The following is a 47,825-nucleotide window of genomic DNA, read 5'->3' as shown; positions in this document are numbered from 1 at the left end:
GGCCTGAGGTGCTGCGGGTTGGTCTCGACACCCAAATCCGTAAACGCAATCAGCAGTTTACGCCACGCCCGCCAGCCGCACCGTAGGCCCGTGATGAATAAGAGCGGCTAGATTGCCCTGCAGGAGCGGGAGGGGAGGCCAAGGTGATCGACTACGAGGTCCAGGACGGGGTCGCGGAGATCCTGTTCAACAACGCCCCGGTGAACGCGATCACCGAAGCCTTCCTGGATGCCCTGATCGAGGCGATGGACCGTGCGCGCCGCGATCCCGCGGTGCGCGCCGTCATCCTCTCGAGCGGCATTCCCGGTCGCTTCTGCGCCGGGCTCGACCTGCCCGCCTTCCTGCGCGGCACGCCGGCGGATGCGCACCGCGTCGTCGGCAAGATCTATGTCCGGATCAGCGAGGCGCAGTCCGCCCTCGGCAAGCCCTCCATCGCAGCCATCGGCGGCGCGGCCCGTGGCGCCGGCATGTCGATCGCCATCACCTGCGACATGATCCTGGCTGCCGACCATGCCAGCTTCGGCTATCCGGAGGTCGATGTCGGCCTGCTGCCGGCGATCCATTTCCACCACCTGCCACGCATCGTCGGCCGGCACCGCGCCTTCGACCTGCTGTTCAGCGGCCGCAGCTTCGACGTCACGGAGGCGGTGTCGCTGGGCTTGGTCAGCCGCCATGTACCGGAGGCAGAACTGATGGCCGAGGCGCGCCGCACCGCCGCCATCTTCGCCGCCAAGTCGCCGACGCTCATGCGGCTCGGCAAGGCAGCCTTCCTGCGGGCCGCCGCCGCCGGCTACCACGAGGGGGCAGAGTCCGCCGTGGACCTGGTCTCCACCGTCTTCGGCACCGAGGATTGCCGGGAAGGCCTGTCGGCCTTCGCCGAGAAGCGGAAGCCCCGCTGGACCGGGCGGTAGCGGCGATGACGACGCAAGCTCCGGGCGGCGCCCTCGACGGGCTCCGCGTGCTCGACATGTCCCGGGTCATGGCCGGGCCGCTGGCCGGGCAGATACTGGCTGATCTCGGCGCCGACGTGATCAAGGTGGAGCGGCCCGGACGCGGCGACGACACCCGCGAATGGGCGCCGCCCTTCGTCGCCGATCCCCCGCCCAGGCCACTCGACGACTCGGTCTGTTTCTGGACCTGCAACCGCGGCAAGCGTTCGGTCGTGGCGGATATCGCGGTGCCGGAGGGGCAGGCGCTGGTGGCGCGTCTCGCCGCCACCTCCGACGTGCTTATCGAGAACTACAAGGTCGGCACCCTGGCGAAATACGGCCTGGATTACCCGACGCTGTCGGCGGCCAATCCGCGGCTGGTCTATTGCTCCATCACCGGCTTCGGGCAGACCGGCCCCTACGCGCCGCGGCCGGGCTACGACACCATCGTCCAGGGCATGGGCGGGCTGATGAGCATCACCGGCAACCCCGACGATGCGCCCGGCGGCGGGCCGCGCAAGTCCGGCATCGCCGTCGCCGACCAGATGACCGCGCTCTACGCCGACGTCGCCATCCTCGCGGCGCTACGGGAACGCGACCGGTCCGGCCTCGGCCAGCATATCGACATGGCGCTGCTCGACGTGCAGGTGGCCGGCCTGACCAATCTCGGCCTCGGCTATCTCGCCACCGGCCGGGTGCCACCCCGCGCCGGCAATCGCCTGGCGACGGTCTATCCGAGCGACAGCTTCCGCTGCGCCGACGGCGACCTGATGATCATCGTCGGCAACGACGCACAATTCCGCAGCTTCTGCGCGGCGCTCCGGATGCCGGAAGTGTCAGCGGATGCCCGTTTCGCGCGGAATGCCGGCCGTCTCCGGCATGCCGATGTCCTGGCGCCGTTGATCGGCCAGGCCTTGCGTGACCGGAGCCTGGCGGAATGCCAGGCCCTGTTCGATGCCGCCGGCGTGCCGGCCAGTCCGATCAATACCCTTGCCCAGGTCTTCGCCGACCCGCAGGTCATCGCGCGCGGGCTGGTGCGGGAGGTCGCGCGCCCGGACGGACCACCGGTCCGGGTGATCGCCAACCCGATCCGCATGTCGCGGACGCCGCCCCGCAGCGACCGCCCGGCGCCCCGGCTTGGCGAGCACACGGACGAGGTGGCCGCAAAGCTTCCATAGGCAGGTTCGCCATGACGTCGGCATGAGCCCGCTTACGTCGTAAGCGCCGAGAACGCGTGTTGGGAGAGGCGTGCCAAGAAGCTCCCTCGGGCATCGGAGGCGGGGCTTATCAGCGGTGAGGCGGACCGCGCGACGGGCCTGTGCGGAGCCAATCCGGCGCCGACAAGCCATCGGTCCTTGGCACTGCTGGCCGTGCGGATGACCTGGCGGCGGGTCAGGTCGGGGCAAGCCAATCCTCGGCCCGCACTCCGTCGACGTGTTGGAACTCACCGAGATTGCCGGTGATCACCACCAGGCCCCGGCTGCGTGCATGGCCGGCGATGAGGATGCCGAAGGGCCCGATGAGCTGCCCGCGTCGCGCGAGATCGGCGTGAATCTCCCCGGCATGGGCAGCGGCATCCTCGTCGAGGGCGAGGACCACGAGGCGGCCCACGAGCCCTTCCACTGCACGGCGGTTCTCGACCGGCCGCGCAAGTCTGGCCGCGCCATGCAGGAGTTCCGTCAAGGTGATTGTCGAGATGCAAAGGGTCTCCGCCTCAGCGGTGAATCGGGGGCGCAGACCCTGTGGCCGGTCGCGGGGCAGCCGGATGCAGAAAGTTGCATCCAGCATGTTCCGCGGCATCAGAACGGCTCGCGGGCCTAGTGCGCCGGCTGCGACCGCTCGCCGAGATCGACCCCGGTAGCCGCGAGGAAGTCGTCCCACAGCGCCGTCGCCGGCACGATCACGCGGCGGGCCCCATCGCGGAGGATCGCCACTTCGCGGACGCCCGCCAGGTCGAACTCGGCGCAGGCCAGGCGGTGCTGGGCGTACATGTTGGCAATCTCGAAGACCCGGTGCGGGTCGCCGGCCAGCACCGGCCGCCCGGTCGCGCTGCGCGCCGGCCCGACCGCCCAGTTGTTGCCGCCGCCGCCGGTCCCGTCGCCCTGCGCCGCCGCCAGCAGCGCCTCCGCCCCCGGCGCGATGCGGAGCAGGTCGCCGCCCGCGCCGTCGTCGTAGCGCAGCGTGCCGAGGTTCTCCGCGCCGACCACCGCCGGCGCCGCGGCGCGCCAGAGCTTGAACCAGACCGAGCCGATCAGCAGGCCGAGTCGCCGCATCACCGCGATGGAAGGCCAGCCCTCCCAGGGCTCCGGCACCGCGCCGAGCAGCGCGCACTCGACCGCGGGCGGCGCGCCCGATCCGACAAAGGCGTCCACCCCCGCGGCGCTGTCGATCCGGCCCCGCCCGGCCGGCGATCCGTCGCCTGACCGGTTCCTTTCGGCCCGGCCGCGGGCTAGACTGGGCCCGCAACGATCCGGGGCGGTGGTCGCGTGGCAGAGGGGATGAGCCAGGCCGGGGAGCGGAGCGACGCAGGGCGCGGCAACCCGGGGCCGCGGTCCGCCGCGGTGCCCGACTTCGTCGCCCCGCTCGGCCGCGACAACCTGACCAACCGCGTCCATGACGAGCTGCGCCAGGCCCTGTTCGAGGGGCGCCTCCGGCCCGGCCACCGGCTGAAGGTCCGCGCCCTCGCCGCCGCGATGCAGGTCTCCGAGACCTCGGTGCGGGAGGCGCTGATGCAGCTCGTGCGCGAACGCGTGCTGCGGCAGGAAGCGGCGCGGGCCATCACGGTCGCCGGGCTGACGCTCGACCAGTACCTGGAGCTGCAAACCATCCGCGCCGAGCTGGAGGGCCTCGCCGCCGAGGCCGCCGCGCTGCGCATCGCCCCTGCGGCGATCGAGGACCTCGCCGCCTGCCACGTCGCCCTGGCCACCGCCGAGGCGCGGGAAGAGGGCGCCGCGGCGAACCGCGCCAATTGGGCCTTCCACCACGGGCTCTACCGCGCCGCCGGGATGCCGGAGCTGCTGCTGATCATCGAGGGGCTCTGGCTGCGCTGCGGCCCGCTGCACGCCTATCTCTACCCCGATGCGGTGCCGGGCTATCCCGGCCGGCACCGGCACCTCGATATCCTCGACGCGCTGCGGGCGCGCGACGCGCTGGCGGCACGGAAGGCGCTCGAGGCCGACCTGACGGAGGGCGGGGCGAACCTCGTCGCGCTGCTCGACCGGATGGAGCGGCAGGCGGCGGGGCGGCCGGGCGCGGCGGGCGGATAGACCGTCCTGCTCGCCGAAGGCCGGGCCAAGCCGGCGGTGCAGCGCCCTTCCCCAGCGCCGCCAAAGATCCGGCAGCCCGACCGAACCGCGCCGGCCGGTGTGGCACGGCGGGACGCCACGCCTTGATGTCCGGCGCCGTCGCGCCCCGGTCACCCCGCCAGCGCGCGACGGAGCCCGCGCGGGATTGCCGGCGCGGCAGGCGGCGGAGGCGCATCGCGGAAGCGCACGGCCCGGCCAGGGTGAAAGCGCGCCGGCCGGCGTCGCTCCGTTCGCCGGACCCTGCGCGGTGGCACGCGACGCCGCAGGGCGGAACCATGGGCGTTGCCACAGGTGTGCTCGCGCACAGTGCTGTCCAGCACACGCATCTCGCGCATCCGCCGCGGCGTTTGTCGATCCCCGACCATGTGGAGGGAGACAGCGTTCATGCTTCGCATTTCAGCCGCAGCGTCAATCGTCCTCGCATTCGCAGCCGTCGCATCCGCGCAGCAGAACCAGCCAGGTTCGACAGCGCCGCAGCCGCCGCAGGCGGCGCCAGGCGCGGAGGCGAGCCGCCCCATCCCGGATGCCAATGCGGGAGCGGAGAGCTCGCCCCGGCCGGCCACCACCGACGCCGACAAGGCCATCCCGGGCTTCGCCCCGGGGAACTGCCGGCCGATCTATTCGAAGGAGACCCGACACTTCGGGCCGGTGACCGGCGATCCTGAAAGGGACACCGTCGGCTACGCCACCATCGACCCATGCCGGCCGTAGAGCTCGTCGAGTTCCTCGCCGCCTACTGCGCCCTCCTCGCCACGCCGGGACCGAATCTCTTCGCCATCGGCAGCATGGCGGCGCTGCACGGCCTGCGCGGGGTGACTTCGCTCTGTGTCGGGGCCGCGCTTGGCGCGGGCACGCTGAGCGCGGTGCTTCTCGGCACCGCGCAGCTGGTCTCGGCCGTGGCGTGGTGGCGCGCGGCGGGAAGCGTCGTCGGCGCGGCCATGCTGCTCTGGGTGGCGTTCACCATCGGCCGGCAAGGTCCTCCCGAGCCCGGCGTCGTTCCGGGCCGGCAGCGGGACGCCGCGGCGGCGGCGATCGGGTTTCTCACCGCGGCGACGAATCCCATGACGGGGGCCTTCTTCGCCGCCAGCTTCCTCGGCCCGCTGGCCGGCCGCGGGGCGGTCCTCATGACCATCCCGCCGCTGGTGACCATGACGGCCCTGGGCTTCTTCCTCGGTGCGTCCCGCCTGCTGTCGCGGCCCGCCATCCGCGCCGCGCTGCAGGCGCGACACCGGCCCATCCGGCTGGCAGCGGCGGCGGCGCTTGTCTTCACGGCGGCCTTCATCCTGGGCCGCGGATTGGCGCGGCTCGGCTGGCGGCCGCCTGCCGCGCCCTTCCTGGTCGCCTGGACCGCCTTCCTCGCGGTCCCGGTTCTCCTGCTAGCCCGGCCGCTCGTCCCGGCCGCGCGCCGTGCCTGGCACAGGTCGCGGCGGCCGGTGGCGGCGGTCGCGCTCGTTTTCATGACGGGCTTCGCCGTGGGTGGCGCGCTGGTGCGGCTTGGCTGGCACCCCGCCGTCCCGCTTCGCCTGCCCTAGCAGATCGCGGGGACGCGTGACTCTGCTCCGGGATCAAGGAACACCAGCGGCGTGGCCTTCACTTCCGAACGCCACGCCGTTGCAGACGCGGCGCCGGATCGCCGGCGGCCGCCTCCCCGATCGAGTTCCGTCATGCGGCGATCCTGCGCCCCTGGGAAAACCTCGATCGGCCGGCGCGACCGGCGTCCCGCGCGCCTAGACCGCCGCCTGCCAGAAGATCGGGAAGCTCGAGGGGATCAGCTCGCGCAGCCGCGTGCGGTAGCCGGCGGGGCGGGAGAACTGGCCCCACATGACGCTGGGCACGAGGTCGTAGGCGGCACGCTGGATGCGCTCGGCGATCGGGCGGCGCGCCGCGGCATCGGGCGCCGCGGCATAGGCCTCCAGCATCCCGCCCATCGCCGGATCGCAGCTCCAGCCCGGATAGTCCGCGCAGTTGTTGGCGACGTAGAAATGGTTGAGCGGCGAGGCCATGTCGACGCCGTTGGAATAGACGGGGAAGAGGCTCCAGCCCTCCCGCTTGCCGCGGCGCGCCAGCAAGGTGCCCCAGTCCATCACCTGCTCCTCCACCGTGAAGCCGGCCTCGCGCATCTTCGCCGCCAGCACCTGGCCGGCGATCTGCGAGATGGAGCCCGAGGTCTGCAGCATCACCACCGGCTCGCCCCGATAGGCGGTGCGGCCGAGCGCGGCCCGCGCCGCCTCGACCGAGACCTGCGCCGCCTCGGCGCCGGCGGCGGTTTCCTCCGGCGCCCCGCACATCCAGAAGGACGGGCAGGCGCGGACGGAGAAGCGTTCCGGGATGCCGATCGCCTGGAGGATCTCCGCCTGGTCCACCAGCTTCCACAGCACCCGCCGCACCGCAGGGTCGGTGAAGGGGCCGCTGGCGTGGTTGAGGCGGAAATTGCCCTGGAACATGTCGATGCCGCCGAGCTGCATCACCCGTATCGCGCGGTTGCGCTCGAGCTGCGCGATGCGGTCGAAAGGCAGGTACTGCATGTAGTCCACCTCGCCGGCCAGCAGCGCGGTGGCGGCGGTGCCGTCATCCGGCATGACCTTGAGGACGAGCTGCGCGATCCGCACCTGCTTGCCCCCGGCGAGGAAATCGGCGCGCTCGGCGCGCGGCCGGTAGCGCGGGTTGCGGAGCAGCGTCATGCGGTCGCCGGTGCGCCACTCGCCGGCCTGGAAGGCGAAGGGGCCGGAGCCCGTGATCTCGGTGATGCGGCCCTCGCCGGCGGCGCGGATGACGCGTTCCGGCAGCATGAAGGGCACCGGCGCATTGGGCTTGCCGAGCACCTCCAGCATCAGCGGGAAGGGCGATCTCAGCCGCAGCGCGAAGCGGCGGGCATCGAGCGCGCGCAGCTCGGCGGCCGAGGCCAGCAGCATGCGGCCGAGGCTGTCGCGCGGCATCCAGCGGCGCAGCGACGCCACGCAATCGGCCGCCGTCACCGCCGCGCCGTCGTGCCAGGCCAGGCCGTCGCGCAGGGTGAATTCCCAGTCGAGGCCATCGGCGCCGGCCACGAATCCCTCGACCATCTGCGGATGGATATTGCCCTTCGCATCCATCGAGAAGAGCGTGTCGAAGACGTGGTAGCCGAAGCTGCGCGTGATCGCCGCAGTGGTCGCATGCGGATCGAGGATCACCGCTTCCGATTCCAGCACCACCGTCAGGCTGCCGCCGGGCTCCGCGCCGGCGAGCCGCGGCGCGGCGAGGGCGAGGGCACCGCCGAGGAGGCCGCGCCGTGTCATGGTGATGGGGCTCATGCGGCGTCGTCCTCCATGTCGTTATGAATACAACGTCGACGCGACGATATAGCGGCAGCGGCCTGCACCGGGGTCTGGCGGGCCGGGCGTGGCGGTGACCGATATATCCGATGGCGCCTCAGCCAGGGCGGACCGGAAATGCGGCGAAAACAGGGCGAAGCGCTTGCGCCGAAGACGCCGCGGCGCTGGCGGCCGCTCCGACCGCCAGCGCACCTTCATTCGGACCCAGCAGCGCCAGGGAACCGCCGGCCATCCCGCGGTGGTGCTCGCGCGCCGCACCGGCGCCGGCCAAAGGGTCGCTTCCGCACGGACAGGGTCCGGTGTCCTCAGGCGCCGAAGCCGCCGTCGATCCTGTGCATCGCCCCGGTCACGAACCCCGCCTTCGGCCCTGCCAGCCCGGCCACCATCCCGGCCACGTCCACCGGTCGCCCATGCCGCTTGAAGGCCATGGCGGCGTGGACGAGGTCGTCGAGCGGCCCGTCCGCCAGGTCCGTGTTGGTGTCGATCGGCCTGGGCTGCGCGACGCTCACCGTGATCCCGCGCGGCCCGAGGTCCCGCGCCATGCCCTGCAGGGCCGGCCTGCTCATCGCACAAGCCGATTGGCGGCCGCCTCCCCGGAGGCGGGAACCACGCCAGATCCGGCGGCCCTGCCCTGCGCGAGCGCGCCTCGCCGCCGGAGCGGACAGATCGGGGCGCTCGTCAGCGGTGGCGCGATCCGCCACTATCCAGCGATCCTTGGCACCGCACCGGCAGGCCCCATGCCCGATCTGTTCAGCCCCTATACCCTCAAGGGCATCACTCTCCGCAACCGCGTCGCCATGTCGCCCATGACCATGTACCGGTCGGTGGACGGCAAGGTGGGCGACTACCACCTCATGCTGATGGGCTCGCGCGCCGCCGGCGGATTCGGCCTGGTCTTCCCCGAACAGATCGCCATCACCCCCGACGGCCGCACCGGCACCTGCTGCGCCGGCCTCTGGGACGACGACCAGATCGAGGGCCTCGCCCGCGTCTGTGCCCTGGTGAAGGAGATGGGCGCCGTGCCCGCCATCCAGCTCGGCCATACCGGGCGCAAGGGCAGCGAGCAGAAGCCCTGGGAAGGCAAGCGGCAGATCGCCCCGGACCACCCGGATGGCTGGCAGGTGCGCGGGCCCTCGGCCATCCCGTATGGCGGCCGCTACCCCTACCCCGTCCAGGCGCTGAGCGTCGACGAGATCCTTGCCCTGCACCAGGCCTATGCCGACGCCGCGCAGCGGGCGCTCGCGGCCGGCTTCGAGTGGCTGGAGATGCATTTCGCCCATGGCTATCTCGGTGCGAGCTTCTTCTCGCCACTCGCCAACCAGCGGACGGACGCCTATGGCGGCAGCCTGGAGAACCGCCTGCGCTTCCACCGCGAGGCGCTGGACGCCGTGCGCGCCGTCTGGCCGGAGCGGCTGCCGCTGACCATGCGGCTCGGCTCCGACGACTTCCATCCGGAGGGCGTGCAATTCGACGACGCGGTCTGGGCGGTCGGCGCGTTGAAGCGGCACGGGCTGGACCTGGCCGACCTCAGCCTCGGGATGAACACCGACGACCTGCGCGAGCCGCCCTTCTCCCAGGCCGCCTTCATGGTGGAGCGGGGCAACCGCGTCCGGCGCGAGTGCGGCATCCCGGTCGCGGTCAGCTGGAACCTCGGCACGCCGGCGATCGCCGACCGGGTGATCCGCGAGGAGCTGATCGACCTGGTCTTCCTCGGCCGCCCGGCGCTCGCCAACCCGCACTGGCCGGTCTGGGCCGCGCGGGAGCTGGCGCATGACGACCCGTTCTCGGTCCTGCCGCAGGACTGGTCCTGGTGGCTGAAGAACCGACCGGGGTCGGAGAACTCGCATGGCTGGCCCGCCCCCGCGGTCCGCTGACGCGGCGCCGCGGCGACGCCGGGGCGGGGCAGGCGGGCCGCCTCAGAGCGGGCCAAGCTTCCCGAACTCGACCGCCTTGATCTGCAGGGCCAGGTATTTCGAGTTGATCCTGCATTGCGACAGGCCGCCGGCGATGAACCAAAGGCCCTCCTGCGGCGTGCGCCGGTACATGTTGTTCAGCTCGCCGTCCTCGCCGAGGCCCCAGACCGGTCCGATGCGGTCCACCATCGCCTCGCCGAGCGCGCGCCGGACGAGCTCCTGCTGCGGATAGTAGCCCGTCGCCAGGACGAGGAGATCGGCGGGCACCACCGATCCGTCCTTGAGCAGCGCGCCGGTTTCGACGAAGCGCTCGATGTCGTCGTACTGCAGCAGGCCGAGCCGACCCGCGATCATGAGGGCCGAGCTGCCCGCATCGAGGTTGTAGCCGCCGCCGCGCCGGAAATACTTCATCTGGTGGCCGGCCTCGTCCTCGCCCACGTCGTGCTTGAAGCCGATGCGCCTGAGGCCTTCGATCATCTCCCGGTCGAGCTCGAGCATGCGCCTGGTCACCGCCCTGTAGCCCTTCAGGATCAGCGGCGGCGTCGCGGAGGAGACGATCAGGTCGCAATCCTCGAGCGGCCCGCCCTCGTCCCAGATGGCCTCGTTCAGCCTGGCGCTCGGGTCGATCGAGATGACCGTCGTCGACCCTCGCTGGATGAGCGTCGTGTCCACGCCATGGCTGTGCAGGTCGAGCGCAATGTCGTTGGCGCTGCTGCCGGTGCCGAGGATGAGCGCGCGCTTCCCCTGCCAGGCCGCGCCGCTGTCGAAGCCTTCGGAGTGGATGACCTGCCCCTTGAACGCCGCGAGCCCCGGCAGGTCCGGGATCATGGGATAGCTGCTGACTCCGTTGGCGAAGACGAGATGCCGGGGCCGGACGATCCGCTCGGTGCCGTCGGCGCGCCTCAGCCGGGCGGTCCAGCATCCGGCCTCCGCGTCGCGGGAGGCGCCGACGAATTCGGTGCCGGTCCAGCAGTTGATCTCCATGGCATCGGCGTAGAACTCGAACCAGTTTCCCAGCATGTCTTTCGGGATGTATTTCGGCCAGGTCGGCGGGAATTCCATGTAGGGCAGGTGGTTCAGGTGGATCGAGTTGTGCAGGGCGAGCGAATGGTAGCGCTGGCGCCAGCTGTCGCCGATGCGCGGCCATTTCTCGACGACGAGCGTGTCGACGCCAAGCTGATTGAGGCGCGCGGCGATCGAGAGGCCCGCCTGGGCGGCGCCGATCACGAGCGCTGCCGGTTCGCCGTCCTCGTAGGCGCTGGCCTTCCGGCGCATGTCGGCCCAGTTGTCGCCGCCGAAATTCCGCGAATAAGCGGCGCCGGTCGGCCGGTTGGCGCCGATCCTCTCCGCATGGCCGGCCAGTGATTCAAGCGTGGTCGAGAGGAGCCAGGCCTTCATCTCCCCTTCGCCCTCGCCGGCCGGCGACAGGCGGATGATGCCGGCTCCGCCGCCTTCCGCCGTGGCGAACTCGAAGATCGCCTCGATGCTGTCGATGCCAAGGCGTTTCACCTGCCGCGGCGGCTTGCGGTGCCGCGGCAGGTGGAAGCCATGCGCGGCGGTGCGCGCCTGGGCCTCGGCGAGGCGCGCGGCGATGCCTTCCCGGCCCGCGGCCGAAGCATAGGTCCAGGTGAAGGCCAGGATGTCCCGCCAATGCGCGTCATCGTGGAACAGGGCGCCGATGCGGCCAGCGTCGCCGGATGCGAGCGCCGCCTCGAAAGCCCCCAGCCAGTCCATGGCCGCGCGCCGCGCCTGCTCCGCGCGCTGGAACGCCTGCAAGGATTGATCGAAATCGTCCATCGCCGTCTCCGCCATTCCTCGATGAGCCGCCGGGGCTCCGTGCCTCGCCATCGTCCCTCCGCGGGTCGGGCCGCCCGGCGGCCCGATCCGCGGTCCCCTCAGCCCCCGCGGGAGAGAGGGCAGCCGCCCTGCTCGAGCGGGCGGTAGGCCTCCTCGGCCGGCACCTCCCGCTCGACGCGGTAGACGTCGTAGCGGCCGCTGGAGTCCGCCGGCGCCTTGACGGTGAAAAGATAGACCGGGCTGATGCGGCGGCCATCGGCGCGGATCATCCCGCCGCCGAAGATCGCGTCCTGCGTCGGCATTGCCTTCATCCGGGCGACGACGGCCCGGCCATCGGCGGCACCGCCCAGCGCATCCGCGGCGCGCAGGAAATGTGTCACGGCGGCATAGACATTGGCCTGGAGGTCGGTCGGCATGCGGCCGCCCATCCTTTCGCCGAAGCGGCGGGCGAAGCCGCGCGTGCCGTCGTTCAGGTCCCAGTACCAGTTGCCGACCACGCTCGCGCCCTGCGTCGCCTCGAGGCCCAGCGAGACGATGTCCGAGACGTAGACCGCGAGGCCGACCACGCGCTGCCCGCGCCGCGCGACGCCGAATTCCGCGGTCTGCTTCATGCCGTTGATGAAATCCGCCTGCGAATTGGCAAGCGCCACGACCTTGGCGCGGGAGGCCTGGGCCTGCAGCAGCACGGCGGAGAAATCGGTGGTGCCCAGCGGATGCCGGACCGCGCCCAGCACCTTGCCGCCCGCCCGGGTCACCGCATCCATCGACTGCTTCTCGAGGTCGTGGCCGAAGGCGTAGTCGGCGGTGACGTAGAACCAGGTCTCCCCGCCCGCCTGCACCAGGGCACGGCTCGGCACGTTGGACATCGACCAGGTGTCGAGCGCGTAGTGGATCAGGTTGGGCGAGCAGGCATCGCCGGTCAGGCGGCTGGCGACGGCCGCGGTCACCAGGGCCACGCGGTTGGCGCTGCGCGCGACCTCGCCGACCGCCAGCGCGATCGCCGAATTAGGCAGGTCCACCACCGCATCCACGCCTTCCGTGTCGAACCACCGGCGGGCGAGGGCGGAGCCGGTATCGGCACGGTTCTGGTGGTCGCCCGAAAGGATCCGCACCGGCAGCCCGGCGGCGCGGCCGCCGAAATCCTCCACCGCCAGTTGCGCCGCGACGACCGAGCCGGGACCGGCGACATCGGCGAAACTGCCCGACAGGTCGCTGAGGATGCCGATGCGGATCGCTTCCCGCCGCGGCGCCGGCTGCGCCGCGGCAGCCAACACGGCGAGACCGGCGAGCAGCGCGGCCAGCAGGATGCGATGTATCACGATGGCTTTCTCCTGTTTCTTGCCAGGTGGCCTTCGCCGCCGGACCATCGCCCGCCACCCTGGACCGGGGACCTTCTCCGCGTGACGGCCGCCTGCCGGGGCGGGGCGCCGGGCGTCTGCATCACCGGCGCGGCGTGCCGGCCCGCTGGCCGGCCGGACGATCCGCCGCACCGCGGCCGGCCACGACCCCGTGAAGACACCGGTCCTGCATGGCGCATCCTCCCCTGCCGAAACCATGGCACGGGCATGGACCTCCCGATAGGCTCCGCGCCAAGCGGCCCGGCCCGGGTTCCCGTTGCGCCGAGCCCCAGCCAGTCCGGCGGCCGGCCTTGAGGAGTCCGCGACGCCGCGCGCATGGCCGCGGGCCCGCCAGGATCGCCGGTGCCACCGGCCGGACTTCGGAGCCGGAACACGCATGCGGATCCTTGCCATAGGCGCGTGCGCCTTCCCCGGCGGCGTCTACCTGTCGCTCCGCGCGACGGCCACGAGGTCCGGGTTTCCCCCCCGGGTCCGCCGGAGCAACGCGCCTGCGGCGGTCCGATCAACTGCGTCGCGGACTGGCGGGCGGTGCCGGGCTGGGTCGAGCGGGTCGGCCGCGGGGCGCTGCGGGACGAACTCCGTGCCCAGGGCTCCCGCGTCCTCGGCGGCAGCGCCTTCGGCGGCCGGCTCGAATAGGGCCGCGCCTCCGGCCGTGCCGCGCTGCGGAAGGCGGGGCTGACCATCGCCGCGAGCCACTCCTTCGCGCATCCTGCGCTCGCTCCGGTCTGGCTTGGTCAGCATCCCGGGCCCTACATGCTGCAGCACCGCGAGACCGCACCACGGCACTTCGGGACTGCACGGCTCGGCCACATCGGAACCACCGACGCCCCCGGTGCCCGTCGCGTGTCCGGTGCCAAGTGGCGGCACTTTGACGCTTGGTGCCTGCACCGGAGTTCTTCCGAAGCATGAAGGCTCGCCGACGAGAGCGCACCGGCTTTTCTTGGCGCTGCCAGACCAAGCCGGGCAGGCAGCGCCACCGTCGCAGCGGCCATCGCCCCGCGTCCGCGCGCTTCAGAACTTGATCGTCAGCGCCGGGATGTAGCTGACGGCCGCCAGCAAGGCGATCGCTACGAAGAAGAAGGGCCAGAGCGCCCTCGTCGTCTCGGCCATGGTGCTCCCGGCGATGGTGGACGAGATGAACAGGGTCGTCCCCACCGGCGGCGTGTAGAGCCCGATGCCGAGGTTGATGACCATGATGAGGCCGAGCTGCAGCGAATCCAGCCCGATCTGCTGTGCCAGCGGCACGAAGATCGGCGCCAGCAGCAGGATCGCCGGGGCCAAGTCCAGCGGGCCGCCGATTGCCAGCATGATGATGTTCATTGCCAGGATCACCAGCCAGGGCTGGTGCAAGGTGGTGGACACCCATTCAGCGAAGCGTTGCGGCACCTGGTCGTAGGTGAGGATCCAGCTCGCCACCGCGCTGCCCATGATGACCATCATGACGATACCGGTGGCGATGCCGGCATCGATCATCGCCCTGCGGAAGCGCGCCCAGGACAGGTCCCGGTAGATGACCAGGCTCGCAACCAAGGCGTACAGCACCGCCATGACGGCAATCTCGGTCGGCGTGGCAAAGCCGAAGCGTAGCGCAACCAGGATCAGCACCGGCAGGATGAGGGCCGGCAAAGCATAGAAGCCAAGACGGGCCAGCTTGCCGGGGTCGAGCGGCGGCACCTCCGTGCTCAGATCGAGGCGGCGGGCTTCCCACCAGCAAACCGCGACGAAGCCGGCCGCCATGAGGATGCCCGGCAGCACGCCGGCCATGAAGAGATCGCCGATGCTGACGCCGCTGACCACCGCATAGAGGATCATCGGGATAGAGGGCGGGATCAGGATGTCGATGACGGCGGAGGTTGCGTTGTTGGCGGCGCAGAGCCCCGCCGGGTAGCCCTGCCGCTTCTGCCAGGGGATCAGGACGGAGCCGAGAGCGCTGGCATTTGCCACCGCACTGCCGGATACGCCGCCGAACACCACGGATCCCACGACGGTCGTCGACAGCGCCCCCCCGCGCAACCGCTGCATCACCTCGCCAGAGAAGCGCAGCAACTCCTCGCCGAGCTTGCCTTCCATGATCAGCGTGCCGGCCAAGATGAAGAAGGGCAGTGCCAGCATCGGGAAGGACTGGGTCTGCTGGAACATCTGCTGCGCAACCAGCAGCAGAGGCAGGCCGCCGTCCCAGAGCAACGCAAAGCCGGAGGCAATGACCAGGGCATGCGCCACAGGGATGACGGCGACCATCAGGGCCACGAAGGCGAGGATGAGGGTGAGGCTCATGTCGGCATCTCCTCGGGGCTGGGTTGTGGCATGGCTTCGGGTCCGAGCAGCGCGACGCGGATGGCGACGGTGACGGTGCCCAGCGCCAGCAGCAGGCATCCGGCGGCGATGGCCCAGTAGCCGTAGCTTCCAGGCAGGCCGAGGGCAGGGCTTCGCTCGATCGCGACGATCTCCGCGACGGTGAGCGCCTGCCAGCAAAGGGCGAGGTAGGCCAGCGCCACGACCGCATGGCCGGCGAGCAGGATGACCCGCTTGCCCTCGCGCCCCAGCTTGCCGAGCAGCCACTCCACCGCGATGTGGCCACCACGCTGAACCGCCAGCCCGACGCCGGCCATGATGAACCAGGGGAAGAGCTGCTGCGGCACTTCCTCCGCCCAGTCGAAGCCGCCGGTCGCCAGGACGTAGCGCGCGACGACATTGGCTGTCAGCACGCCCATCAGGACGGTGCCGGCTAGGAGCAGCACGCCCTGGCAGAGCAGGGCAACCGCGCGGTCGACCGCATCGACCGCCGTGATCAGCGCGCCACGGGGCTTCCCGTCGACGCGCACCGCGTCGGCCACAGCCGGCGTGGTGTGGAAAGGTCGTTCCATGTCACGCCGCCACCGATGCAGCGCGCAGGCGCTTCACGAAGTCGCCGAAGGGCTTGGCTTCCCAACGTTCCGCCACGACGGCGGTGGCGGCGCGGAATGGGGCCTGCTCCACCGCGTTCACGGCAACCGCCGGACTGGCGCGAAACTCACCCAGCAGCTTGGTGTCGATCTCCTGCGACAGGCCGCGCTGGTAGGCCGCGGCCTCCTTCGCCACCTCCTGCACCATGCGCCGGTCCTCCGGCTTCAGCCGGCCCCAGGCAATGCGGGACACCAGGCAGGGATTGCATTCCCACTTGTGGCCGGTGAGGGAGATGAACCTGTTCACCTCGAACAGCTTGGAGGACTGGATGTTGGCGAGCGGGTTCTCCTGGCCGTCCACCACGCCCTGCTGCAGGGCGACGTAAAGCTCGCCGAAGTTGACCTGCTGCGTCGCCGCGCCGAGGGACTGGAAGATGTCGATGGTCATCGGGTCCGGCGGCGTGCGGATCTTGAGGCCCTTCAACTCCTCCGGCCGGGTGATCGGGCGCTTGCTGTTGGTGGTGTGGCGGACGCCGTTGTCCCAGAACCCCAGCGAGACCAGGCCGACGCCTTCGAAACGCTTCGCCAGTTCCTCGCCGACCGCGCCGTCCACCACCCTGAAGGCGGTCGCGGCATCGGCGAAGAGGAAGGGAAGGCCGAGCGCGGCGAGTTCCGGCAGCACGGCGGAGGAGGCGCCCTGGCTGTTGACCGACATGTCGAGCGTGCCGGTGCGCAGCGCCGTCAGCATCGCGGCATCGTCGCCAAGCTGGGCGGAGCCGGCAACGCGCATCTCGATGCGGCCGCCGCTGCGCTCGCGCAGCAACGACGCCAGGCGGTCGGCGCCGAGGCTGCGCGGATTGCCGGGGGCGGCACCATGGCCGAGGGTGAGGCGCACCTGACCCTGGGCGCGCAGGACGGCAGGGGCGGCGAGGATGCCGGCAGCGCCGAGCAGCGCCACACGGCGGGTGATCTTGGATGTCATTGTTTTCGTCTCCTCCAGGGTGCTGTTATGAGCCGGCTAGAGCCAGCCCTTGACGCTCCTCGCCATGGCCTCGGCCGAGATCCCGTAGCGGTCGTGCAGCGTCGGTAGCGCGCCGGCATCGAGGAAGGCGTCCGGCAGCGCCACCTGCCGGAAGCGCGGGGGCACGACGCCGGCCCGCAGCAAGGTGCCCGCTACCGCCTCGCCGAGGCCGCCGGTGACACTGTGGTTCTCCGCCACGATGGTCAGGCGTGCGCTGCGGCCGACCTCATGCAGAATGGCTGCCTCGTCCAGCGGCTTGATGGTCGGCACGTGCAGGACCGCGACCTTCACCCGGTCCGCCTCCAGCAGCTTCGCCACCTCGAGCGACCGCATGGTCATGAAGCCAGACGAGATGACAAGAACATCCGCGCCGTCGCGCAGGAGCTTCGCCTTGCCCAGCTCGAAGGAGTAGTCGTACTTGTCCAGCACCAGCGGCACCTGGCCGCGCTGCAGGCGCATGTAGACCGGGCCGTCATGGGCCGCGATGGCGGGCACCGCCTGCTCGATGTCGAGCGCGTCGCAAGGATCGACGATGGTCAGGTCCGGCATGCCACGGAAGATCGCGATGTCTTCCGTCGCCTGGTGGCTCGGGCCGTACCCCGTGGTCAGGCCCGGTAGAGCGCAGCAGACCTTCACGTTCAGGCCTTCTTCCGCGATGCCCTGGCTGATGAAGTCGAAGGTGCGGCGCGAGGCGAAGGCGGCGTAGGTGGTCACGAAGGGCACGAAGCCCTCATGCGCCATCCCGGCGGCAGCGAGCATGAGCAGCTGCTCGGCCATGCCCATCTGGTAGAACCGGTCCGGGTAGGCCTGGGCGAAGACGTGCAGGTCAGTGTACTTCGCAAGGTCCGCCGTCATGCCGACGATCTCGGGGCGGGTCTTGCCGAGTTCCACCAGCGCACGTCCGAAAGGGGCCGGGCTGGTCCGCTGGCCTTCACCGGCGAGCGAGGCGATCATCGCCGAGGTGGTCAGCCGAGGCTTGTTCGGGTCCTGTGGTCCCGGCGTCGCGCCCCGCCAGGGGGCGCGCTTGGTGCGGCTCATGACTTCCTCCCGGCGTCCAGCGCCTCGATTGCCTGCGTCCATTCGTGCTGCTCGACGCGCAGGAAGTGCGACTTCTCGCGCGCTTCCAGGAACGGCACGCCCTTCGCCATCTTGGTGTCGCAGATGATGACGCGCGGCTTCGGCTCGCTCAGCGCCCGCGCCGCGTCGAAGGCCCGCACGAGCGCCGGGATGTCGTTGCCGTCCACTCGTTGCGCGTGCCAGCCGAAGGCTTCCCATTTCGCCGGCAGCGGCTCGAAGTTCAGGACGCCGGTCGAGGGACCGTCGGCCTGCATCCGGTTCACGTCCACCAGGCAGATGATGTTGTCGAGCTTCCAGTGTCCGGCCGACATGGCGGCTTCCCAGGTAGGGCCCTCGTCCAGCTCGCCATCCGACATCAGGTTGTAGACGAAGCGGTCGGACTGCTTCCGCTTCAGCCCAAGCCCCATGCCGACGGCGATGCCGAGGCCGATGCCCAGTGAGCCGCCGCTGATCTCCATGCCCGGCGTGTAGCTGGCCATGCCGGACATCGGCAGGCGACTGTCGTCCGTGCCGTAGGTTTCCAGCTCCTCGGTGGGGATGATTCCCGCCTCGATCAGCACGCTGTAGAGCGCGATGGCATAATGGCCGATCGAGAGCAGGAAGCGGTCGCGGCCTTCCCAGGCGGGATCCTCGGACCGGTAGCGCAGCGCATGGAAGTAGGACACCGCCAGCACATCGGCTACGCCGAGCGCCTGGGCGATGTAGCCCTGCCCTTGCACCTCGCCCATTCGCAGCGCGTTGTGCCGGACGCGGTATGCGCGCTCCTCCAGGCTCGGCGCATTGGCGAGCGTCGTCGTTCGCGCTTCCATTGGCGCGTCTCCTCTCCTTGGGTGGGGGGATCTAGGCCGACGCAGCCGCGACGGCCCGGCCTCAGTGGATCAGCATGCCGCCGTTGACGTCGATGACCGCGCCGGTCACGTAGGCGGACAGGTCGGAGGCGAGGAACAGGTATATCCGCGCCACATCGATCGCATCGCCCAGGCGGTTCAGCGGGATGCCCTTCAAGATCTCGGTCTTCATCTCCGGCGTCAGCTTGCCGCCGGTGATGTCGGTCTGGATCAGGCCCGGGGTCACGCTGTTCACGCGGATGCCGTCCGGCCCCAGTTCACGCGCCATCGCCTTGGCGAGGCCCAGCACGCCGGCCTTGGCTGCGGAGTAGTGCGGGCCGCCGAAGATGCCGCCGCCGCGCTGGGCGGATACGGAGGACATGCAGGCGATGGAGCCCTGCTTGCGCGCCCGCATATGCGGGATGAAGGCTTGGCTGAGGTAAAGCACGCCGGTCATGTTGACGTCGACGACGCGCTGCCAGTCCTCAGGCGTGATCTCCATGGTCTTCACCGGCTGCGAGATGCCGGCGTTGTTGATCAGGATGTCAATCTTGCCGAAGGCACCGATCGCCTGCTCGGCCGCCTGGCGGCAGCTGGCCAGGTCGGCGACGTTGCAGCCGATGCCGATATGCCCCTCGCCGAGTTCGGCGGCGGCCTGCGCGGCGCCTGCGGCATCGAGGTCGAGGATGGCGACGCGGGCGCCGTGCTCCGCGAAGAGCCTCGCGGTGGCGCGGCCGATTCCCCGCGCGCTGGCTGCCCCGGAAATGACGGCGGTCTTGTCGGTGAGCAGCATGCAACCTCCTCCTGGCTTTTCTGACCGGAGGTTTGCCAAGCCGGAACCCTCACCCACAAGCGAGAAATCTGCGTCCTTTGGTGAGTTCAGCTCACCAATAAGGGGCGGCCTTTCGGGACGTGCTCACGCGCTGCCGCCTCAAGCTCGTCGAGATTGATGTCGAGGCCGAGCTCGCGGGTCAGCCAGCCCAGGAACAGCACCATGGATCGCGCATAGCGCTTCGTGCGAGGGAAGACGAGCCAGTGGCCGGTATAGACCACGTCCTCGCAGATGCCGTCCAAGGGACGCACCAGGCGGCCGGAGGCGAGTTCCCGTTGCGCGAGCATCGTGGATTCCAGGGCAACGCCGAGCCCGTCGGCCGCGGCGCTCAGCGAGATGAAGCTGCGGTCGAAGCGCGGGCCGCGCGGGGCCGGCGCGGCGAGGTGGTTGGCGGAAAACCATGCTGGCCAACGGACGCGCTTGTTGTCGCTCTCGATCAGGGTCTGGGCGTAGAGGTCGCGGGCGGTGCGGATTGCCGGGGCGAGCGAGGGCGCGCAGAGCGGCGTTATCACCTCCGTCCCCAGCGGCAGCACGATGACCCCCTGATGGCCGGAGCCGCCGTAGTATTCGGGCGGTGGTGCGCCGTAGACGATGTCGGCATCGAATTCGTCCGCAAGGAAACGCGTGTAGTCCGTGCCGGCGGCGATGCGCAGCTCCAGTCCGCTGCACTCCTCCAGCAGCCGGCCGAGGCGTGGCACCAGCCATTGCGCCGCAAAGCTTGGGGCACAGTGCAGCTTGAGGAGCTGTGGCCGCCGCGTGGCGACGCTGCCAACGCCGAGCTGGAGTTCACCGAAGCCGCGCTCGACATGGTGCATGAGCGTCTCGCCTTCTGGCGTCAGCCGGATCGACCGGCCCTCGCGCTCGAACAACATGGTGCCGAGATCGCGCTCGAGCCCGCGGATCGCGTGGCTCACGGCACTCGGCGTCAGGCCCAGGTCGTCCGCCGCGGAGCGGAAGGAGCCGGTGCGGGTGGCGGCCTCGAAGGCGCCGAGGGCGGTCAGGGGCAGGTGTTGCGGCATGCGCGAATCATGAAGCCAACTCGTCGATGGACGCAATATTCTCGCTTGTCGGTGTGACAGGCCGCGCGGCACACCCTTCCGGGACGGGAGAGAACGACCATGGCCCTGATCAGCAACGTCGAACCACATCGGATGGCCGACGCCATCCGCTTCCTCGCCATGGACGCCTGTGAACGCGTCGGCGAGGGACATCCCGGTACGCCGCTCGGCGCCGCCGAGATCGCCACCGCGCTCTTCACCCGGCATCTCAAGTTCAATCCCGCGGATCCGCTCTGGTTCGACCGCGACCGCTTCGTCCTCTCGGCCGGGCATGGCTCAATGCTGCTCTATGCCTTGCTGCACCTGAGCGGCTACGCCGGGATGCCGATGGAGGCGCTCAGGACGTTCCGGGAGCTGGGCTCACCCTGCGAGGGCCACCCGGAATACCACCCCGAGCGGGGCATCGAGGCGACCACCGGCCCACTCGGCCAGGGCATCGCCAACGCCGCCGGCATGGCGGTCGCCGAGGCATTCCTCGCGGAGCAACTCGGCGCCGATCTCGTCGACCATCGCAGCTATGCCATCGTCGGCGATGGCTGCCTGCAGGAAGGCGTGGCGCAGGAGGTCGCCTCGCTTGCCGGGCACCTTCGTCTCGGCAAGCTCACTTGGCTCTGGGACGACAACCAAATGACCGATGACGGCGCCATCGGCATCGCCCAGAGCGAGGATCTCCCCGCGCGCTTCCGGGCGGCGAACTGGCAGGTGTTGGAGGTGGACGGGCACGATGTGGCGGCCGTGGATGCAGCACTGTCCCTGGCGCGGCATGACGCCCGGCCGAGCTTCATCGCGTGCCGAACCGTGATCGGCCGCGGCCTTCCTGGCGTGGAGGGCACGCGGGCCGCGCATAGCGGCAAGCTGACCCGCGCACTGACCGATGCCGCCCGCCAAGCCCGCGACTGGCCGCACCCGCCCTTCACGGTACCGGAGGACGTCGCTGCGGCCTGGCGCGTCGCGGGTCGCCGCAGCTTGCCCGATTACGAGGCGTGGCAGGCGCGCGTCGCCGGCCTGCCGGGGGAGACGCGGCAGCACCTGGACCGCCTGCGGGAGGGACGGCTGCCGGACGGGTGGCAGGACGGCCTGCGCGCCTTTGCCCGCCAGGCCGCCGAGCAGGGACTGGCCCAGCATGGCTGGAAGACCTGTGGTGAGATCGTCGAGATTGCCGCCGCCGCAATCCCGGAGATGCTGGCCGGCGCCCCCGACCTTGAGGCGGCGACACAGCACAAGCGCCGGCTGTCCGCCTTCACCGCCGGGCACCGTGGTGGCCGCTACCTGCACTACGGCGTCCGCGAGCACGCCATGGGGTCGATGCTGAACGGTATGGCCGCGCATGGCGGTGTGGTGCCGAGCGGCGTGACCTACCTGGTTTTCTCCGATTACGAGCGCCCTGCCTTCCGGCTTGCGGCGATGATGGGCCTGCCGGTCCTGTTCGCCTTCACCCACGACAGCATCGGTATCGGGCGCAATGGCCCGACTCACCAGCCTGTCGAGTACTTGGCGTCGCTGCGGGCCATTCCGAACCTGCTGGTCTTCCGGCCGGCCGATGCGGTGGAGGCAGCGGAGTGCTGGGAATTGGCCATCGCGCATCGGACCGGACCCTCATGCCTGGTCTTCGCGCGCCAGTCGCAACCGATGGTACGGCGCATGGCGGAGGAGAACCTGAGTACGCGCGGCGCCTATGTCGTGGCGGAGGCGGAGGGCGGGGAGCGCGTCGCCACCATCCTGGCCACGGGTACAGAGGTCGCCCTGGCCCTCCGCGCCCGTGAGATGCTGGCGAGCGAAGGACTGCCTGTCAGCGTCGTCTCGATGCCCTGCTGGGAAATATTCGAGCAGCAGACGCGGGCCTACCGAGCGCAGGTGCTCGGCCAGGCGCCGCGTGTCGCGGTGGAGGCCGCCGTCCGGTTGGGCTGGGACCGCTGGATCGGGCCGGAGGGTAGCTTCGTCGGCATGTCGGGATTCGGCGCATCCGGCGGCGAGGACGATCTTTGGCAGCACTTCGGTATCACGGCCGAAGCTGTTGCCGCGGCAGTGCGCCAGCAGGTTGGACGGCATGGCTGACGGCCCGAGTACCCCAACCCGAGGATGCTGCGAGGTTCCTTGCCGCCATGACTCGCTCCGCTATCCGGACGACGGCGGTGGGTCATCTGGCATCGAACCGGTCGGGGATCTCCTTGTTATGTTCGGTGCCGGTGCTGCCGATTGGGCCAAGGACCCCCTGCGGACGTCCGTGCTCAGGCGTTTGCCAGTTGGGAAAAGGCGGGGCGAGGAAGGAATGCCTTTTCCAACCTTTCCTTTCCCGAACCACGTTGCAACGCTCCTGCTGGCCCTGGCGTTCGGGCCAGGCCCAAGGAGCCGACATGACCCCGAACCATCTCCTGCCCCCCTTGATGCTGATCGGCAGCAACATCGTCATGACCTGGGCCTGGTACGGCCACCTCAAGCGTCCGGGCTGGGCGATGTGGATGGCGATCCTGGTTTCCTGGGGCATCGCCTTCTTTGAATACTGCCTGGCCGTGCCGGCCAACCGGATCGGCTACGAGAGCGGCACCTATACCGGGCAGCAGCTGAAGGTCATGCAGGAGGTGATCACCCTTTCGGTCTTCGCCGGCTTCAGCGTGATGGTGCTGGGGGAGCCGTTGCGCTGGACCTACCTCGCCGCCATGGGTTGCCTGGTCGCTGCCGTGGTGTTCATCTTCCTGCCCGTCGATTGACCATCCCCTAGGCCCCACATCCCCGGGGCAACCGCGGGAGGGTGCCGGCGTGCTGATCGGCGTTCCGAAAGAAGTAAAGATCCACGAATACCGGGTCGGGCTGATCCCCGCCTCGGTGCGCGAGCTGGTGACGCAGGGCCACCAGGTGCTGGTCGAGACCGGCGCCGGCGCCGGCATCGGCTTTCCCGACGAGGCCTATCTCGCCGCCGGCGCCACCATCGCCCCCGGCGCCGCGGCGGTCTTCGAGCGCGCCACGCTGGTGGTGAAGGTGAAGGAGCCGCAGCCCGAGGAATGGCGCCGCCTGCGGCCCGGGCAGGTGCTCTTCACCTATCTCCACCTCGCCCCCGACCCGGCCCAGGCGGAGGGGCTGATGGAAAGCGGCTGCACCGCTTTGGCCTATGAGACCGTCACCGACCCGCAGGGCGGCCTGCCGCTGCTGGCGCCGATGAGCGAGGTGGCCGGCCGCATGGCGGTGCAGGTCGGCGCCCGCTGCCTCGAGAAGGAGGCGGGCGGCGCCGGCATCCTGCTCTCGGGCGTCCCCGGCGTGCCGCCGGCCCGCGTGGCGGTGTTGGGCGGCGGCGTGGTGGGGTCGAACGCGGCGCGGATCGCCGCCGGGATGCGGGCGCGGGTGACGGTGCTGGACCGCAATCCCCGCGTGCTGGACGCGCTGGACCGCGAGTTCGGCGGCGCCGTCGCCACGCTCTACGCCACCACCGACGCGGTCGAGCAGGCGGTGACCGAGGCCGACCTGGTGATCGGCGCCGTCCTCGTTCCCGGCGCCGCGGCGCCGCGCCTGGTCAGCCGCGCCATGGTCGGCCGGATGCGGCCGGGCAGCGTGCTGGTCGACGTCGCCATCGACCAGGGCGGCTGCTTCGAGACCTCCCGCCCCACCACCCATGCCGAGCCGACCTACCTGGTGGACGGCGTGGTCCACTACTGCGTCACCAACATGCCCGGCGCCGTGGCCCGCACCAGCGCCGTCGCGCTGAACAACGCGACGCTGCCCTTCACCCTGCAACTCGCCGGGAAGGGCTTCCCCCGCGCCCTGGCTGAGAACCCGCACCTCGCGCAGGGGCTGAACGTGCATGCCGGGCGGATCGTCCACCCCGCCGTCGCAGCGGCGTTGGGGCGGGAGGCGCTGCCGCTGGCGGAGGTGACCGCCGGCTGAGCCCGCCGCGGTTTCATTCACCGGCCGAATGGCGGTCATGCGGGAGGGGCGGCTTGGTGCAACCCGGGGGCCGCCCCAACTCTTGCTGCAACGCACAATCGCACCCCCGTGCGAATGCACAACGCGAGAGCCTCTTCCCCATGCCGCACGAGACCACCGCCACCGACCTGTTCCAGCCCGCCCGGCTCGGCCCGCTGGATCTGCCCAACCGCATTGTCATGGCGCCGCTGACCCGCAGCCGCACCGGCAGCCGCGGCATCCCCGGCCCGATGAATGCCGAATACTACGCCCAGCGCGCCTCGGCCGGCCTGATCATCGCCGAGGCCACGCAGATCTCCCGCCAGGGCCAGGGCTATGCCTTCACCCCCGGCATCCACGATGCCGAACAGGTCGAGGGCTGGAAGCAGGTGACCAACGCCGTCCACCGCGCCGGCGGGCGGATCGTGCTGCAGCTCTGGCACGTCGGCCGCATCTCCCACCCCAGCCTGCAGCCGGGCGGCGGCCTGCCGGTCGCGCCCTCGGCCATCAAGCCGGAGGGCAAGGCCTTCACCGAAGCCGGCTTCCAGGACTTCGTGACGCCCCGCGCGCTGGAAACGGCGGAGATCGCCGGGATCGTCGAGGACTACCGCCGCGCGACCGAGAATGCCCGCGCCGCCGGCTTCGACGGCGTCGAGATCCACGCCGCCAATGGCTACCTGATCGACCAGTTCCTGCGGGACAAGACCAACCGCCGCACCGACCGCTACGGCGGCAGCATCGATAACCGCGCGCGCTTCCTGCTGGAGGTGACCGAGGCGGTGGTCGCGGCCTGGAGCGCCGACCGCGTCGGCATCCGCATCTCCCCGGTCTCGCCCGCCAACGACATCGCCGACAGCGACCCGCAGGCGGTCTTTGACCACGTCGTGCGGCAGCTCAACCCCTTCGGCCTGGCCTACCTGCACGTGGTCGAGGGCGCGACCGGCGGCCCGCGCGACGCCGTCGCCTTCGACTTCCAGGCGCTGCGCCAGGCCTTCTCCGGCGCCTACATGGCCAACAACGGCTACGACCTGGCCCTGGCGCAGGAGACGCTGCATGCCGGCCGCGCCGACCTGATCGCCTTCGGCCGCCCCTTCATCGCCAACCCGGACCTGGTGGAGCGGCTGCGCCACAAGGCGCCGCTGAACGCGCTGGACAAGGACACGCTCTATGGCGGCGATGCCAGGGGGTATACCGACTATCCCGCGCTGGCGCGGCAGGCCGCGTAAGCAAGCGGCGGGGGGAAGTATCCCCCCGCACCCCCTTCTATTTTTGGGACTCTGCAACCGACGCGGGATGCTTGGCGTGGTCCTTTGCGCCGCGCTTTTTTCCGTTGGCGGCGGCGCGGGAACGTGGCGCCGCCGACCTGACCCGCCGATGGTACGACCGCTTTGAAGGTCATGGCCGGCGCGACTGGCTGGCGCTGCCGATCGTCACCGTGGAGTACCAGCTTCCCGAGGACTGGTTGCCGCCGCGGGCAAGCCGGCTCGGCCGCGCCATCGGCGCACCGGTGCTGGACCTGCAGGTGTATCTCACCCGGCAGGCCGGGAGCCTGCCCGAGGCCCGCTTCCACCAATGGGGCGCCGGGCCGGTCCTGCGCACGGCCTGGAAGTTCTGATGCGGCCCGATGGCCAAGGGGACGACTGCCCCGGCGGCCTGAAGCGGGTCGCCGGCATGTCGCCCGATGGCCGAAGGGACGCTGGGCGGGGAGGTCTGGACCGGGCTGCGCTGCGTCAGCGCCTCACCAGAGCCGGGCGATACCGAAGCCGTCGAGCGTCGCGTCGGCCGAAACCAGCGTCAGCCCTTCCAGCAGCGCCTGGGCGACCAGGATGCGGTCGAAGGGGTCGCGGTGGTAGCATGGCAGGTGGCCGGCGGCCTCGGCACGCGCCATGCTGATCGGCAGCAGCCGAACATCCATCGCCGCGGCGGCGGCGGCGGCGTCCCGCGCCACCTAGCCGGCCTCCGGCAGCTTGCCGGCGGCATGCTTCAGCGCCATCTCGTAGCCCGGGGCGGCGCTGAGCAGCACCTCCTCCGCGCCCTCGATCGCCGTGACGGCGGTGCGGGTCGGCCGCCGGTTGCCGAACGCGAAGAACAGGAAGGCATGAGTGTCGAGCAGCAGCCTCACGGCGATCGCAGCGGATCGCCGGGATGGCCTTTCTCCCACTTGGTGATCTCTTCCTCGCTCCAGCCCTCCAGCGCTTCCTCGCCGACCGAGCCCAGATGGGCCAAGCAGCCGAAGCTCCGGCGCTTCGCCGGCGCTGGCGGGTGCAGCGGCACCAGCTTGGCCACCGGCGTATTGCCCCGGGCGATGACGATCTCCTCCCCCGCCTCGGCCCGGGCGACCAGGGCGGAGAGATGCGTCTTCGCGGCATGGATCGTCAAGGAGTCGGGCATGGTGGAAGGCCTCCTACCGATTTAGCTAAGCTTTAGTCTACCTGTAATCAAACGCCCTTCCGCTTCGCCTCGATCGCGTCCCAGACCGCCTTTTCCAGGTGCACCCCATCGAAGCGCGCGATTTCCTGCAGCCCGGTCGGGGAGGTCACGTTGATCTCGGTGAGGTAGTCGCCGATCACGTCGATGCCGACGAAGATCATCCCCTGCTCGCGCAAGGCGGGGCCGATCCGCTCGCAGATCTCCCGCTCGCGGGGTGTGAGCGTGGTCTGCTCCGGCCTGCCGCCGACATGCATGTTGCTGCGCGCCTCGCCCTCGGCGGGGACGCGGTTGATCGCGCCCAGCGGCACCCCGTCCACCAGGATGATGCGCTTGTCGCCCTTCCGCACCTCGGGGACGTAGCGCTGCACCATGAGCGGCTCGCGCGAGCGCTCGGTGAACATCTCGATCAGGCTGTTGAGGTTGCTGTCGCCCGGCTTGATGTGGAAGACGCCGGCGCCGCCATTGCCGAACAGAGGCTTGACGATGATGTCCTTGTGCGTCTCCCGGAACTTCAGGATCTGGCCACGGTCGGCGGTGACCAGCGTCTCCGGCATCAGGTCGGGGAAATGGGTGACGAAGATCTTTTCCGGGGCATTCCGCACCGCCGCCGGATCGTTCACCACCAGGGTCTTCGGGTGGATGTGCTCGAGGATATGGGTGGCCGTGATGTAGGCCATGTCGAAGGGCGGGTCCTGGCGCATCAGGACGACATCCATGGTGGATAGGTCGATCTCTTCCTTCGGACCGAAGGTCCAATGCGCGCCGTGCTTCCGCTCGACCGTCACCGGCTCGCCCTGCGCGGTCACCCGGCCGTTCGACAGCGCCAGGTTGCGGACATGGTAGTGCCAGAGCTGGTGGCCGCGCGCCTGCGCCTCCAGCATCAGGGCAAAGGTGCTGTCGGCATCGATGTTGATGCTCTCGATCGGGTCCATCTGGACCGCGACGCGCAAGGCTGCCATCGGGCTGTCTCTCCCCCTGGGTCGGGCTTCTCGGCCGGCTTGTTGGCATCCCCGGCGGCCGGACGCCAGAGGGGCTTACCGGGGAGGGGTCAGTTCAGCCGGTGACGCAGCTCCTCGACCACCGCCCGGATGCGTCGGGCCGTCTCACCATCCGGCTCGATCGCCAGCGACCGGTCGAGGCAGCCGAGCGCGGCGCCGATCCGGTCCAGCCGCTGGTTCATCAGCCCGGCCTCCCGCCACAGCAGGGCGGCGTCGGGCGCCAGCCGCAGCATGTCCTCGGTGCAGGCCAGCGCGCCGGGGAGGTCGCCGGCCCTGAGCCGGCGCAGCTTGATATTGTTCTGCAACCGCAGCAGCACCGCCCGCTTGTCCATCAGCCGCAGCAGGCCGGGGCGGAGCTCGGCCTTCTCGCCTTCGATCCGCTTGATCAGGGCGCGCAGATCGGGGGCGGCCAGCCCGCCGCCACCGGCGAAGACATCGACCAGCGCCTGCGCCCGGCCGCCCTCGACCGCCACCAGGAAATGCCCGGGGAAGTCGATGCCATGCGCCGCCCAGCCGGCCGCCTCGGCCGCATGCAGCCAGAGCACGCCAAGTGCGACGGGCAGGCCGCGCCGGCGCTCGGTCACCTGGATCAGGTTGGCATTGGCCGGGTCGTCATAGTGTTCCGTGTCGCCGGCGAAGCGGAATCGGCCATGGATGACACTGGCCAGCACCTCCCGCCGCCGCTCGGCATCGCCGGCATCGGCATCCGCGTGCAGGGTGGCCGCGGCGACCGCGGCCTGGGCGAGCTCGGACAACGCCTCGGCGGCGGCGCGCCAGTCGGCGTCGGGGGCATCGATGCGGGCGAATTGCAGCGCGACGGACGCGAGGTCGATCTCGGCATCCGGTAGCTGGCCGGCGGCGTCGAGGGCGGCGCGCGCCTCGTCCTGGGGAGTGGAGGCCATACCAGGAGTCTCGCCCCTCTGCCGCCCGGCTTCAAGGGGCGCAGTGCTCCTGGGGTGGGGGACGGGCCGGCGGGTTGGAATCGACCGGACTTCCGAAGGATGGAGGCTCAAGGCGAGACACCGGGCCCACAGCGCTGCGTTCAAACGGCAGGTCGCCCAGGAAATCTCGGGCGACGAAACCCTGCACGGGCTGGCCAAGCGCCACGACATCCAGCGGAACCTGATCCGGATTTAGGTGGCGAAGTCGGAGGCCGGCGCCTTTGACGAGGCTGCCCGGGCGGCCGACCTCATCCAGGCCTATGAGGCTGGACCGCTGCCCTCGAGCGACTGGTCGGCAGGCAGGGTTTGGAGCTCGCGCTTCCAAAGCAGGCAGTGCGCTCCGAGGCGTCGCTGAAAAGCGGGTCTGTAGCCGCGATCACCGGCCCGGCGGCATCCCGGTCGCGCGGGGATGCCGCCTGATGTGGATCGCACGATCGACCTGCTATGACGCGCCGCGGACCAAAGTCGACGACACTGCCCTGGTCGAAGCCATGGCTGCGATCTGCGGCAAGCGAGGCCCACGCCTCGGGGTGTCCACGAAGCCGGGTCAACTCCAGTTCCGAAGCTGCTGATGCGGCAGCAGTGTCGGAAAGGCAGTGTGGCGGTGCTGGGTGCAGTTGGGGTTGCAGACCGGCACGGGCGCTTCGGTTGTGCCATGCAGCACAGCTGCCCTTGGCACAATCCACCATCTTGCCTCCCGTTAGGAGGAAGAGATGACGATGACAAAGCCCGCTCTGAAGCACTCTCTGACGAACGGCGCTCTCGCCATGATGCTCGTGCTCGGCAATCTCTTCTTCGCCGCCTGCGTGACTGGCTATTGGGGGCCAGTGGCCCAAACAGATTGGTCCCGTCATGCCGGCGAGCCTGTCAGGATCGTCCTGGCAGCTGACTGACGCACTGAACCGCGCCGGGTTTGCCAGGGACCGTTTGGGGTGAGTTACACCGCCGGGGCGAGTCCCTCCTGCGCGGCAGAGGAGCGATCCTCGACCTCAGCGGGGGCCGACCGGCTCAGCGAGGCGACGGTTGTTGAACCAGTCCATCCATCCGAGAGTGGCGAACTCGACGGCTTCCACATGTTGCCATGGTCCGCGGCAGCGGATGACCTCGGTCTTGGGCAGGCCGATGACGCTCTCGGCCAAGCGCTCCGCGTAGAGGATCGAAACGTATCGGACCCCGCGATCGTTGCGGTACACGAGACCCGCTCCATGGAAAGGCCACCGGTCGTGCAGCGCCTGCTCAAGAGCATCGAGGACGAACCCGGCATGGGCGGTCCGCGACACCCGCCAGCGGACGATCCTTCGCCCGTAAGTGCCGATGGAAAAGGCGAGGTGGACGAAGCTCTGCCAGCTGGCGACGCGGGGGAAGTCGGAAAGCCGCAGCAGATTCGGCCGCGGCGCGAGGAACTGCCGGTTCAACCGGTCGCCTGCGCTGCCGCCAGACCTTCCGCACGCCGTGGGCGAGCCTTCCGCCTCGCCATCCGCAGACCTCCCGCCAAAGTCGCCAAGCTACGTCGCCGCAAGGCCACGCTACGCGGGAATGTCGGCACGAAAAAAGACCGACGATCGACAACTGCAGCGTTCAGTTTCACGCTCAAGCATTTTCTCCCGCCAAAACCGTTACGAGTCCCGATACCGGGTCATCCGCCGCAGCAGCTTCGAAAGGTGCTCGGCGACCTAGGGCTCGTGGAGTAATTCGAAGCCGTGCGGACCTTCCTCGGCCAGCACGTGGCTGTGGCCGGAAGTCAGCACCACGGGAAGATTGCGGTAGCGTTGCCGGATCGCGGCCGAGCTCGATACAGCTTACGCCTGGTATGACCACGTCGGAGAACAACGCGTCAAAGCGATCCACCTCGGCGATGGGCTTCAGCACCTTGTCTGCATTCGCCGACCAAGTGGTCTCGTCGCCCAGATCCTGCAGGAATTGTGTCGAGAACCAGGCTACCTCTACGTTGTCCTCCACCGCGAGAACCCGGCGTCCGCTGCCTGCTCAGCGGGCCCAGCGCCATGCTGTACGGCAGCACTATCGTCCGCGCCCGCAGATTCAATCCATGGGAGGTGGAGCCTTGCTCCACCTCGACGTCGCCCCCCCGACTGCTTGGCGAAGCCGAACACCTGACTGAGGCTCAGGCCCGTGCCCTTGCCAGCTTCCTTTGTGGTGTAGAACGGCTCGAAGATCTGCGTGAGCTTGTCGGCCCGGATGCCCTCGCCCGTGTTGGACAGCGAGAGGGCGACGAACCTGCCCGGGCTGCCGCCATGGCCAGAAGCGGAGGCATGGCCGACAAGCCCTCAACCCTGATCGTCAGCATCCATAGCGTCGCGTACGTTCAGTCGATGGGCAGGTTGCGATCACCAAGTGCGACCCCGATCCTGCAGAAACCCTGTTCGATGCCGTTGAACAGAGCGGGTTAGCGCTCTTCCGCATCACGCAGACTGGCTTGGGCGTCCACCCGTTCGGCGACGTCGTGGCCCTCGACAAAAATGCCTACGACTGCCGCCCTGGCAGAGAGCGCTCGACGCAGCGCCCTGCGTTACCCGGGTCGAGTTGACTGTTCCGGCGTTGCCAAGGCCGGGGCGCCTGACCTGCAAGCAGCAAGCGGCTTGATTGAGCGGCCCTTGGTGTCAGGGCTCCGAATCGGCTTCACAACATCTGTGATTCGAAGCGTAGGTTCGAACGATTTGTGCAATCCTCCGTTGGCGTGCCACCGCCAGCCCGCCTGGTCGGCGCGCCAGATGCGATTGAAGAGCAACCGAGGAGGGAAGATGGACGTCCCAGTCAGACTTGCCGGTCGCTCCGATTGCGCCACGGCATCGGCGCCGCCCTGCACGCTGGTCGTTTTCGGTGCAGGCGGTGACCTGACGAAGCGCCTGTTGATGCCGGCACTCTACAACCTTGCGGGCAGCGGCCTGCTCAGCGAGGAACTCATCATCCTGGGGCTCGACCGCCTCGATCATACCGATGGGAGCTGGGCAGCCGCACTCACCGAAACCATGGAGTCCTTCACCCATGACGCAACGGCGGAGTTCCACGCAGCGCAGATAGACCCGCGGGCCTGGAATTGGGTGCGGTCGCGGCTCCGCTACCTCAAGGTCGATTTCCAGGACTCCGCGGCCTACGCGACCTTCGGCAGCCGGCTTCGTGGCAATGTCGTCTTCTACCTCGCAGTGGCGGCGCGCTTCTTCGGCCCGATCGTCACGCAGCTCGGCGCGGCCGGCTTGCTCAAGGAGCAAGCTGGCGCGTTCCGGCGGGTCGTGATCGAGAAGCCCTTCGGCAGCGACCTGCCTTCGGCCCAGGCGCTCAACCGCGAGATCCTCGCCGCAGCCGACGAGCACCAGGTCTACCGGATCGACCATTTCCTCGGCAAGGAAACGGTGCAGTCGATCCTAGCGATCCGATTCGCCAACAGCATCTTCGAGCCGATCTGGAACCACGCACATATCGACCACGTCCAGATCACCGCGGCCGAGACGGTCGGCGTCGAGCAGCGCGGCGCCTTCTACGAGCCGACCGGCGCGCTGCGCGACATGGTGCCGAACCACATGTTCCAGCTGCTCTGCATGGCGGCGATGGAGCTGCCGGAAACCCTGCAGGCGGAGGCCGTGCGCAGCGCGAAAGCGAGGCTTGCCGAAGCGGTACTGCCCATTCAACCGGAGGATGCCGTCCGCGGCCAGTACACCGCCGGCCGCGTGCTCGGGCAGGACGTCCGAGCCTACCGTGAGGAGCCGCGTGTCGCACCGGACAGCCGAACGGAGACCTACGTCGCGCTCCGGCTGGCCGTCGATACGCCGCGCTGGGCCGGCGTGCCTTTCTACCTGCGCACCGGCAAGTACCTCGCGACGCGACATACCGAGATCGCGGTGCAATTCAAGCCTTCGCCGCACCACCTGTTCGCAGGCGCGGCAGGGTCCAACCTCATGCGCCTGCAGATCGATCCAGAGCAGGGCGCGGAATTGCGCTTCGACGTCAAGGTGCCGGGGCCGGAAATGCGGCTTGGCTGCGCGACAATGGCGTTCCGTTATGGCGACATCTTTCCGCAACGGCCCTATGTAGGCTATGAGACGCTGCTCTACGACTGCATGGTCGGTGACGCCACGTTGTTCCAGCGCGCCGACAACATTGAGGCGGGCTGGGCGGCGGTGCAACCGCTGCTGGATGCTTGGCGGTCGGGTGAGCCGGAGTTCTACGCGGCCGGCAGCACCGGGCCGGCCGGCGCGGACGCACTCCTCGGCCGCGATGGACGATCCTGGCTGCCTCTTGCCGATGGTTGAGGCCCGGGATGCCCGGGTAGCACCGCCCCAAGGCCAGACCCGTGCGGTCCGGCGGCATCGCCCAGGGAATATCGGCGGGCACGGGTCTGACGTGCCGGCGCCGGGAGGGTGACGGAAATGTCGGACGCCGATGACGGCCCGCTGGCGATCGAGGATTACGGCCTGATCGGCGACTGCCGGTCCGCGGCGCTGGTCGGCCGCAACGGCTCGATCGACTGGCTGTGCTGGCCGCGCTTCGACAGCGCCGCCTGCTTCGCGGCGCTGCTCGGCGATGCCCGGCATGGCCGCTGGCGCATTGCGCCCGTCGACGCCGCCGCGCGAACGACGCGGCGTTATGTCGGTGACACCGTCATTCTCGAAACGCTGTTCGAGACGGCCGCCGGAAGCGCCGCGGTCATCGACTTCATGCCGGTCGGCGGCGATTGGTCCTCGGTCGTCCGCATCGTCGAAGGGCGTGAAGGGCGCGTGCCGATGCGGCTGCACCTGGTGCTGCGCTTCGACTACGGCTCATCCGTGCCCTGGGTGACGCGGCTCGACGATGGCTCCGGCATCGTCGCCGTGGCGGGGCCGAACCTCGCCGTCCTGCGCAGCCCGGTCGCGCTGCACGGCGAGGACCTTGCGACAGCGGCCGAGTTCACGGTCGGGCCCGGCGAGCGCATCCCCTTCGTCCTGGGCTACGGCCCGTCGCACCGCCCGCCGCCCGCCCCGCTGGCCGCCGAGATCGCGCTGGAGGCGACGCGGGATTTCTGGCTGCGCTGGGCCGACCGGTGCACCGACAAGGGCCCCTGGCGGGAGGCGGTCCAGCGTTCGCTGCTGACGCTGAAGGCGCTCAGCTTCTCGGAGACCGGCGGCATCGTCGCCGCGCCAACGACCTCGCTGCCGGAGCAGCTCGGCGGGCCCCGCAACTGGGACTACCGGTTCTGCTGGCTGCGCGACGCGACCCTGTCGCTCACGGCCCTCATGGGCGCCGGCTACTACGAGGAGGCCAAGGCCTGGCGCGACTGGCTGCAGCGCGCGGTGGCGGGCAGCCCCGACGACATGCAGATCATGTACGGGATCGCCGGCGAGCGGCGTCTGGCGGAATGGGAGGTGCCCTGGCTGCCGGGCTACCAGGGCGCCGCCCCGGTGCGCATCGGCAATGCCGCCTCTGGCCAGCTCCAGCTCGACGTCTGGGGCGAGATGATGGACGCGCTCCATCTCGCGCGTGCCGGGGGCATCGCCGCGCTGCCTTCGGGCTGGGCATTGCAGTGCCGGTCTCTGGAGCATCTCGGGGCGATCTGGCGCGAGCCGGACGAGGGCATCTGGGAGGTCCGCGGCGGGCGGCGCCACTTCACCCATTCCAAGGTGATGGCCTGGGTCGCCTTCGACCGCATGGTCCGCGACGCCGAGGCCTTCGGACTGGAGGCGCCGCTCGATCGCTGGCGGGCGACGCGCGACGAGATCCACGCCACCGTCTGCCGGGAGGGCTTCGACGCCCGCCTCGGCAGCTTCACGCAGAGCTTCGGCAGCCCGGAACTGGATGCGAGCCTGCTGCTGATCCCGGCGACGGGCTTCCTCCCGGCCTCGGATCCGCGCGTGCTCGGCACCATCGCCGCGGTCGAGCGCGGGCTGATGGCCGACGGCTTCGTCCTGCGCTACCGCACCGAGGCCGGCGCCGACGGGCTGCCGCCCGGCGAGGGTGCCTTCCTGCCCTGCAGCTTCTGGCTCGCCGATGCCCGCGCGGCGACGGGCCGGCTGCAGGAAGCGCGCAGCCTGTTCGAGCGGTTGCTGTCGCTCCGCAACGACCTTGGCCTGCTCAGCGAGGAATTCTACGTGCGGGCGAACCGGCAGGTCGGGAATTTCCCGCAGGCCTTCTCCCATGTCGCGCTCGTCCAAACCGCCCTGAGCCTGCACGAGGAGGCGCCCGTCCGCGACCGGATCGAGCAGTCCCGGCGCCGCGCCTGAGATGGCAGCGGGACCAGACGGCCCGGCGGCCGGGGGCGCGCCGGACGAGACGGCGGAGTGGCTGGAAGCCGACGGTCTCGGCGGCTTCGCCTCGGGCCTGGTGAACGGCCTGCGGACGCGGCGCTACCACGCGCTGCTCCTCACCACGACGCGCCCGCCCGCGGGACGCGTCGTCCTCGTCAACGGCATCGAGGCCTGGGTCGAGACGCCGGCGGGGCGCTTCCCCATCACGACGCAGCGCTACGCGCCGGACATCCTGCACCCCGATGGCTGGCGCCGGATCACCGGCTTCGCGTGCCGGCCCTGGCCGTGCTGGACCTTCACCCTGCCGGACGGGACCGTGCTGGCGCAGGAGATCCTGGTGGCGCGGAATGCGTGCGAAACGGTGCTGCGCTGGCGGCGCACCGCGGGCACCGGCCCTTGCCGCCTGAGCGTCCTGCCATTGCTGTCCGGGCGCGACTACCACGCGCTGCAGCGGGAGAACGGCACCTTCCGCTTCGACGCCGTCGTACAGGGCGGCAACGTCGCCTGGCGACCCCATGCGGACCGGCCGGCGATCGCGGCACTCACCAACGGCAGCTACCGGCACGCCCCGGACTGGTACCGAAATTTCCTCTACACGGCGGAGCGCGACCGCGGCCTGGACGATACCGAGGACCTCGCCACCCCCGGCCTGTTTGCCTTCGACCTCGCATCGCCCGAGGGCGCCGCGATGGTGCTGCGGACCGGCGACGGCCTCGCGGTACGCGCGGCGCCGCACGCCGAGGACCTGATGCGAGCGGAGCGTGCCCGCCGCGGCACGGCGGCGCCGTCGTTCGCCTCGGTCGACAGCTACCTCGTGGACCGCGCCGGTGGCCGCACCATCATCGCCGGCTTCCCCTGGTTCACCGATTGGGGCCGCGACACCTTCATCAGCCTGCGCGGGCTGGTCCTCGGCACCGGCCGGCTCGATGCGGCGGAGGCAATCCTGACCGCCTGGGCCGGCACGGTGAGCGAGGGCATGCTGCCCAACCGCTTCCCCGACGGGGACGCACCGCCCGAGTACAACGCCGTGGATGCCTCGCTCTGGTTCATTGTTGCCGTGCACGAATTCCTGTCGCAATCGGAAGCGGCAGGCCGCGCCGTGCCGGCCGCGGTGACAGGGGCGCTCGCCGCGGCCGCGGTGGCGATCCTCGCGGGCTATGCGGCCGGAACCCGCTTCGGCATCGCGCTCGACCCGTCCGATGGATTGCTGCGCGCGGGCCTGCCGGGCGTGCAGCTCACCTGGATGGACGCGAAGGTCGGCGACTGGGTGGTCACGCCGCGCATCGGCAAGCCGGTCGAGGTCCAGGCGCTCTGGATCAATGCGCTCCGCATCGCCGGCTTGCGCGGCTGGGGCGCGGGTCATGGCGCGGACTGGAGCGGCATCGAGGCCCGCGCGCGCACCGCCTTCGCGCGCTTCGCCAATCCCGCCGGCGGCCTGCATGACGTGGTCGATGTGGATCATGTCCCGGGGACCGCCGATCCGCGGCTGCGGCCGAACCAGATCCTCGCGGTCGGCGGCCTGCCCTTCCCGATCGTCGCGGGTGCTGCGGCGCGCGGCGTGGTGGACCGCATCGAGGCGTCGCTGCTGACGCCGCTCGGCCTGCGCTCCCTGGCGCCGGACGACCCGGACTACGCCGGGCGCTACCGGGGCGGCCCGCCCGCTCGCGACGGGGCCTATCATCAGGGCACGGTCTGGCCCTGGCTCATCGGCCCCTTCGTCGATGCCTGGCTCGCCGTGCGCGGGCGCGGCGAGGCGGCGAAGGCGGAAGCCCGCCGGCGCTTCCTGCCGCCGCTCCTCGCGCATCTCGGGACGGCGGGACTCGGCCATGTGTCGGAGGTCGCGGATGGCGACCCGCCGCACGCGCCGGGCGGCTGCCCCTTCCAGGCCTGGTCGCTCGGCGAGTTGCTGCGGGTGCGGGCGATGCTGGACGTGGCGGAGGATGGACCGGATGCCTGATGACCGGAGTGGCGGGGTGCCGCCGCCGCACCTGCTCGAGACCGCGGAAGGCCGCCGCTTGGTCGTCGCGGACAGCGCGGGCTGGCGGGCCTGGGGGCCGTATCTCAGCGAGCGGCAATGGGGGACGGTGCGCGAGGACTACAGCCCCGGCGGCACGGCCTGGGACTACTTCCCGCACGACCACGCGCGCTCGCGCGCCTATCGCTGGGGCGAGGACGGCATCGCCGGCTTCAGCGACGCGCACCAGCGCTGGTGCCTCGCCCTTGCGCTCTGGAACGGGCGTGACCCCATCCTCAAGGAGCGGCTCTTCGGCCTCACCAACGAGGAGGGAAACCACGGCGAGGATGTCAAGGAGCTCTACTACTACCTGGACGGCACGCCGACACATGCCTACATGCGCATGCTGTACAAGTACCCGCAGGCCGCCTTCCCCTATGCCGATCTTGTTGCCGAGAACGCCCGGCGCCGCGGCCGGGCCCAGCCTGAATACGAGCTGATCGATACCGGCGTCTTCGACGCGCAGCGCTACTTCGACGTCACGGTCGAATATGCCAAGGCGGCGCCCGACGACATCCTGATGCGCGTCACGGTCGAGAATCGCGGGCCCGAGGCGGCCACGCTGCATGTCCTGCCGCAGCTCTGGGCGCGCAATACCTGGTCCTGGGCCGAGGGCGCGCCCCGGCCCTTGCTGCGCGCCACCGGCGGCGGCGCGGTCGAGGCGGATCATCCGGAAGCGCCGCCGCTGCGCTTCCTGCCCCTGCAGCCGGCGGAGCTCCTGTTCTGCGAGAACGAGACCAACCCGGGCCGGCTGCACGGCGCGGACATCCCGGGCCATTTCAAGGACGGCATCAATGACTACGTGGCGGGAGGGCGTCACGACGCGGTCAGCCCGCTGCGCGAGGGCACGAAATGCGCCGCGCTCACCCGGCTCGATCTCGTTGCGGGCGGACGGGCCGTTCTGCGCTTCCGGCTAGGGCCGGCGACTGGCGCCACCGCGCCGTCGGAAAGCGGGTTCGACACGCTGCTGGAAGGTCGCCGCGCCGAAGCCGATGCCTTCTACGCCGTCCTGCAGCGCGACATCGCCGATCCGGATGCGCGGGCAGTGCAGCGGCAGGCGCTCGCCGGCATGCTCTGGTCGAAGCAGTTCTACCGCTTCGACGTGCGGCGCTGGCTGGCGGGCGATCCGGCACAGCCGCCGCCGCCTGAAGGCCGCCGACGGGGACGCGACAGCGACTGGCAGCACCTTGATAATGCCGACATCCTGTCGATGCCAGACACGTGGGAGTATCCCTGGTACGCAGCCTGGGACCTCGCTTTCCACAGTGTCACCTTCGCCCTGATCGACCCCGAATTCGCCAAGCAGCAGCTCGTGCTGCTGACGCGCGAATGGTACATGCACCCGAACGGCCAGCTGCCCGCCTATGAATGGGCCTTCGGCGACGTGAACCCGCCGGTCCATGCCTGGGCCGCTTGGCGGGTCTATCGCATGGACCAGGCGCTGACCGGTCGCGCCGACCGCGCCTTTCTGGAGCGCGTCTTCCACAAGCTGATGCTGAATTTCACCTGGTGGGTGAACCGCAAGGATGCTGAAGGACGCAACATCTTCCAGGGCGGCTTCCTTGGCCTCGACAATATCGGCGTTTTCGACCGTTCGGCGCCGCTGCCGACCAGCGGCTTCATAAACCAGGCGGACGGTACCGCCTGGATGGCGATGTACACGCTCAATCTGATGCGGATTGCCCTCGAACTCGCCACGGAAGATCCCGTCTACGAGGACGTCGCCTCGAAGTTCTTCGAGCACTTCCTCTACATCGCCGGTGCGATGACGAACATCGGCGACGAAGGCATCGGGCTTTGGGACGATTGCGACGAGTTCTATTACGACGTCCTGAACCTGCCCGGCGGGCAGCGCGTGCCGCTGCGCGTGCGCTCGATGGTAGGGCTCATCCCGCTCTGCGCCGTGGAGGTGCTGGAATGCGATACGCTGGAGCGGTTTCCCGCTTTCACCGCGCGGGCGCAGTGGATGCTGTGCAATCGGCCCGAGCTGGCCGGGCTCGTCTCACGCTGGACCGAGCCCGGCAAGGGCAACCGGCTCCTGCTGTCGCTGCTGCGGCGCCACCGTATGAAGGCGTCGCTGCGGCGGATGCTCGATGAGGCGGAGTTCCTGTCCGGGCACGGCATCCGGTCCGTCTCGAAGGCGCATGCGGCGGCGCCCTTCGAGATCGATCTTGGCGGCATGCGTTTCACCGTGGACTACGAGCCCGGAGAGTCCACCACAAAGGTCTTCGGCGGCAACTCGAACTGGCGCGGGCCGGTTTGGATGCCGCTCAATTTCCTGATCGTGGAAGCGCTCTATGAATTCGAGCGCTTTTATGGAGAGGCCTTCCGTGTGGAGCACCCATCCGGGTCGGATCGGTTCCAGACCCTGCCGGAGATCGCGCGGGACCTCTCTGGCCGGCTTGCGGGCTTGTTCCTGCGTGGGCCCGACGGCCGCCGGCCGGTGCTAGGCGACAGTCCCCTGCTGCAGAACGACCCGCATTTCCGCGACCTGATCCCGTTCCACGAATACTTCCATGGAGACAGCGGCAAGGGCCTCGGCGCGGCGCACCAGACGGGGTGGACCGGGCTCGTCGCCCTGCTCCTGCAGCCCCGCGTCAACCGTATGGGCAGCCTGATGGCCGTCGCCCAGACGCCGGAGGAGATGCCGACCCCCGGCTCTGCGTCAGCAGATAGGGCGGCACAGCCGTGATGCCTGCCCCGGAGCCAAGCCGGCCCGGTGCCTCAAGGTCGCGCTGCCGAGCCCTTCATCCGCGCCTCGATGAGGTCGGCGACGCGGAGCGCGTTGGCAATGATCGTCAGCGTCGGGTTCACCGCGCCGATCGAGGGGAAGAAGCCGGCGTCCGTCACGTAGAGATTGTCGAGGTCATGCGCCTTGCAGGCGAGATCGAGCACCGAGCTGGCCGGGTCGCGCCCGAAGCGCAGGGTGCCGGCCTGGTGCGCCGTGCCGCCGATCGGGATGTCCTGGCCTAGATAGAGCGTGCGGTCGAGCAGATGCGGGTGGATGTCGAGCCGGTCGCAGAGCCGCCGCAGCTTTTCCCTGAGGCGTATGTTGCTCTCCATGTTGGTCTCAGTCAGGTCGAGATGGACCTTGCCATCCCTGTAGTAGACCCGGTTCTGCGGCAGCGGCAGATCCTCGGACGTCAGCCAGAAGTCGATCGAGTGCTGGGCAATCCAGTCGAACGGCTTCTCCGGCAGCCATTGAAGGAAGGCCGGAAGCCCGTCGGCCTCGACCTGGACGCCGTCGGTCTTGCCGAGCATCTGGATGTGGCCGAGCGGATATTCCCAGTCGTCGGCGCCGAAGTAGAAATCGTTGAGCCCGAGCGTCTTCTGGAACTTCGTCGGGTTGGGCGTGCGGGAGATGGCCATGACCGCCGCATTGTTGTGGCGCATGTAGTTGCGCCCGACCTGCCCCGAGGAATTCGCCAGCCCCGTGGGATGCGCGTCGTTCGCCGAGCGGAGCAGCAGCAGCGCCGAGGAGAGGGCGCCGCAGGCGACCACCACGATATCGGCGGCGAAGCGCATCGGCTCGCCATGGCGGATCACCTCGACGCCGGCGATGGTGCGGCCCGACGGGTTCGTGGTCAGCCGCTCGACATAGGCATTGGTGAGGAGGGTGAGGTTCGGATGCGCCCGCAGCGCGGGATCGACGCAGATGACCTGCGCGTCCGACTTGCCGTTCACCAGGCAGGGATAGCCGTCGAAGGTGGCGCAGCGGATGCAGGCGGAATGCGGCGATGCCTGGCCATCCGCGGTCTCGTCCAGCATCGCACCCACGGGCAGGTGGAAGGGGTGGTGGCCTTCCCGCCGCAGCCCGTCGAACAGCTGCTGGATGCGCGGCTCGTGGCTGATGGGGGGATGCGCGTAGGGCTTCGGGGCGGGCGGCTCGGTCGGATCCTCCCCGCGCAGGCCGCGCACCCGGTAGAGCTCCTCCGCTGCCTGGTAGTAGGGCTCGAACTCGTCATAGCCGACCGGCCAGGCCGGCGAGAGACCGTCCTTGTGCCGGATCTCGCCGAAATCCTCCTGGCGCAGCCGGAACAGCACCGCGCCGTAGACCTTGCTGTTGCCGCCGACGAAATAGTGGAGCCCTGGGTGGAAACTGTCCCCGGTTGAGCTGTGCCAGGTCTCGGTCGCCTGGTAGCGCGCATCGACGAAGACGGCCCGGCTGTCCCAGTTCTCCTGCTCGCGCCGCAGGTAGTCGCCACGTTCGAGCAGCAGGATGCGCTTGCCGGTCTTGGCCAGCCGCCAGGCCATAGTGGCGCCGCCGGGGCCGGAACCGATGATGATGATGTCGTAGCGTTCGCTGGCCATCACGCTTCCTGCTCCCCGTGCTGTCTGCGGCCGGGCGCCAACCATCCCGCCATCACGTTCCGCATCCGGATTGCCCGTACCAGGACTGCTGCGAAAGCCGGCAGGATCAGGCTACGCTTCCTGCGGCACCGGACGGAACCCCGTGCGGCACCGCTCGTGACAGGGGACCCCATGGAACCGAGCACCCTGATCGAGCTCGCCGTGCGTTATCTGCTGGTCATGCTGTTCTTTCCGTTCAGCGCTCTCGACAAGATCCTCAACTTCCGCGGAGCCGTCGGCCAAGCGCGGGAGATCGCGCCGAGCGAGGGTATTGCGACGCTGCTCATCCTGGCCGGGCTCTTTGTCGAGATCGTCATGCCTCTCGGCATCCTGACCGGCACGGCGGACCGGCTCTCCGCCCTGGTCATGGCCGGCTACTGCATGGTGACGGCCCTGCTCTGGAAGCAGTTCTGGAAGCCGGGCGATTTCTGGCAGGCCGGCGACAGCAAGGCGCGCGGCCTTTTCTGGGATTTTCTCAAGAACTTCTCGCTGGCCGGCGGCTTCCTGCTGCTTACCATCGGCACGGATGCGGCAGGCTTCGCGGCTTTCCTGGCGGATCCCTTCGGGTCGTCGCATCCCTATTCCAGATTGCAATGAGGCGCTGAGCATGAGCCCCGGCGAAAAGCCCCGCATCCCCTACTGGCATCTTTGGACGGACGAGCAGGGCGTGAGCCACCAGACGCGCTGCGCGCTGACGGAGTTCGACCTGAAGACCATGCAGGCGCCCGCCGACCCGCAATGGCAGGGGCAGCGGACCACCGACGGCATGACAGTGATGGTCACGGTCCAACCGATCGGCTGGGTCGGCACTTGGCACGAAAACCCGAAGCCGCAATGGATCATTCCGCTGTCCGGCCGCTGGTTCGTCGAATCCATGGATGGCCAGCGGGTGGAGATGGGACCCGGCGAGATCTCCTTCGGCGAGGATCAGAACACGGTCGAGACGGATGGCCGAAAGGGGCACCGCTCCGGCACCGTCGGCGAGGTGGCGGCCGTGCTGATGGTCGTGCAGTTCGCGACACCGCCCACGGTCGCCTCGCCTTGCCGCTTCGCCTGAGTGGGGGTGGGAGCCGCAACCCCGCCCGGGAGGAGACTGCCCATGGACGGCTTCGAGATCAGGGACAGGCGCTTCGCGCATTACGTCCTCGGCAATGCGCCGCTCGAGGAACTCGCCACCGGCTTCCGCTGGATCGAGGGCCCGGTCTGGATGGGCGATGCGGATTGCCTGCTGTTCCAGGACATCCCGCGCAACCGGACCATGCGCTGGACTGAATCGGGCGGCGTCTCGGTATTTCGCGCACCATCGGACTTTGCCAATGGGCAGACGCGCGACCGGCAGGGACGGCTGATCGCCTGTTCCCATCGCGGGCGTTGCCTGTACCGGACGGAGCTCGATGGGCGTGTCACGGCGCTGGTCACGCAGCACGGCGGCAAGCGGTTCAATGCGCCGAACGACGTCGTGGTCAAATCCGATGGCACGATCTGGTTCTCCGATCCGCTCTACGGCATCCAGACCGATTACGAGGGCGGCCGGCAGCCTTCCGAGCAGCCGCCAGCGCTCTACCGCTATGACCCGGGTGCGGGCGACATCCGCGTCATGGCGGCGGATTTCGACGGACCGAACGGCCTCGCCTTCTCGCCGGACGAACGGCGTCTCTACGTCGCCGAAACCGGCGACCAGACGCGGGACGATCCCAAGCAGTACATCCGGGTCTTCGATGTCTCGCCAGACGGCATGAGGCTGTCCGGCGGCGACGTGTTCCACAAGGTTGCGCCCGGCTACTGCGACGGCATGCGGATCGACGAGGACGGCAATCTCTGGAGCAGCGCCGGCGACGGCGTGCACTGCATCAGCCCGGCCGGAGAGCTGCTCGGCAAGGTGCTGGTGCCGCATGTCGTATCCAACCTGTGCTTCGGCGGCCGCGACAAGAACCGGCTATTCATCGGTGGGTCGCACACGCTTTATGCGATCTATCTCAACCGACGCGGCGTGCAATGGCCATGACCATCCCGTCTTGGCGCGTCACGCGGGTGAGCTTCACCACTGCCGAGCCCGCAGCCTGTTCCGCCTTCTTCCGCGAGGCGCTGGGCTTCGAGGAATTCGGCATCGAGGAGCGTGGGGGTGAGGCCTTCGGCCGGTTGATGGGGCTGTCCGGCGCGCGGGCGCAGATCCGACTGCTCCGCCTCGGGCAGCAGGAGGTCGAACTCGTCGCTTTTGCGGAGAAGGGCCGCTTTTATCCGCCCGGCGGCATGAGTTCCGATCCTTGGTTCCAGCACATCGCCATCGTCGTATCGGATATGCAAGCCGCCTATACCCGCCTCACGGCCCGGCCGGGATGGACTCCCATCTCGACCTCGGGGCCGCAGCGATTGCCGGACAGCTCGGGCGGTGTCACGGCCTTCAAGTTCCGGGACCCGGAAGGCCATCCGCTGGAGCTTATTGCATTTCCGCCTGGCAGGACACCGAAGGTATGGCAGGGACCGCATGGCGCCGATCCTTGCCTTGGGATCGACCATTCGGCCATCGTGGTATCGAGCAGCGCGGTGAGCATCGCCTTCTACCAACAGCTCGGCTTCAGGCTTGCCGCGCGCTCTCTGAACCGTGGCACCGAGCAAGAGAAGCTGGACGCTATTTCGGGCACAGAGGTAGAGGTGACCAGGCTACAGCATGCGGGCATGGATGACCCACCGCAGCTCGAGTTGCTCTGCTACCGCTCACCATCGGCAAGGCATTCGTCGACCGCGACGGGGTGCAGCAACGATATCGCTACGACCAGACTTTTGCTTGACGCAAGGCCTGGGATCGCACTCGCGCCAGTCCTTGCTCAGCTCGACATGCGATTGGTGTCCGACGGTGCTGTCGCGGTCGGTGGCGGGCGCAAGGCGGCTCTCTTGCACGACCCCGATGCGCACCACCTGATGCTGATAAGTTGACAGTCCGCGAAGTGATCGACCGTCCCGAAATCGGCGACGTGCTCATGGTCGTCCGGTGCCCGGTTCGCGCTGCCGGCCGACCACCAGCGCGTCGTAGGGCGCGGCGAGGCTGTGCTTGGCGAGCGTGGTCTGCTCGGCGAGCAACCCGGCCTGCGCATCGCCCAGGGCGGCGCGATCCACCGCCAGCGACATCTTGCATGAACCCGGCGTGGCCAATGCTCTGCAGAACGGCGGCTACACCGTCGTCGGTGGGACACCGGAAGCCTATGACGCCTTCCAGCGCGCCGAGATCGATCGCTGGCGTCGCGTGGGGCAGGTCGCCAGTATTCGAATGGAGTGACAGATGTCCCAGCGTTTCGCCAACAAGGTCGCCATCGTCACCGGCGCGGGCTGCGTCGGCCCGGGCTGGGGCAATGGCCGCGCCATCGCCTACGGCCTGGCGAAGGAAGGCGCCATCGTCATCGGTCTGGACCGCAATGCCGAGAGCATGACCGAGACCGCCGAGCGCATCGCCGCCGAGGGCGGCCGCTTCGAAACCGCGGTGCTCGATGTCAGGGACAGCGCCGCCATCGCCGGGCTGGTCGCCGATGTGGTCGCCCGGCACGGCCGGATCGACGTGCTCGTGAACAATGTGGGGGGCTCGGCGGCGGGCGGTCCGGTCGAGATGGCCGAGGAAACCTGGGACCTTCAGATCGACGTGAACCTGAAGAGCGTGTTCCTCACGCTCAAGCACGTGTTGCCAGTGATGGAGCGGCAGGCGGCGGGCGCGGTGGTGAACCTGGCCAGCACCTCCGGCATCCGCTGGACCGGGGCGGCGCAGGTGGCCTACGCTGCGTCGAAGGCCGGCGTCATCCAGCTTTCCCGCGTGGTGGCGGTGCAGTACGCGGCCAAGGGTGTGCGGGTGAATACCGTAGTGCCGGGCCAGATGCACACGCCCATGGTCGAGGTTCGCCTGGCGGGCCAGCGTGCGGGGGGCGACGTCGACGCCCTGGTGAAGCAGCGCGTCGCCCGCATCCCGATGGGCTTTGCTGGCGACGGCCGGGATACCGCGGCGGCGGTGCTGTTCCTGGCGTCTGACGAGGCGCGCTTCGTCACCGGCACTGAATTGGTTGTCGACGGCGGCATGTCCGTGCGCTGCGGCTGAACCAAGACAGGCAGTAGACGAAAAAGGTCACGCGGTAAGTTTGGCCCCAGGAGAGAATCGGAACAGGCGGCGCCTTGTTCATTGCGCCGCCCCATTCAAGCCCGGGAACGACTCTCCCCTGCAAGTTCCTGGACGCCTCGCCGCCGCCGGATTTGCGTACCAGCGGGGGCCGTACTGCCCGCAACAACAGCTGCATATCCGATGAGGCGCATATCGCCCGCCTCATCGAATACGCAGCAGTCGGCTCCTGCGCCCGGACGGTGCGCCGCGGCTACTCGGCGGTGATGTTGGCGCGCTGCACGACCTCTCGCCAGCGAGTCTCCTCGGTACGAACGTATTCCGCAAGCCGGGCCGGCGGCCCACCCGCGATGCTCAGGCCTTCTTCGGCAACCTGCCGCTGGAAAGTCTCCGTACGGATGGCCTGGTTGGCCGCAACATTCAGTCGCTCAATCGTCTCGCGTGGGGTACCGGCGGGCGCGTAGAGACCGTACCAGCCTTCCGAGGCATAGCCGGGCACGCCCGCCTCGGCGATGGTGGGAATGCCCGGGAAGGCCGCCGAACGCTCGGCCGAGGTCACCGCGATGGCGCGCAGGCGGCCACCCGACGTCGCGCCGGCGACCGTGGCCGCTGTGGCGAACAGCATGTCCACCCGACCTGCGAGCAGATCGGTCAAGGCCGGCCCGCTACCGCGATATGGCACATGGGTCAGCTCGACCTGCGCCAGATGGGAGAACAGCGCACCAGCCAGATGGGCGGAGGTGGCATTGCCGAAGGAGGCATAGGTCAGCGCCCCCGGATCCTTCCGTGCAGCGGCCAGCAGCGCGGCGAGGTTGCCGATCCCCTTGGTTGCATTCACCAGCAGCACGTTGGGCGACCGCCCAATTAGCATTACTGGGTCAAAGGCCGCGTTGCTGGCATAGGGCAGCTTCGGCTGGATGCTGGGCAGCACGGCGAAGGCGAAGGAGCCGAGCAGCAGCGTGTAGCCGTCTGGGGCGCTCTTCGCCACGAGATCATTGCCGATGAGCGTGCCGGCGCCCGGCTTGTTGTCGACGATCACCGGCTGGCCGAGCTCGCGCGCCATGCCTTCGCTCATAACCCGGGCGATGATGTCGGTGCCGCCGCCCGGGGCGAAGGGCACGATGATGCGCACCGGGCGGTCGGGATAGGCGGCGCGGGCCGGGCCGGGCAGCGCCGCGCCGAGCGCGAGGGCCAGGGCCGGCAGCTGGCGGCGGGACAGCATGGGCTGTCTTGGCGACGGACTAAAACGATGATGGGTCACGGAGCGGTTTCCTTTGCTCTTGCTTATCGTTTGGGCTTTGGCCGCGGCGTCAGGCGAGGATGGCGAGGCCGTCCACCGCCCGCACGCCCTGGCCTTCCGGCAGGACGAAGACCGGATTAATCTCCGCCTCGACCAGCCGGTCGCCGAGCGCCTCTGCCATGGCGGCGAAGCCGATGATCGCATCCACCAGCGCGGCCACGTCGCAGCGCGACGCACCGCGGAAGCCGTCTAGCAGCGGCCAGGTCTTCAACTCGCGCAGCATCGCCTCGGCATCGGCGCGGCCGAGCGGCAGCAGGCGAATGGCGGTATCCTGGAACAGCTCCGCCGCCACCCCGCCCATGCCCAGCAGGATGGCCGGGCCGAGCTGCGGGTCGCGGTGAAAGCCGAGGATCAGCTCGGCGCTGCCCTTGACCAGCTCCTGCACCAGGAAGCCCTCCGGGGCCGGTGCGCCGGCGCGCCGCAGGCTGTCGAGCATGGTTTCGCAGGCGGCGGGGACATCGGCCGCCGTTACCCCAACCCGCACGCCGCCGACATCGCTCTTGTGGGCGATCTCGCGCGACAGGATCTTCAGCACCACCCGGCCGCCCAGCGTCTCGGCGGCCGCTTGCGCGGCGGCGGCATCGGTTGCGACGATCTCGCGGGTGACCGGCACGCCGAAGCGGGCGAACAGCGCCTTGCTCTCCGCCTCGTTCAGCGGGCCGCTGGGCAGCGGTGGCAGCGCGATATCGGTTGCGGTGGTAACCGACACGGGCTCGGGCACCGCCCGGGACTGCAGCGCCGCCAGCACGGTGGCGCAGGCCTCCGGCGCGGCGAAGGCCGGAATGCCGCGCAGGTTCAGCAGCCGGACGATGTGCGGCGCATGCGGGCTGACATAGGCCAGCACCGGCTTGTCGCTGCGCGCTTGGCATTCCACCACGGCATCGGCCACCAGGTCGGGCTGTGCCAGCGCCGAGGAACCGACGATGGTGACCAGCGCGTCGTAGCTGGGGCTGTCCAGCAGGGCCTTGATCGCGGTGCGGAACAGCGCCGGCTGCAGCCCGGCCAGCGTCACGTCGACCGGATTGCGGTCGGCGGCGGCCTGGCCACCCGCCTGCACCGCCGCCAGCCTGGCGATGGTCGCGGGATCCGGCGGCGGCACCTCGAAGCCGGCCAGGCCGCAGGCATCGGCCACCAGCGTGCCGGCGCCGCCGGTCGAGGTCAGGATTGCTACCCGCCGGCCGGCGGCACGCCGGCCGCAGGCCAAGGCGCCGGGGATGTCGAGCAAGTCGGCGAAGGTCTCGGCGCGGATGACGCCGAGC

The 47,825-nt window shown here is 69.8% G+C and carries 44 protein-coding genes and 2 pseudogenes; 22 read left to right on the top strand and 24 right to left on the bottom strand.

What is annotated here, in order from left to right; all coding sequences use genetic code 11:
- Positions 1-143: 143 nt before the first annotated feature.
- Positions 144-911 (top strand): enoyl-CoA hydratase/isomerase family protein, encoded by a 768-nt coding sequence (locus tag E2C06_RS23770; protein ID WP_133291084.1) that lies wholly within the window; start codon positions 144-146, stop codon positions 909-911.
- Positions 912-916: 5 nt separating this feature from the next.
- The gene (locus E2C06_RS23765; RefSeq protein WP_133291083.1) at positions 917-2,107 is read left to right on the top strand and encodes a CaiB/BaiF CoA transferase family protein; all 1,191 of its coding nucleotides are present in this window, start codon (positions 917-919) and stop codon (positions 2,105-2,107) included.
- A gap of 214 nt (positions 2,108-2,321) precedes the next feature.
- Here E2C06_RS23765 and E2C06_RS23760 read toward each other — a convergent pair whose 3' ends face one another.
- Positions 2,322-2,729, bottom strand: a complete 408-nt coding sequence (locus tag E2C06_RS23760) for a PIN domain-containing protein (RefSeq protein WP_133291082.1) — start codon at positions 2,727-2,729, stop codon at positions 2,322-2,324.
- Between the two features lie 17 nt (positions 2,730-2,746).
- Positions 2,747-3,301 (bottom strand): penicillin acylase family protein, encoded by a 555-nt coding sequence (locus tag E2C06_RS23755; protein WP_193560495.1) that lies wholly within the window; start codon positions 3,299-3,301, stop codon positions 2,747-2,749.
- A gap of 126 nt (positions 3,302-3,427) precedes the next feature.
- On the opposite strand from E2C06_RS23755, the gene E2C06_RS23750 reads away from it, so the two are divergent.
- From E2C06_RS23750 to E2C06_RS23740, 3 genes are all read left to right on the top strand, one after another.
- Positions 3,428-4,195 (top strand): GntR family transcriptional regulator, encoded by a 768-nt coding sequence (locus E2C06_RS23750; protein WP_133291080.1) that lies wholly within the window; start codon positions 3,428-3,430, stop codon positions 4,193-4,195.
- A 423-nt stretch (positions 4,196-4,618) separates the two neighbouring features.
- Positions 4,619-4,945 carry a hypothetical protein gene (locus E2C06_RS23745; RefSeq protein WP_133291079.1) on the top strand — a complete coding sequence of 109 codons (327 nt, stop codon included), beginning with the start codon at positions 4,619-4,621 and terminating at the stop codon, positions 4,943-4,945.
- Positions 4,933-5,766, top strand: a complete 834-nt coding sequence (locus tag E2C06_RS23740) for a LysE family translocator (RefSeq protein WP_133291078.1) — start codon at positions 4,933-4,935, stop codon at positions 5,764-5,766. Before E2C06_RS23745 ends, E2C06_RS23740 begins: the two co-directional genes overlap by 13 nt.
- A 195-nt stretch (positions 5,767-5,961) precedes the next feature.
- Here the strand turns inward: E2C06_RS23740 and E2C06_RS23735 are convergent, their stop codons facing one another.
- Both E2C06_RS23735 and E2C06_RS23730 read right to left on the bottom strand, forming a co-directional pair.
- Entirely contained in the window at positions 5,962-7,524 is a 1,563-nt protein-coding gene (locus tag E2C06_RS23735) for an ABC transporter substrate-binding protein (RefSeq protein ID WP_133291077.1), read from the bottom strand.
- 326 nt (positions 7,525-7,850) lie between these two features.
- The gene (locus E2C06_RS23730) at positions 7,851-8,111 is read right to left on the bottom strand and encodes an SDR family oxidoreductase (protein ID WP_133291076.1); all 261 of its coding nucleotides are present in this window, start codon (positions 8,109-8,111) and stop codon (positions 7,851-7,853) included.
- Positions 8,112-8,282: 171 nt separating this feature from the next.
- On the opposite strand from E2C06_RS23730, the gene E2C06_RS23725 reads away from it, so the two are divergent.
- On the top strand, positions 8,283-9,419 hold the full coding sequence (locus tag E2C06_RS23725; RefSeq protein ID WP_133291075.1) for an oxidoreductase: 1,137 nt from the start codon (positions 8,283-8,285) through the stop codon (positions 9,417-9,419).
- A 42-nt stretch (positions 9,420-9,461) separates the two neighbouring features.
- Here the strand turns inward: E2C06_RS23725 and E2C06_RS23720 are convergent, their stop codons facing one another.
- From E2C06_RS23720 to E2C06_RS23680, 9 genes are all read right to left on the bottom strand, one after another.
- Complete coding sequence (locus tag E2C06_RS23720; protein WP_206664666.1) at positions 9,462-11,255, bottom strand: NAD(P)/FAD-dependent oxidoreductase; 1,794 nt, start codon at positions 11,253-11,255, stop codon at positions 9,462-9,464.
- Between the two features lie 98 nt (positions 11,256-11,353).
- Positions 11,354-12,574, bottom strand: coding sequence for an ABC transporter substrate-binding protein (locus E2C06_RS23715; protein ID WP_241671437.1), 1,221 nt, complete (start codon positions 12,572-12,574; stop codon positions 11,354-11,356).
- A gap of 1,050 nt (positions 12,575-13,624) precedes the next feature.
- Complete coding sequence (locus E2C06_RS23710; RefSeq protein ID WP_133291073.1) at positions 13,625-14,887, bottom strand: TRAP transporter large permease; 1,263 nt, start codon at positions 14,885-14,887, stop codon at positions 13,625-13,627.
- The gene (locus E2C06_RS23705) at positions 14,884-15,477 is read right to left on the bottom strand and encodes a TRAP transporter small permease (protein WP_133291072.1); all 594 of its coding nucleotides are present in this window, start codon (positions 15,475-15,477) and stop codon (positions 14,884-14,886) included. Before E2C06_RS23705 ends, E2C06_RS23710 begins: the two co-directional genes overlap by 4 nt.
- A 1-nt stretch (position 15,478) precedes the next feature.
- A complete protein-coding gene (locus tag E2C06_RS23700; protein ID WP_133291071.1) occupies positions 15,479-16,477 on the bottom strand; it encodes a TRAP transporter substrate-binding protein in 999 nt (332 codons plus the stop codon).
- A 36-nt stretch (positions 16,478-16,513) separates the two neighbouring features.
- On the bottom strand, positions 16,514-17,554 hold the full coding sequence (locus E2C06_RS23695) for a transketolase family protein (protein WP_241671436.1): 1,041 nt from the start codon (positions 17,552-17,554) through the stop codon (positions 16,514-16,516).
- Positions 17,551-18,402, bottom strand: a complete 852-nt coding sequence (locus E2C06_RS23690; protein ID WP_133291069.1) for a transketolase — start codon at positions 18,400-18,402, stop codon at positions 17,551-17,553. The genes E2C06_RS23695 and E2C06_RS23690 overlap by 4 nt, the downstream gene beginning before the upstream one ends.
- A 61-nt stretch (positions 18,403-18,463) precedes the next feature.
- A complete protein-coding gene (locus E2C06_RS23685; protein WP_133291068.1) occupies positions 18,464-19,213 on the bottom strand; it encodes an SDR family NAD(P)-dependent oxidoreductase in 750 nt (249 codons plus the stop codon).
- Positions 19,214-19,299: 86 nt separating this feature from the next.
- Complete coding sequence (locus E2C06_RS23680) at positions 19,300-20,271, bottom strand: LysR substrate-binding domain-containing protein (protein WP_133291067.1); 972 nt, start codon at positions 20,269-20,271, stop codon at positions 19,300-19,302.
- 99 nt (positions 20,272-20,370) lie between these two features.
- On the opposite strand from E2C06_RS23680, the gene E2C06_RS23675 reads away from it, so the two are divergent.
- The 5 genes from E2C06_RS23675 to E2C06_RS23655 all read left to right on the top strand — a co-directional run bounded on the left by E2C06_RS23675 (position 20,371) and on the right by E2C06_RS23655 (position 25,819).
- Entirely contained in the window at positions 20,371-22,365 is a 1,995-nt protein-coding gene (locus tag E2C06_RS23675; RefSeq protein WP_133291066.1) for a transketolase family protein, read from the top strand.
- A gap of 299 nt (positions 22,366-22,664) precedes the next feature.
- Positions 22,665-23,018, top strand: a complete 354-nt coding sequence (locus E2C06_RS23670) for a DMT family protein (protein WP_133291065.1) — start codon at positions 22,665-22,667, stop codon at positions 23,016-23,018.
- Positions 23,019-23,067: 49 nt separating this feature from the next.
- Positions 23,068-24,186 carry an alanine dehydrogenase gene (gene ald, locus E2C06_RS23665; protein ID WP_133291064.1) on the top strand — a complete coding sequence of 373 codons (1,119 nt, stop codon included), beginning with the start codon at positions 23,068-23,070 and terminating at the stop codon, positions 24,184-24,186.
- A gap of 140 nt (positions 24,187-24,326) precedes the next feature.
- The gene (locus tag E2C06_RS23660; RefSeq protein ID WP_133291063.1) at positions 24,327-25,430 is read left to right on the top strand and encodes an alkene reductase; all 1,104 of its coding nucleotides are present in this window, start codon (positions 24,327-24,329) and stop codon (positions 25,428-25,430) included.
- 71 nt (positions 25,431-25,501) lie between these two features.
- Positions 25,502-25,819, top strand: coding sequence for a hypothetical protein (locus E2C06_RS23655; protein WP_133291062.1), 318 nt, complete (start codon positions 25,502-25,504; stop codon positions 25,817-25,819).
- A 123-nt stretch (positions 25,820-25,942) separates the two neighbouring features.
- Here the strand turns inward: E2C06_RS23655 and E2C06_RS23650 are convergent, their stop codons facing one another.
- From E2C06_RS23650 to E2C06_RS23635, 5 genes are all read right to left on the bottom strand, one after another.
- Positions 25,943-26,152 carry a type II toxin-antitoxin system VapC family toxin gene (locus E2C06_RS23650; RefSeq protein WP_133291061.1) on the bottom strand — a complete coding sequence of 70 codons (210 nt, stop codon included), beginning with the start codon at positions 26,150-26,152 and terminating at the stop codon, positions 25,943-25,945.
- Positions 26,153-26,326, bottom strand: a complete 174-nt coding sequence (locus tag E2C06_RS37840; RefSeq protein ID WP_165982613.1) for a type II toxin-antitoxin system VapC family toxin — start codon at positions 26,324-26,326, stop codon at positions 26,153-26,155.
- The gene (locus tag E2C06_RS23645) at positions 26,323-26,595 is read right to left on the bottom strand and encodes a type II toxin-antitoxin system Phd/YefM family antitoxin (RefSeq protein WP_133291060.1); all 273 of its coding nucleotides are present in this window, start codon (positions 26,593-26,595) and stop codon (positions 26,323-26,325) included. Before E2C06_RS23645 ends, E2C06_RS37840 begins: the two co-directional genes overlap by 4 nt.
- Before the next feature lie 47 nt (positions 26,596-26,642).
- On the bottom strand, positions 26,643-27,593 hold the full coding sequence (gshB, locus tag E2C06_RS23640) for a glutathione synthase (protein WP_133291059.1): 951 nt from the start codon (positions 27,591-27,593) through the stop codon (positions 26,643-26,645).
- Positions 27,594-27,682: 89 nt separating this feature from the next.
- Positions 27,683-28,534: a SirB1 family protein gene (locus E2C06_RS23635; RefSeq protein ID WP_133291058.1), complete on the bottom strand. Its 852-nt coding sequence runs from the start codon at positions 28,532-28,534 to the stop codon at positions 27,683-27,685.
- A gap of 752 nt (positions 28,535-29,286) precedes the next feature.
- Here E2C06_RS23635 and E2C06_RS23625 point away from each other — a divergent pair.
- Positions 29,287-29,466, top strand: coding sequence for a hypothetical protein (locus E2C06_RS23625; RefSeq protein ID WP_133291057.1), 180 nt, complete (start codon positions 29,287-29,289; stop codon positions 29,464-29,466).
- A gap of 44 nt (positions 29,467-29,510) precedes the next feature.
- Here the strand turns inward: E2C06_RS23625 and E2C06_RS23620 are convergent.
- Both E2C06_RS23620 and E2C06_RS23615 read right to left on the bottom strand, forming a co-directional pair.
- A pseudogene (locus E2C06_RS23620) lies at positions 29,511-29,994 on the bottom strand (IS3 family transposase); the annotation flags it as partial.
- 522 nt (positions 29,995-30,516) lie between these two features.
- Positions 30,517-30,795, bottom strand: a pseudogene (locus E2C06_RS23615) (ATP-binding protein); the annotation flags it as partial.
- 537 nt (positions 30,796-31,332) lie between these two features.
- Here E2C06_RS23615 and zwf point away from each other — a divergent pair.
- The 4 genes from zwf (at position 31,333) to E2C06_RS23595 (ending at position 39,512) form a co-directional block, all read left to right on the top strand.
- Positions 31,333-32,838, top strand: a complete 1,506-nt coding sequence (gene zwf / locus E2C06_RS23610) for a glucose-6-phosphate dehydrogenase (RefSeq protein ID WP_133291085.1) — start codon at positions 31,333-31,335, stop codon at positions 32,836-32,838.
- 117 nt (positions 32,839-32,955) lie between these two features.
- Positions 32,956-34,782 (top strand): glycoside hydrolase family 15 protein, encoded by a 1,827-nt coding sequence (locus tag E2C06_RS23605; RefSeq protein ID WP_133291055.1) that lies wholly within the window; start codon positions 32,956-32,958, stop codon positions 34,780-34,782.
- Position 34,783: 1 nt separating this feature from the next.
- On the top strand, positions 34,784-36,763 hold the full coding sequence (locus E2C06_RS23600) for an amylo-alpha-1,6-glucosidase (RefSeq protein WP_133291054.1): 1,980 nt from the start codon (positions 34,784-34,786) through the stop codon (positions 36,761-36,763).
- The gene (locus E2C06_RS23595) at positions 36,756-39,512 is read left to right on the top strand and encodes an MGH1-like glycoside hydrolase domain-containing protein (protein ID WP_133291053.1); all 2,757 of its coding nucleotides are present in this window, start codon (positions 36,756-36,758) and stop codon (positions 39,510-39,512) included. The genes E2C06_RS23600 and E2C06_RS23595 overlap by 8 nt, the downstream gene beginning before the upstream one ends.
- A gap of 32 nt (positions 39,513-39,544) precedes the next feature.
- Here E2C06_RS23595 and E2C06_RS23590 read toward each other — a convergent pair whose 3' ends face one another.
- Positions 39,545-41,131 carry a GMC oxidoreductase gene (locus E2C06_RS23590; protein ID WP_133291052.1) on the bottom strand — a complete coding sequence of 529 codons (1,587 nt, stop codon included), beginning with the start codon at positions 41,129-41,131 and terminating at the stop codon, positions 39,545-39,547.
- A gap of 171 nt (positions 41,132-41,302) precedes the next feature.
- Here E2C06_RS23590 and E2C06_RS23585 point away from each other — a divergent pair, with 171 nt between their 5' ends.
- From E2C06_RS23585 to E2C06_RS23570, 4 genes are read left to right on the top strand one after another with little or no spacing between them, the layout of a single operon-like run.
- Positions 41,303-41,767: a DoxX family membrane protein gene (locus tag E2C06_RS23585; RefSeq protein ID WP_133291051.1), complete on the top strand. Its 465-nt coding sequence runs from the start codon at positions 41,303-41,305 to the stop codon at positions 41,765-41,767.
- Between the two features lie 10 nt (positions 41,768-41,777).
- Positions 41,778-42,227 (top strand): cupin domain-containing protein, encoded by a 450-nt coding sequence (locus E2C06_RS23580; RefSeq protein ID WP_133291050.1) that lies wholly within the window; start codon positions 41,778-41,780, stop codon positions 42,225-42,227.
- Positions 42,228-42,269: 42 nt separating this feature from the next.
- Positions 42,270-43,175, top strand: coding sequence for an SMP-30/gluconolactonase/LRE family protein (locus E2C06_RS23575; RefSeq protein WP_133291049.1), 906 nt, complete (start codon positions 42,270-42,272; stop codon positions 43,173-43,175).
- The gene (locus E2C06_RS23570; protein WP_133291048.1) at positions 43,166-44,104 is read left to right on the top strand and encodes a VOC family protein; all 939 of its coding nucleotides are present in this window, start codon (positions 43,166-43,168) and stop codon (positions 44,102-44,104) included. Before E2C06_RS23575 ends, E2C06_RS23570 begins: the two co-directional genes overlap by 10 nt.
- Positions 44,105-44,146: 42 nt before the next feature.
- On the opposite strand, the gene E2C06_RS37835 is transcribed toward E2C06_RS23570, so the two are convergent.
- Positions 44,147-44,296, bottom strand: a complete 150-nt coding sequence (locus tag E2C06_RS37835) for a hypothetical protein (RefSeq protein ID WP_165982612.1) — start codon at positions 44,294-44,296, stop codon at positions 44,147-44,149.
- A gap of 16 nt (positions 44,297-44,312) precedes the next feature.
- Between E2C06_RS37835 and E2C06_RS40375 the strand changes: the two genes are divergently transcribed.
- Both E2C06_RS40375 and E2C06_RS23565 read left to right on the top strand, forming a co-directional pair.
- On the top strand, positions 44,313-44,444 hold the full coding sequence (locus E2C06_RS40375) for a hypothetical protein (RefSeq protein ID WP_277751863.1): 132 nt from the start codon (positions 44,313-44,315) through the stop codon (positions 44,442-44,444).
- A gap of 3 nt (positions 44,445-44,447) precedes the next feature.
- On the top strand, positions 44,448-45,248 hold the full coding sequence (locus tag E2C06_RS23565) for an SDR family NAD(P)-dependent oxidoreductase (protein ID WP_133291047.1): 801 nt from the start codon (positions 44,448-44,450) through the stop codon (positions 45,246-45,248).
- A gap of 271 nt (positions 45,249-45,519) precedes the next feature.
- Here the strand turns inward: E2C06_RS23565 and E2C06_RS23560 are convergent, their stop codons facing one another.
- Positions 45,520-46,488, bottom strand: a complete 969-nt coding sequence (locus E2C06_RS23560) for a tripartite tricarboxylate transporter substrate binding protein (protein WP_133291046.1) — start codon at positions 46,486-46,488, stop codon at positions 45,520-45,522.
- A gap of 88 nt (positions 46,489-46,576) precedes the next feature.
- The coding region (locus tag E2C06_RS23555; RefSeq protein ID WP_165982611.1) for an acetate--CoA ligase family protein at positions 46,577-47,825 on the bottom strand (1,249 nt) is incomplete at its 5' end.

This window comes from Dankookia rubra, from assembly GCF_004355005.1.
In the GTDB taxonomy this organism is placed as follows: Bacteria; Pseudomonadota; Alphaproteobacteria; order Acetobacterales; family Acetobacteraceae; genus Paracraurococcus; species Paracraurococcus ruber_A.
The sequence above is the reverse complement of the archived record's forward strand: the minus strand, read 5'-3'. Positions and strand labels throughout refer to the sequence as shown.

Excerpts from the sequence above, each read along its gene's own strand:
- E2C06_RS23765 (WP_133291083.1), top strand. The coding sequence starts at position 917 with ATGACGACGCAAGCTCCGGGCGGCGCCCTCGACGGGCTCCGCGTGCTC.
- E2C06_RS23760 (WP_133291082.1), bottom strand. The coding sequence starts at position 2,729 with ATGCCGCGGAACATGCTGGATGCAACTTTCTGCATCCGGCTGCCCCGC.
- E2C06_RS23750 (WP_133291080.1), top strand. The coding sequence starts at position 3,428 with ATGAGCCAGGCCGGGGAGCGGAGCGACGCAGGGCGCGGCAACCCGGGG.
- E2C06_RS23745 (WP_133291079.1), top strand. The coding sequence starts at position 4,619 with ATGCTTCGCATTTCAGCCGCAGCGTCAATCGTCCTCGCATTCGCAGCC.
- E2C06_RS23740 (WP_133291078.1), top strand. The coding sequence starts at position 4,933 with ATGCCGGCCGTAGAGCTCGTCGAGTTCCTCGCCGCCTACTGCGCCCTC.
- E2C06_RS23735 (WP_133291077.1), bottom strand. The coding sequence starts at position 7,524 with ATGAGCCCCATCACCATGACACGGCGCGGCCTCCTCGGCGGTGCCCTC.
- E2C06_RS23730 (WP_133291076.1), bottom strand. The coding sequence starts at position 8,111 with ATGAGCAGGCCGGCCCTGCAGGGCATGGCGCGGGACCTCGGGCCGCGC.
- E2C06_RS23725 (WP_133291075.1), top strand. The coding sequence starts at position 8,283 with ATGCCCGATCTGTTCAGCCCCTATACCCTCAAGGGCATCACTCTCCGC.
- E2C06_RS23720 (WP_206664666.1), bottom strand. The coding sequence starts at position 11,255 with ATGGACGATTTCGATCAATCCTTGCAGGCGTTCCAGCGCGCGGAGCAG.
- E2C06_RS23710 (WP_133291073.1), bottom strand. The coding sequence starts at position 14,887 with ATGAGCCTCACCCTCATCCTCGCCTTCGTGGCCCTGATGGTCGCCGTC.
- E2C06_RS23705 (WP_133291072.1), bottom strand. The coding sequence starts at position 15,477 with ATGGAACGACCTTTCCACACCACGCCGGCTGTGGCCGACGCGGTGCGC.
- E2C06_RS23700 (WP_133291071.1), bottom strand. The coding sequence starts at position 16,477 with ATGACATCCAAGATCACCCGCCGTGTGGCGCTGCTCGGCGCTGCCGGC.
- E2C06_RS23695 (WP_241671436.1), bottom strand. The coding sequence starts at position 17,554 with ATGAGCCGCACCAAGCGCGCCCCCTGGCGGGGCGCGACGCCGGGACCA.
- E2C06_RS23690 (WP_133291069.1), bottom strand. The coding sequence starts at position 18,402 with ATGGAAGCGCGAACGACGACGCTCGCCAATGCGCCGAGCCTGGAGGAG.
- E2C06_RS23685 (WP_133291068.1), bottom strand. The coding sequence starts at position 19,213 with ATGCTGCTCACCGACAAGACCGCCGTCATTTCCGGGGCAGCCAGCGCG.
- E2C06_RS23680 (WP_133291067.1), bottom strand. The coding sequence starts at position 20,271 with ATGCCGCAACACCTGCCCCTGACCGCCCTCGGCGCCTTCGAGGCCGCC.
- E2C06_RS23675 (WP_133291066.1), top strand. The coding sequence starts at position 20,371 with ATGGCCCTGATCAGCAACGTCGAACCACATCGGATGGCCGACGCCATC.
- E2C06_RS23670 (WP_133291065.1), top strand. The coding sequence starts at position 22,665 with ATGACCCCGAACCATCTCCTGCCCCCCTTGATGCTGATCGGCAGCAAC.
- E2C06_RS23660 (WP_133291063.1), top strand. The coding sequence starts at position 24,327 with ATGCCGCACGAGACCACCGCCACCGACCTGTTCCAGCCCGCCCGGCTC.
- E2C06_RS23645 (WP_133291060.1), bottom strand. The coding sequence starts at position 26,595 with ATGCCCGACTCCTTGACGATCCATGCCGCGAAGACGCATCTCTCCGCC.
- gshB (WP_133291059.1), bottom strand. The coding sequence starts at position 27,593 with ATGGCAGCCTTGCGCGTCGCGGTCCAGATGGACCCGATCGAGAGCATC.
- E2C06_RS23635 (WP_133291058.1), bottom strand. The coding sequence starts at position 28,534 with ATGGCCTCCACTCCCCAGGACGAGGCGCGCGCCGCCCTCGACGCCGCC.
- E2C06_RS23625 (WP_133291057.1), top strand. The coding sequence starts at position 29,287 with ATGACGATGACAAAGCCCGCTCTGAAGCACTCTCTGACGAACGGCGCT.
- zwf (WP_133291085.1), top strand. The coding sequence starts at position 31,333 with ATGGACGTCCCAGTCAGACTTGCCGGTCGCTCCGATTGCGCCACGGCA.
- E2C06_RS23605 (WP_133291055.1), top strand. The coding sequence starts at position 32,956 with ATGTCGGACGCCGATGACGGCCCGCTGGCGATCGAGGATTACGGCCTG.
- E2C06_RS23600 (WP_133291054.1), top strand. The coding sequence starts at position 34,784 with ATGGCAGCGGGACCAGACGGCCCGGCGGCCGGGGGCGCGCCGGACGAG.
- E2C06_RS23595 (WP_133291053.1), top strand. The coding sequence starts at position 36,756 with ATGCCTGATGACCGGAGTGGCGGGGTGCCGCCGCCGCACCTGCTCGAG.
- E2C06_RS23590 (WP_133291052.1), bottom strand. The coding sequence starts at position 41,131 with ATGGCCAGCGAACGCTACGACATCATCATCATCGGTTCCGGCCCCGGC.
- E2C06_RS23585 (WP_133291051.1), top strand. The coding sequence starts at position 41,303 with ATGGAACCGAGCACCCTGATCGAGCTCGCCGTGCGTTATCTGCTGGTC.
- E2C06_RS23580 (WP_133291050.1), top strand. The coding sequence starts at position 41,778 with ATGAGCCCCGGCGAAAAGCCCCGCATCCCCTACTGGCATCTTTGGACG.
- E2C06_RS23575 (WP_133291049.1), top strand. The coding sequence starts at position 42,270 with ATGGACGGCTTCGAGATCAGGGACAGGCGCTTCGCGCATTACGTCCTC.
- E2C06_RS23570 (WP_133291048.1), top strand. The coding sequence starts at position 43,166 with ATGGCCATGACCATCCCGTCTTGGCGCGTCACGCGGGTGAGCTTCACC.
- E2C06_RS37835 (WP_165982612.1), bottom strand. The coding sequence starts at position 44,296 with ATGTCGCTGGCGGTGGATCGCGCCGCCCTGGGCGATGCGCAGGCCGGG.
- E2C06_RS23565 (WP_133291047.1), top strand. The coding sequence starts at position 44,448 with ATGTCCCAGCGTTTCGCCAACAAGGTCGCCATCGTCACCGGCGCGGGC.
- E2C06_RS23560 (WP_133291046.1), bottom strand. The coding sequence starts at position 46,488 with ATGCTGTCCCGCCGCCAGCTGCCGGCCCTGGCCCTCGCGCTCGGCGCG.